General features: G+C 54.7%; 62 protein-coding genes, 2 tRNA genes, 4 pseudogenes and 1 riboswitch (2 of these 69 running past the window's edge). Of the genes and pseudogenes, 29 read left to right on the top strand and 39 right to left on the bottom strand.

Going from position 1 to position 54,722, the window contains the following annotated elements:
• Positions 1–458, bottom strand: the 5' portion of a protein-coding gene (gene ygiD / locus FHW76_RS23710; protein ID WP_008806520.1) for a 4,5-DOPA dioxygenase extradiol. The gene continues 334 nt to the left of window position 1, outside the view; the window shows 458 of its 792 coding nt (coding positions 1–458); the start codon lies at positions 456–458; its stop codon lies off the left edge, out of view.
• Between the two features lie 186 nt (positions 459–644).
• On the opposite strand from ygiD, the gene zupT reads away from it, so the two are divergent.
• Positions 645–1,415 carry a zinc transporter ZupT gene (gene zupT / locus FHW76_RS23705; protein WP_008806521.1) on the top strand — a complete coding sequence of 257 codons (771 nt, stop codon included), beginning with the start codon at positions 645–647 and terminating at the stop codon, positions 1,413–1,415.
• A gap of 61 nt (positions 1,416–1,476) precedes the next feature.
• On the opposite strand, the gene ribB is transcribed toward zupT, so the two are convergent.
• The gene (gene ribB, locus FHW76_RS23700; protein ID WP_004174356.1) at positions 1,477–2,130 is read right to left on the bottom strand and encodes a 3,4-dihydroxy-2-butanone-4-phosphate synthase; all 654 of its coding nucleotides are present in this window, start codon (positions 2,128–2,130) and stop codon (positions 1,477–1,479) included.
• Positions 2,131–2,235: 105 nt separating this feature from the next.
• Positions 2,236–2,387, bottom strand: a riboswitch (FMN riboswitch).
• Positions 2,388–2,507: 120 nt separating this feature from the next.
• Here ribB and ubiK point away from each other — a divergent pair.
• A complete protein-coding gene (ubiK, locus tag FHW76_RS23695; protein WP_008806522.1) occupies positions 2,508–2,780 on the top strand; it encodes a ubiquinone biosynthesis accessory factor UbiK in 273 nt (90 codons plus the stop codon).
• A gap of 35 nt (positions 2,781–2,815) precedes the next feature.
• On the opposite strand, the gene glgS is transcribed toward ubiK, so the two are convergent.
• Complete coding sequence (gene glgS, locus FHW76_RS23690) at positions 2,816–3,013, bottom strand: cell surface composition regulator GlgS (protein WP_004205248.1); 198 nt, start codon at positions 3,011–3,013, stop codon at positions 2,816–2,818.
• On the opposite strand from glgS, the gene FHW76_RS23685 reads away from it, so the two are divergent.
• The gene (locus FHW76_RS23685; RefSeq protein ID WP_004144536.1) at positions 3,005–3,154 is read left to right on the top strand and encodes a hypothetical protein; all 150 of its coding nucleotides are present in this window, start codon (positions 3,005–3,007) and stop codon (positions 3,152–3,154) included. The two genes, glgS and FHW76_RS23685, sit on opposite strands and share 9 nt — an antisense overlap.
• A 77-nt stretch (positions 3,155–3,231) precedes the next feature.
• Here the strand turns inward: FHW76_RS23685 and hldE are convergent, their stop codons facing one another.
• Genes hldE through FHW76_RS23670 form a run of 3 tightly spaced genes read right to left on the bottom strand, consistent with a single transcriptional unit; the run spans position 3,232 to position 8,880 of the window.
• Positions 3,232–4,665, bottom strand: a complete 1,434-nt coding sequence (gene hldE, locus FHW76_RS23680; RefSeq protein WP_012540541.1) for a bifunctional D-glycero-beta-D-manno-heptose-7-phosphate kinase/D-glycero-beta-D-manno-heptose 1-phosphate adenylyltransferase HldE — start codon at positions 4,663–4,665, stop codon at positions 3,232–3,234.
• A 58-nt stretch (positions 4,666–4,723) separates the two neighbouring features.
• Positions 4,724–7,561: a bifunctional [glutamate--ammonia ligase]-adenylyl-L-tyrosine phosphorylase/[glutamate--ammonia-ligase] adenylyltransferase gene (gene glnE / locus FHW76_RS23675; protein WP_012540540.1), complete on the bottom strand. Its 2,838-nt coding sequence runs from the start codon at positions 7,559–7,561 to the stop codon at positions 4,724–4,726.
• Between the two features lie 20 nt (positions 7,562–7,581).
• Positions 7,582–8,880 carry an inorganic triphosphatase gene (locus FHW76_RS23670; RefSeq protein ID WP_022064948.1) on the bottom strand — a complete coding sequence of 433 codons (1,299 nt, stop codon included), beginning with the start codon at positions 8,878–8,880 and terminating at the stop codon, positions 7,582–7,584.
• Between the two features lie 214 nt (positions 8,881–9,094).
• On the opposite strand from FHW76_RS23670, the gene FHW76_RS23665 reads away from it, so the two are divergent.
• Both FHW76_RS23665 and FHW76_RS23660 read left to right on the top strand, forming a co-directional pair.
• Positions 9,095–9,715 carry a TIGR04211 family SH3 domain-containing protein gene (locus tag FHW76_RS23665; RefSeq protein ID WP_008806527.1) on the top strand — a complete coding sequence of 207 codons (621 nt, stop codon included), beginning with the start codon at positions 9,095–9,097 and terminating at the stop codon, positions 9,713–9,715.
• A 61-nt stretch (positions 9,716–9,776) separates the two neighbouring features.
• Positions 9,777–11,018 (top strand): multifunctional CCA addition/repair protein, encoded by a 1,242-nt coding sequence (locus FHW76_RS23660; protein WP_008806528.1) that lies wholly within the window; start codon positions 9,777–9,779, stop codon positions 11,016–11,018.
• 11 nt (positions 11,019–11,029) lie between these two features.
• Here FHW76_RS23660 and bacA read toward each other — a convergent pair whose 3' ends face one another.
• Positions 11,030–11,851 (bottom strand): undecaprenyl-diphosphate phosphatase, encoded by an 822-nt coding sequence (bacA, locus tag FHW76_RS23655; protein WP_008806529.1) that lies wholly within the window; start codon positions 11,849–11,851, stop codon positions 11,030–11,032.
• A 197-nt stretch (positions 11,852–12,048) separates the two neighbouring features.
• Positions 12,049–12,432 (bottom strand): bifunctional dihydroneopterin aldolase/7,8-dihydroneopterin epimerase, encoded by a 384-nt coding sequence (gene folB / locus FHW76_RS23650; protein ID WP_004150923.1) that lies wholly within the window; start codon positions 12,430–12,432, stop codon positions 12,049–12,051.
• A 107-nt stretch (positions 12,433–12,539) separates the two neighbouring features.
• On the opposite strand from folB, the gene plsY reads away from it, so the two are divergent.
• Complete coding sequence (gene plsY / locus FHW76_RS23645) at positions 12,540–13,157, top strand: glycerol-3-phosphate 1-O-acyltransferase PlsY (RefSeq protein ID WP_008806530.1); 618 nt, start codon at positions 12,540–12,542, stop codon at positions 13,155–13,157.
• Positions 13,158–13,312: 155 nt separating this feature from the next.
• Positions 13,313–13,408 carry a hypothetical protein gene (locus FHW76_RS26725; RefSeq protein ID WP_394852814.1) on the top strand — a complete coding sequence of 32 codons (96 nt, stop codon included), beginning with the start codon at positions 13,313–13,315 and terminating at the stop codon, positions 13,406–13,408.
• A 10-nt stretch (positions 13,409–13,418) separates the two neighbouring features.
• On the opposite strand, the gene FHW76_RS23640 is transcribed toward FHW76_RS26725, so the two are convergent.
• Positions 13,419–13,565 (bottom strand): hypothetical protein, encoded by a 147-nt coding sequence (locus FHW76_RS23640; RefSeq protein ID WP_012540536.1) that lies wholly within the window; start codon positions 13,563–13,565, stop codon positions 13,419–13,421.
• Here FHW76_RS23640 and FHW76_RS23635 point away from each other — a divergent pair.
• The 8 genes from FHW76_RS23635 to FHW76_RS23600 all read left to right on the top strand — a co-directional run bounded on the left by FHW76_RS23635 (position 13,555) and on the right by FHW76_RS23600 (position 20,265).
• Positions 13,555–14,379: an urease accessory protein UreD gene (locus FHW76_RS23635; protein WP_022064950.1), complete on the top strand. Its 825-nt coding sequence runs from the start codon at positions 13,555–13,557 to the stop codon at positions 14,377–14,379. The genes FHW76_RS23640 and FHW76_RS23635 overlap by 11 nt on opposite strands.
• A gap of 9 nt (positions 14,380–14,388) precedes the next feature.
• A complete protein-coding gene (locus tag FHW76_RS23630; RefSeq protein ID WP_002916871.1) occupies positions 14,389–14,691 on the top strand; it encodes an urease subunit gamma in 303 nt (100 codons plus the stop codon).
• Positions 14,692–14,700: 9 nt separating this feature from the next.
• The gene (locus FHW76_RS23625) at positions 14,701–15,021 is read left to right on the top strand and encodes an urease subunit beta (protein ID WP_008806532.1); all 321 of its coding nucleotides are present in this window, start codon (positions 14,701–14,703) and stop codon (positions 15,019–15,021) included.
• Complete coding sequence (gene ureC, locus FHW76_RS23620) at positions 15,014–16,717, top strand: urease subunit alpha (protein ID WP_008806533.1); 1,704 nt, start codon at positions 15,014–15,016, stop codon at positions 16,715–16,717. The genes FHW76_RS23625 and ureC overlap by 8 nt, the downstream gene beginning before the upstream one ends.
• 9 nt (positions 16,718–16,726) lie before the next feature.
• Positions 16,727–17,203: an urease accessory protein UreE gene (gene ureE / locus FHW76_RS23615; RefSeq protein WP_008806534.1), complete on the top strand. Its 477-nt coding sequence runs from the start codon at positions 16,727–16,729 to the stop codon at positions 17,201–17,203.
• A 1-nt stretch (position 17,204) separates the two neighbouring features.
• A complete protein-coding gene (locus tag FHW76_RS23610) occupies positions 17,205–17,879 on the top strand; it encodes an urease accessory protein UreF (protein WP_008806535.1) in 675 nt (224 codons plus the stop codon).
• 8 nt (positions 17,880–17,887) lie between these two features.
• Complete coding sequence (gene ureG / locus FHW76_RS23605) at positions 17,888–18,505, top strand: urease accessory protein UreG (RefSeq protein ID WP_002916877.1); 618 nt, start codon at positions 17,888–17,890, stop codon at positions 18,503–18,505.
• A gap of 152 nt (positions 18,506–18,657) precedes the next feature.
• The gene (locus FHW76_RS23600) at positions 18,658–20,265 is read left to right on the top strand and encodes a cytosine permease (protein WP_004181356.1); all 1,608 of its coding nucleotides are present in this window, start codon (positions 18,658–18,660) and stop codon (positions 20,263–20,265) included.
• A gap of 44 nt (positions 20,266–20,309) precedes the next feature.
• Here the strand turns inward: FHW76_RS23600 and tsaD are convergent, their stop codons facing one another.
• On the bottom strand, positions 20,310–21,323 hold the full coding sequence (gene tsaD / locus FHW76_RS23595; protein WP_008806537.1) for a tRNA (adenosine(37)-N6)-threonylcarbamoyltransferase complex transferase subunit TsaD: 1,014 nt from the start codon (positions 21,321–21,323) through the stop codon (positions 20,310–20,312).
• Between the two features lie 237 nt (positions 21,324–21,560).
• Here tsaD and rpsU point away from each other — a divergent pair, with 237 nt between their 5' ends.
• The 3 genes from rpsU to rpoD all read left to right on the top strand — a co-directional run bounded on the left by rpsU (position 21,561) and on the right by rpoD (position 25,693).
• Positions 21,561–21,776, top strand: coding sequence for a 30S ribosomal protein S21 (gene rpsU, locus FHW76_RS23590; protein WP_001144069.1), 216 nt, complete (start codon positions 21,561–21,563; stop codon positions 21,774–21,776).
• A 111-nt stretch (positions 21,777–21,887) separates the two neighbouring features.
• Complete coding sequence (gene dnaG / locus FHW76_RS23585) at positions 21,888–23,633, top strand: DNA primase (protein ID WP_008806538.1); 1,746 nt, start codon at positions 21,888–21,890, stop codon at positions 23,631–23,633.
• 218 nt (positions 23,634–23,851) lie between these two features.
• Positions 23,852–25,693 carry an RNA polymerase sigma factor RpoD gene (gene rpoD, locus FHW76_RS23580; protein WP_008806539.1) on the top strand — a complete coding sequence of 614 codons (1,842 nt, stop codon included), beginning with the start codon at positions 23,852–23,854 and terminating at the stop codon, positions 25,691–25,693.
• Between the two features lie 99 nt (positions 25,694–25,792).
• Here rpoD and mug read toward each other — a convergent pair whose 3' ends face one another.
• Positions 25,793–26,299 carry a G/U mismatch-specific DNA glycosylase gene (mug, locus tag FHW76_RS23575; protein ID WP_002917636.1) on the bottom strand — a complete coding sequence of 169 codons (507 nt, stop codon included), beginning with the start codon at positions 26,297–26,299 and terminating at the stop codon, positions 25,793–25,795.
• Between the two features lie 124 nt (positions 26,300–26,423).
• On the opposite strand from mug, the gene FHW76_RS23570 reads away from it, so the two are divergent.
• Positions 26,424–26,499: transfer RNA gene (locus FHW76_RS23570), tRNA-Ile, on the top strand.
• A 170-nt stretch (positions 26,500–26,669) separates the two neighbouring features.
• Here FHW76_RS23570 and FHW76_RS23565 read toward each other — a convergent pair.
• From FHW76_RS23565 to FHW76_RS23520, 10 genes are all read right to left on the bottom strand, one after another.
• Positions 26,670–27,356 carry a hypothetical protein gene (locus FHW76_RS23565; protein ID WP_064166682.1) on the bottom strand — a complete coding sequence of 229 codons (687 nt, stop codon included), beginning with the start codon at positions 27,354–27,356 and terminating at the stop codon, positions 26,670–26,672.
• A gap of 292 nt (positions 27,357–27,648) precedes the next feature.
• On the bottom strand, positions 27,649–27,999 hold the full coding sequence (locus tag FHW76_RS23560) for a phage tail assembly chaperone (RefSeq protein WP_258315909.1): 351 nt from the start codon (positions 27,997–27,999) through the stop codon (positions 27,649–27,651).
• Positions 27,996–28,592 (bottom strand): tail assembly protein, encoded by a 597-nt coding sequence (locus FHW76_RS23555; protein WP_147716112.1) that lies wholly within the window; start codon positions 28,590–28,592, stop codon positions 27,996–27,998. The genes FHW76_RS23560 and FHW76_RS23555 overlap by 4 nt, the downstream gene beginning before the upstream one ends.
• A 389-nt stretch (positions 28,593–28,981) precedes the next feature.
• Entirely contained in the window at positions 28,982–30,895 is a 1,914-nt protein-coding gene (locus FHW76_RS23550) for a ClpP-like prohead protease/major capsid protein fusion protein (RefSeq protein WP_064166685.1), read from the bottom strand.
• Entirely contained in the window at positions 30,892–31,086 is a 195-nt protein-coding gene (locus FHW76_RS23545) for a hypothetical protein (RefSeq protein ID WP_064166686.1), read from the bottom strand. The genes FHW76_RS23550 and FHW76_RS23545 overlap by 4 nt, the downstream gene beginning before the upstream one ends.
• A gap of 146 nt (positions 31,087–31,232) precedes the next feature.
• Positions 31,233–31,589, bottom strand: coding sequence for a hypothetical protein (locus FHW76_RS23540; protein WP_183477039.1), 357 nt, complete (start codon positions 31,587–31,589; stop codon positions 31,233–31,235).
• A 293-nt stretch (positions 31,590–31,882) separates the two neighbouring features.
• Positions 31,883–33,685 carry a primase-like DNA-binding domain-containing protein gene (locus FHW76_RS23535; RefSeq protein WP_064166687.1) on the bottom strand — a complete coding sequence of 601 codons (1,803 nt, stop codon included), beginning with the start codon at positions 33,683–33,685 and terminating at the stop codon, positions 31,883–31,885.
• Positions 33,682–33,981, bottom strand: a complete 300-nt coding sequence (locus tag FHW76_RS23530; RefSeq protein WP_064166688.1) for a DUF4222 domain-containing protein — start codon at positions 33,979–33,981, stop codon at positions 33,682–33,684. The genes FHW76_RS23535 and FHW76_RS23530 overlap by 4 nt, the downstream gene beginning before the upstream one ends.
• A 4-nt stretch (positions 33,982–33,985) precedes the next feature.
• Positions 33,986–34,186 carry a hypothetical protein gene (locus FHW76_RS23525; RefSeq protein WP_074192850.1) on the bottom strand — a complete coding sequence of 67 codons (201 nt, stop codon included), beginning with the start codon at positions 34,184–34,186 and terminating at the stop codon, positions 33,986–33,988.
• The gene (locus FHW76_RS23520; protein WP_074192851.1) at positions 34,179–34,439 is read right to left on the bottom strand and encodes a host cell division inhibitor Icd-like protein; all 261 of its coding nucleotides are present in this window, start codon (positions 34,437–34,439) and stop codon (positions 34,179–34,181) included. The genes FHW76_RS23525 and FHW76_RS23520 overlap by 8 nt, the downstream gene beginning before the upstream one ends.
• 130 nt (positions 34,440–34,569) lie before the next feature.
• Here FHW76_RS23520 and FHW76_RS26545 point away from each other — a divergent pair, with 130 nt between their 5' ends.
• Together FHW76_RS26545 and FHW76_RS26540 are read left to right on the top strand one after the other, a co-directional pair.
• Entirely contained in the window at positions 34,570–34,749 is a 180-nt protein-coding gene (locus FHW76_RS26545; protein ID WP_071827566.1) for a hypothetical protein, read from the top strand.
• A 3-nt stretch (positions 34,750–34,752) separates the two neighbouring features.
• The gene (locus FHW76_RS26540; protein ID WP_238637924.1) at positions 34,753–34,896 is read left to right on the top strand and encodes a hypothetical protein; all 144 of its coding nucleotides are present in this window, start codon (positions 34,753–34,755) and stop codon (positions 34,894–34,896) included.
• Positions 34,897–35,032: 136 nt separating this feature from the next.
• On the opposite strand, the gene FHW76_RS23515 is transcribed toward FHW76_RS26540, so the two are convergent.
• The 7 genes and pseudogenes from FHW76_RS23515 to FHW76_RS23485 all read right to left on the bottom strand — a co-directional run bounded on the left by FHW76_RS23515 (position 35,033) and on the right by FHW76_RS23485 (position 39,752).
• Positions 35,033–35,239 (bottom strand): helix-turn-helix domain-containing protein, encoded by a 207-nt coding sequence (locus FHW76_RS23515; RefSeq protein WP_074192852.1) that lies wholly within the window; start codon positions 35,237–35,239, stop codon positions 35,033–35,035.
• A 111-nt stretch (positions 35,240–35,350) separates the two neighbouring features.
• Entirely contained in the window at positions 35,351–35,992 is a 642-nt protein-coding gene (locus tag FHW76_RS23510; RefSeq protein ID WP_077267714.1) for a hypothetical protein, read from the bottom strand.
• Complete coding sequence (locus tag FHW76_RS23505) at positions 35,985–37,424, bottom strand: integrase family protein (RefSeq protein ID WP_064166689.1); 1,440 nt, start codon at positions 37,422–37,424, stop codon at positions 35,985–35,987. Before FHW76_RS23505 ends, FHW76_RS23510 begins: the two co-directional genes overlap by 8 nt.
• Before the next feature lie 375 nt (positions 37,425–37,799).
• A complete protein-coding gene (locus tag FHW76_RS23500) occupies positions 37,800–38,027 on the bottom strand; it encodes an ogr/Delta-like zinc finger family protein (protein ID WP_077266454.1) in 228 nt (75 codons plus the stop codon).
• Positions 37,960–38,816 (bottom strand): annotated as a pseudogene (locus tag FHW76_RS23495) (baseplate J/gp47 family protein). Before FHW76_RS23495 ends, FHW76_RS23500 begins: the two are co-directional and overlap by 68 nt.
• Positions 38,817–38,820: 4 nt before the next feature.
• Positions 38,821–39,168, bottom strand: a complete 348-nt coding sequence (locus FHW76_RS23490; RefSeq protein ID WP_047666979.1) for a GPW/gp25 family protein — start codon at positions 39,166–39,168, stop codon at positions 38,821–38,823.
• On the bottom strand, positions 39,165–39,752 hold the full coding sequence (locus tag FHW76_RS23485; RefSeq protein WP_233426602.1) for a phage baseplate assembly protein V: 588 nt from the start codon (positions 39,750–39,752) through the stop codon (positions 39,165–39,167). Before FHW76_RS23485 ends, FHW76_RS23490 begins: the two co-directional genes overlap by 4 nt.
• Positions 39,753–39,944: 192 nt before the next feature.
• Here FHW76_RS23485 and FHW76_RS23480 point away from each other — a divergent pair, with 192 nt between their 5' ends.
• Positions 39,945–41,018 carry a GTP pyrophosphokinase family protein gene (locus FHW76_RS23480; protein ID WP_064160947.1) on the top strand — a complete coding sequence of 358 codons (1,074 nt, stop codon included), beginning with the start codon at positions 39,945–39,947 and terminating at the stop codon, positions 41,016–41,018.
• Between the two features lie 102 nt (positions 41,019–41,120).
• On the opposite strand, the gene FHW76_RS23475 is transcribed toward FHW76_RS23480, so the two are convergent.
• The 6 genes and pseudogenes from FHW76_RS23475 to FHW76_RS23450 form a co-directional block, all read right to left on the bottom strand.
• Entirely contained in the window at positions 41,121–41,570 is a 450-nt protein-coding gene (locus FHW76_RS23475; protein WP_064160948.1) for a phage virion morphogenesis protein, read from the bottom strand.
• A complete protein-coding gene (locus FHW76_RS23470; protein ID WP_064160949.1) occupies positions 41,563–42,030 on the bottom strand; it encodes a phage tail protein in 468 nt (155 codons plus the stop codon). Before FHW76_RS23470 ends, FHW76_RS23475 begins: the two co-directional genes overlap by 8 nt.
• Positions 41,993–42,166, bottom strand: a pseudogene (gene lysC, locus FHW76_RS26330) (Rz1-like lysis system protein LysC); the annotation flags it as partial. The pseudogene lysC and the gene FHW76_RS23470, both read right to left, overlap by 38 nt.
• A pseudogene (locus FHW76_RS26535) lies at positions 42,126–42,239 on the bottom strand (LysB family phage lysis regulatory protein); the annotation flags it as partial. The pseudogenes FHW76_RS26535 and lysC, both read right to left, overlap by 41 nt.
• Before the next feature lie 5 nt (positions 42,240–42,244).
• A pseudogene (locus FHW76_RS23455) lies at positions 42,245–43,355 on the bottom strand (IS3 family transposase).
• A 111-nt stretch (positions 43,356–43,466) separates the two neighbouring features.
• On the bottom strand, positions 43,467–44,591 hold the full coding sequence (locus FHW76_RS23450; RefSeq protein ID WP_064160900.1) for a PIN domain-containing protein: 1,125 nt from the start codon (positions 44,589–44,591) through the stop codon (positions 43,467–43,469).
• A 175-nt stretch (positions 44,592–44,766) separates the two neighbouring features.
• Between FHW76_RS23450 and FHW76_RS23445 the strand changes: the two genes are divergently transcribed.
• Positions 44,767–44,871, top strand: a tRNA-OTHER gene (locus FHW76_RS23445).
• A 159-nt stretch (positions 44,872–45,030) separates the two neighbouring features.
• On the opposite strand, the gene FHW76_RS23440 is transcribed toward FHW76_RS23445, so the two are convergent.
• Positions 45,031–45,603 carry a GNAT family N-acetyltransferase gene (locus FHW76_RS23440; RefSeq protein ID WP_008806541.1) on the bottom strand — a complete coding sequence of 191 codons (573 nt, stop codon included), beginning with the start codon at positions 45,601–45,603 and terminating at the stop codon, positions 45,031–45,033.
• Positions 45,604–45,695: 92 nt separating this feature from the next.
• Complete coding sequence (locus FHW76_RS23435) at positions 45,696–45,929, bottom strand: hypothetical protein (protein ID WP_008806542.1); 234 nt, start codon at positions 45,927–45,929, stop codon at positions 45,696–45,698.
• Between the two features lie 749 nt (positions 45,930–46,678).
• On the opposite strand from FHW76_RS23435, the gene FHW76_RS23430 reads away from it, so the two are divergent.
• Together FHW76_RS23430 and FHW76_RS23425 are read left to right on the top strand one after the other, a co-directional pair.
• Positions 46,679–47,524 carry an MBL fold metallo-hydrolase gene (locus tag FHW76_RS23430; RefSeq protein WP_077269385.1) on the top strand — a complete coding sequence of 282 codons (846 nt, stop codon included), beginning with the start codon at positions 46,679–46,681 and terminating at the stop codon, positions 47,522–47,524.
• Positions 47,525–47,794: 270 nt separating this feature from the next.
• Entirely contained in the window at positions 47,795–48,067 is a 273-nt protein-coding gene (locus FHW76_RS23425) for a hypothetical protein (protein WP_032691249.1), read from the top strand.
• A 68-nt stretch (positions 48,068–48,135) separates the two neighbouring features.
• Here FHW76_RS23425 and FHW76_RS23420 read toward each other — a convergent pair whose 3' ends face one another.
• Entirely contained in the window at positions 48,136–48,501 is a 366-nt protein-coding gene (locus FHW76_RS23420; protein WP_172616548.1) for an HdeA/HdeB family chaperone, read from the bottom strand.
• 300 nt (positions 48,502–48,801) lie between these two features.
• On the opposite strand from FHW76_RS23420, the gene evgA reads away from it, so the two are divergent.
• A complete protein-coding gene (gene evgA, locus FHW76_RS23415; protein WP_110220895.1) occupies positions 48,802–49,416 on the top strand; it encodes an acid-sensing system DNA-binding response regulator EvgA in 615 nt (204 codons plus the stop codon).
• Positions 49,417–49,420: 4 nt separating this feature from the next.
• A complete protein-coding gene (locus FHW76_RS23410; RefSeq protein WP_183477037.1) occupies positions 49,421–52,663 on the top strand; it encodes an ATP-binding protein in 3,243 nt (1,080 codons plus the stop codon).
• Positions 52,664–52,753: 90 nt separating this feature from the next.
• Here the strand turns inward: FHW76_RS23410 and FHW76_RS23405 are convergent, their stop codons facing one another.
• Positions 52,754–53,416, bottom strand: a complete 663-nt coding sequence (locus FHW76_RS23405; RefSeq protein WP_162493302.1) for a YfdX family protein — start codon at positions 53,414–53,416, stop codon at positions 52,754–52,756.
• A 237-nt stretch (positions 53,417–53,653) separates the two neighbouring features.
• On the opposite strand from FHW76_RS23405, the gene FHW76_RS23400 reads away from it, so the two are divergent.
• Positions 53,654–54,229: an HdeD family acid-resistance protein gene (locus FHW76_RS23400; protein WP_064166693.1), complete on the top strand. Its 576-nt coding sequence runs from the start codon at positions 53,654–53,656 to the stop codon at positions 54,227–54,229.
• 26 nt (positions 54,230–54,255) lie between these two features.
• The gene (gene hdeB, locus FHW76_RS23395; RefSeq protein WP_016161849.1) at positions 54,256–54,561 is read left to right on the top strand and encodes an acid-activated periplasmic chaperone HdeB; all 306 of its coding nucleotides are present in this window, start codon (positions 54,256–54,258) and stop codon (positions 54,559–54,561) included.
• 55 nt (positions 54,562–54,616) lie between these two features.
• Here the strand turns inward: hdeB and FHW76_RS23390 are convergent, their stop codons facing one another.
• Positions 54,617–54,722 carry the 3' end of an MIP/aquaporin family protein gene (locus FHW76_RS23390; protein WP_012540523.1) on the bottom strand. 698 nt of this gene lie beyond the right edge of the window, so 106 of the gene's 804 nt are visible here — the last part of the coding sequence; its start codon lies off the right edge, out of view; it ends in the stop codon at positions 54,617–54,619.

Raw genomic sequence — 54,722 nt, 5'->3', positions numbered from 1 at the left:
AGCGAGGCCAGTTTCCGCCCCATTTCGAGATGCCAGGCCGGCGGTTTGGTGCTGTCGATGCTCAACTGAACCATCGGGATATCCGCCTGCGGATACATTTTAATCAGCACGCCCCACGAGCCATGGTCAAATCCCCAGGCTTCTTTGTCGAGAGTGACCGGCACAGGCGAGAGCAGCTCCACCAGTCGTTGCGCCAGCGCCGGAGAGCCCGGCGCCGGATAATGGGTGTCATACAGCGCCTGTGGGAAACCGCCGAAGTCGTGAATGGTCTTCGGGGCCTCCATCGCCGTCACGCCCGTACCGCGCGTGAACCAGTGCGCAGAGACCACCACAATCGCCTTCGGACGCGGCAGGGTTTCGCCCAGGTGAGCCCAGGCGCGAGTATAAATGTTGTCTTCCAGCACGTTCATTGGGCTGCCATGGCCGAGAAACAACGCGGGCATTCGGGTAGGGGACATGATGATATCCTTAGGGTGTCAATGTGATGTGCTCACATTACGCGCTTTTGCGCCAGGATAAACTCAGATAACCATGATGATGATCGTCAGAAAATTTGAATGTAAGTCGCGGTAAAGGGACGTGTCCCGTACGCGCATCCTCAGGCAATATACTCATATGCACTTATTTTCACAGGGAGAGTAGCGATGTCATCACCCTTAATATTGACGCTGCTAGCCGGTAGCGCAACCTTTATTGGCGCCATATTCGGCGTGATTGGTCAGAAACCCTCTAACCGTCTGCTTGGCTTCTCCCTCGGCTTTGCCGCCGGGATCATGCTGTTGATTTCATTGATGGAAATGCTGCCTGCCGCGCTGACCGCCGAAGGCATGTCGCCGCTGCTCGGTTACGGGATGTTTGTCATCGGCCTGCTGGGCTATTTCGGCCTTGACCGCCTGCTGCCGCACGCTCACCCGCAGGATCTGATGACCCCCGCCACGCCGCGTCCACGTAATTTACGTCGCACCGCTATTCTGCTGACGTTGGGTATCAGCCTGCATAACTTCCCGGAAGGGATCGCCACCTATGTCACGGCCAGCAACAACCTGGAACTCGGCATGGGCGTGGCCCTCGCCGTTGCCCTGCACAATATTCCTGAAGGACTGGCCGTTGCCGGGCCAGTGTATGCCGCCACCGGGTCGCGCAGCAAGGCGGTACTCTGGGCCGGGCTTTCCGGCATGGCGGAAATTTTGGGCGGCGTGCTGGCGTGGCTGATTCTGGGGAGTCTGGTCTCACCGCTGGTGATGGGAGCGATCATGGCCGCTGTGGCCGGGATTATGGTGGCACTGTCCGTCGATGAACTGATGCCGCTGGCGAAAGAGATCGATCCGCAAAGCAACCCAAGCTATGGCGTTTTGTGCGGGATGTCGGTCATGGGGCTGAGTCTGGTGGTACTCCAGACGATGGGCATCGGTTAAAGCGCAGAAACAACACAGCCCACTAAGAAGTGGGCTGTGGTCGGGCGTAGCGAACCGCTATTTAGCTGGCTTTACGCTCATGTTCGCGACGATAGGCCACCAGATCTTCAATCGTGACTACCGCCATATTGTGTTGCTGAGCGAACTTGATGCACTCCGGCGCGCGCGCCATGGTGCCATCGTCGTTGGTCAGCTCGCACAGCACGCCTGCGGGTTTAAAGCCAGCCAGGGTCACGAGGTCGATAGTGGCTTCAGTGTGGCCGCCGCGGGTCAGTACGCCACCCGGCTGCGCACGCAGCGGGAAAACGTGGCCAGGACGGTTGAGATCGGAAGGTTTCGCGCCGTCGGCAATGGCCGCGCGGACGGTGGTCACGCGGTCGGCAGCGGAGACGCCGGTGGTCACACCTTCGGCCGCTTCGATGGTCACGGTAAAGCCGGTGCCGTAGGCGCTGGTGTTGTTCTCAACCATCATCGGCAGATCCAGCTGTTTGCGGCGATCTTCGGTCAGGCACAGGCACACAATGCCGCTGCCGTGACGAATGGTCAGCGCCATCTGCTCAACGGTCATGGTTTCGGCGGCGAAGATCATATCGCCTTCGTTTTCACGGTCTTCATCATCAAGCACCATCACGCCGCGGCCTTCGCGCAGGGCGTCCAAAGCGTGTTCCACACGTTCAAAAGCGGTACCAAAAGAAGAAAGGAGCGTCTGATTCATGGTAAAAAAACCTCATTAAAATTATGGTTACCAGAATCAGGGCAGTCTTAGGAGCGCCGGTTTAGCGGCAAAAGTCAACGCGAGCGGGCCTGGACCCGACTGTGCCGTTACTCTCTCCCATCCGGACTTTAACCGTCGGCCCCGGAATTACACCGGATCTGCTGACCTTCCCGTAGTCACGGGAAGCGCTCGCGGGCTTTCAACGCAATGGTTGATTTACCGCCGGTGGGGAATTTCGCCCCGCCCTGAGAATAAGCGAGATAACTATAACGCTATTGACTATCCTCGGCAATGCATAAGCTTCAAACATTTCTGGTTTATAGGCGGCCTGGTTCGCACTACAATGATCAATCATCCGACCCGAGCAGGAAACCACCATGATTGACCCGAAAAAAATTGAACAAATCGCCCGCCAGGTCCATGAGTCGATGCCAAAAGGACTTCGCGATCTGGGTGAGGATGTTGAGAAGAAAATCCGCCAGGCGCTGCAGTCGCAGCTGACCCGCCTGGATCTGGTCAGCCGCGAAGAGTTTGACGTACAGACTCAGGTTTTGCTGCGGACCCGCGAAAAACTGGCGCTGCTGGAGCAGCGTCTGAATGACCTCGAAAACCGCCAGGCAGCGACGCCTGGCAGCGAAGAGCAGCCGTAAGAAACGGGCCCTCAGGGGCCCGTTTTGCGTTTGGCTTAGTGGGCGGCTTCCGCCGGGCTGTTTACCTGACGACAGTAAAGTTCATAACGCTGGCAAAACCATTCACGATGCTCTTCATCCATATTGCCGACAATAGCCTGAAGATCAACTGGCTGGCCTTGCGCGTGCATTCTGGCGAAACTCCGCGCCAAAAAATCAAAATTCTTCATTGAATACATATCGTTATGGTTCATGCGCATACTCCTTCAGCGGTGGATGTTCTGATCAGTCATATGCCTTTTACTCACTTCAGTATTTACGCTTACCTTAACGCGATTTGTACGAAAAATGCGCTTAACATGATTATTTATTGCGCTAAATCATTTTCCACATGATTAAATAAAAACGGCCCGCGATATCTCCATCGCGGGCCGTGATGCTTCACCGTACAAGCCGGTGAATAGCGAAAAGCTTATTTATCGCTATCTTTTTGTATTTTCTTAATAATATTGGTGGTCGAGCAGCCATCTTCAAAGTTGAGCACCAGCACTTCGCCGCCGTTAGCCCAGACCTCTTCGCTGCCGGCGATCTGTTCCGGCTTATAATCGCCGCCTTTGACCAGCAGGTCCGGCAGGATACCGGCAATCAGCCGCTGCGGGGTGTCTTCCTCGAAGGAGACCACCCAGTCGACGGCCTCCAGCGCCCCCAGCACGATCATCCGCTGCTCCAGCGGGTTCACCGGGCGGGTTTCGCCTTTCAGACGTTTGGTTGAGGCATCGCTGTTGACCGCCACGATCAGACGGTCGCCCAGCTTGCGCGCATTCGCCAGATAGGAGACATGGCCGGCATGCAGAATGTCGAAGACCCCGTTGGTCATCACCACTTTCTCACCGCGCTTGCGCGCTGCCGCAACCGCCTGTTTGAGTTCCTCTTCGCTCATCACGCCAAAGCCGGTCTCAGCCCGGCCGCGGACCGCGTTTTCCAGCTCGACAGGGGAAACGGTGGAGGTCCCCAGCTTACCGACCACCACGCCCGCCGCGGCGTTGGCGAAATAGCAGGCCTCTTCCAGGGTGTTGCCGGAGGCCAGGGTCGCCGCCAGCACGCCAATCACCGTGTCGCCGGCGCCGGTGACATCGTACACTTCCTGGGCCTGGGTCGGCATATGCAGCGGCGGACGCCCCGGCTGCAGCAGCGTCATCCCCTGCTCAGAACGCGTCACCAGCAGCGCTGACAGTTCAAATTCGGCGATGAGCTTCATGCCGCGTTCAACGATCTCCGCTTCATCCTGACACTTGCCCACCACCGCTTCAAACTCAGAGAGGTTCGGGGTGAGCAGCGTCGCGCCGCGGTAGCGTTCGAAATCGGTGCCTTTCGGATCGATCAGCACCGGCACGCCCGCTTCACGGGCGAGCTTGATCATCGTCTGGACGCTGGTCAGCGCCCCTTTGGCGTAGTCCGAGAGGACCAGTGCGCCAATGGATCCCAGCGCCTGCTGAATGCGCTCATGCATCGGCTGCGGATCCACGCCGGAGAAGCCCTCTTCAAAGTCGAGGCGGATCAGTTGCTGATTGCGCGACAGCACCCGCAGCTTGGTGATGGTCGGGTGAGTCGGGACGGAGACGAAGTCGCACTTCACATTCACATTGGCCAGCGCCTGGCTCAGCGCGCGGGCAGCGTCATCAATCCCGGTCAATCCCACCAGGCGCGACGTTGCCCCCAGGGAGGCGATGTTCATCGCTACGTTTGCCGCGCCGCCAGGACGTTCTTCGATATTTTCCACCTTCACCACCGGCACCGGGGCTTCCGGGGAAATACGACTGGTGGGGCCGTACCAGTAGCGGTCCAGCATCACATCACCCACCACCAACACTCCTGCACGTTCAAACTCCGGCAGCGTTACTTTCATGACTCTCTCCTGCGAGACGCAAACTTTGCGCGCGATAATAGCACACCCGATTTTATAGTTAAGCCATCAGCCACTTCTGCCAGCTGGCGCTGACCTGCTGACGCTCCCGGCTGAAGGCCTCTGGCGCCACGTGTCCCGGCTGCTCCTGCAGGGCCAGGTGATGGAGCGCATCACGCAAGGTGGTGTACGCATGCGTTAAGGCGCGCGCCTCCTCCTCGTCCATGATGTCGTTCTGCGCCAGCAGCTCAAGAATACGCACGTTGTCAGACCAGCGGGTCAACTTCGGCTTGTCACTGGCATAGCGTAGGACCAGATACTGAGTAATAAATTCAATATCGGTGATCCCGCCGGCATCGGCTTTGATATCAAAACGATCGGGATGTTTGTTGCCAAGGTGGGCGCGCATCTTCTCGCGCATCTCGCGAACCTCGGTCTGCAGGGTCGTCCCCTCCCGCGGGGTGGTCAGGATATCGCGACGAATGGCGTCAAAGCGCGCCTGCAGCGCCGGGTCGCCATAGACCACGCGGGCGCGCACCAGCGCCTGATGTTCCCACGTCCAGGCTTCGTTCTGCTGATAGTCAGCAAACGCGTCGGCGGTGGTGACCAGCATCCCCGCCGCGCCAGAAGGACGCAGCCGGGCGTCCACTTCGTAGAGAATACCGGACGAGGTGCGGGTGCTGAACAGGTGCATGATCCGCTGGGCCAGCCGCAGGTAGAACTGACGGCCGTCAATCTCCCGCTCGCCGTCGGTCATCACCTCCGCCGGGCAGTCATGGAGGAACACCAGATCGAGATCGGAGCTGTAGCCCAGCTCCCAGCCGCCGAGCTTACCGTAGCCGACAACGGCGAAGCCGCGACCCTGGCGATCGTGCAGGTGGGTCGGCTGGCCGTAGCGAGCGACCATCTGCCCCCATGCCTGCTGCACCACCGCGTCGAGGATCGCTTCGGCAAGCCAGGTTAAGTGATCGCTGACCTTCATCACCGGCAGGGTGCCAGCGATATCCGCCGCCGCGATATGCAGCTGCTGCGCCTGCTTAAACTGGCGCAACGCCTCCAGCTGCTGCTCTTCATCCTCTTCCGGCACGCGCAGCAGGTACTGGCGCAGCTCGTCGCGATAGGCATCGGTCGCCGTCGGCTGATAGAGGGTGTTGGGATCCAGCAGCTCATCCAGCAGCAGCGGGTGGCGCGCCAGCTGGCTGGCGACCATCGGCGACGCCGCGCAGAGCGTGATCAGGTGCTTCAGCGCGCCGGGGAATTCGCTCAGCAGCTCAAGATAGGTGGTACGGGTGACGATCCCGGTCAACAGCGGCGTGATCCGCGCCAGAGGCAGCGGCGCATCGGCGCGCGAGCAGATTTCGCTCAGCAGATGCGGCATCAGCTGATCCAGCACCTGGCGGCCGCGCGGGCCGATGGTGCGCCGATCCAGCTCTTTACGAAAATCGGCAATCAGCGCCAGCACGCTACGGCGGTCGGTATCGTTTAAATGCGCCAGCGCCGGGCTGGCGTCATCTTCTTCCAGCGCATCCTGCCACAGCTCGCGCCAGTACTCGGCCAGTTGCTCATCCGGGGACTGATCCTCATCATCGCCGATCAGTTCATTAAACACTCGCCGCACGTTGGCCATCTGGCTCGCCAGCTGCGCGCTCAGCGTCTCCCAGTCTTCGGTATGCATCCCCCACGCCAGCCTGGCGCGGTTAAGTTCATCCTGCGGCAGGGTCTGGGTCTGTTCATCGTTGATGCTTTGCAGCAGGTTTTCCAGCCGGCGCAGGAACAGATAGGCCTCGCGCAGCAGCGCCGCGTCGCCTTCCGGCAGCAGATGTAGCTCATCAATCGCCGCCAGCGTCGGCAGCAGGGCGCGCTGCTGCAGTGCAGGTTCGCGACCACCGCGGATCAGCTGAAAGACCTGAACGATAAACTCAATTTCACGGATCCCGCCGGCGCCGAGCTTGATGTTGTCTTTCAGCCCGCGACGCCGCACTTCGCGGGCGATCATGCCTTTCATGTTACGCAGCGACTGGATCACGCTGAAGTCGATATAACGGCGGAAGACGAAAGGACGGAGCATCGCGCGCAACTCGCTGGCGTACACGCCGTCGTTATCGCCCATGATCCGCGCTTTCACCATCGCATAGCGTTCCCAGTCCCGACCCTGCTCCTGGTAATAATCTTCCAGTGCCGCAAAGCTGAGTACCAGCGGCCCACTGTCGCCAAACGGCCGCAGGCGCATGTCAACCCGATAGACAAAGCCGTCCTGCGTCGGCTGGTCAAGGGCCTTGATCAGCCGCTGCCCCAGACGGGTAAAGAACTGGGCGTTATCCAGCTCGCGGCGGCCGCCGCGGGTGGCGCCATGCTCAGGCCAGGCAAAGATCAGATCGATATCGGAAGAGAAGTTCAGCTCGCCGCCGCCCAGCTTTCCCATCCCGAGGATCAGCAGCGGCTGCGGCTGGCCCTCGGCATTGCATGGCGTTCCCCACTCCTTACAGCAGGCGGCGTAGAGCCAGTCGCGGGCGGCGACAATCAGGGTCTCCGCCAGGGCGCTCAGCTGCTGCAGGGTCTCTTCTTCGCTCACCAGCGACAGCGCCTGCGCCCAGGCGATGCGGACCATCATCTGGCGGCGGAAGAGACGCAGCTCTCGCATCAACCCCGCTTCGTCAGTGACGGCCTGCAGGCGATCCTGCAGCCAGGCCTCGTAATGCCGCCACTCTTCCGCCTCCGGCGAGGAGTCCGCAAGCTCATTCAGCCAGCCCGGCTGGGCGATCACACTCTGTTCGACAAAATCGCTGAACGCCATGACCGACCTGGCCTGTGGGCTCAGTTCTGCAATGGGAAAATCCGCTGGCAGACGGTCAGCGACCGTCTGCCAGTGCTGCTGTAATTGCGGAGAAAGCGGCATCATAAGGGCTCCCTGGCCTGAAATTATCGTTTTCCACTATGCAGCCAGAACGGCTCGGCAGCCAGCGCCTGGCGACGGAAATATTCAAAGACGCTGCGATCGTCATGTGCTATTGCACGGTGAAGCTCCTGCCAGTTCTCCAGCCACGGCGCGACGGCGTCGCCATAGGCGCCCGCCAGCAGCTGGACGCTGTCGATGTCACGGGACAGCTTCGGCAACTGGTCGGCGGCATCTTCGACCGCCAGATGCTGCACGGCGCCGCGCAGCTCGGCTGCCACCCGCGAGAGGTTAATATCGGCAAACCGTTTGAACGATCCGGCTATTTTTTTCTCTCCCGCCTCGTTGAGGAACGGACGCCAGCCGCGCTGGACCAGCCATTCAGTCAGGGCCAGTTTGGCGCCGACGACCTCGGTGCGGAATAACGCCTCGTCGGCGGTGTCCGCGGCCAGCAGAACGGCTTCGGCGTCGTTCAGCAACGCGCGGAGCTGGGTGGTCGCCTTACGCGGCACGATGCCGCCGAACAGCACGAGGGTATGGCGCACGCGGGCTAACGCCAGCAGGATTTCCGCTTTGGCTTTCGCATTGCCGCGCAGCCATACTTCGTCGTGATACAGCCAGTGCGCCAGGGCGCTCTCCAGCGCCGCCTCCAGCCCTTGCTCCACGCTGGCCTTCGCCGCCACCGCCAGCACCGTCAGCGAGGTGACGGGACGCTCGCCATTGCCTTGCGCCAGATGATACCCGCGCGCGGCTTTGCTCAGGCTCCCCTGACGCAGGACGCCGCTCTCCAGCAGACGGTGCGCAAGGCGCAGCAGATCGGCAGTCTCCCCGGCAAGCAGCTCCAGCTCCAGTTCGCAGATCGGCTCCTGATGTTCGCCAGCCTTCACTTCGCCGCGATCGAGGGCGATCTCAATCTCACTATTCCCTTCCTGTATCACCCAACGTTCACGAGCAAAATCAGTGCTGAACAGCGGCTGGACATGCTCCGCCAGCGCGGCCGGGAGCTCGCCTTGCGGCCAGACCTCCGCCGGCAGGCGCTCAAGCGCCAGCTCCGGTTTATCCAGTGGGATATTGTATTCCGGACGCTGGTGCAGCCCCCCTACCACCCGGCCGGCAATTTTCAGCGTCATTTCATAACGCCCCTGGTCGCCGCGGATGCGCAGCCCCATATCGTGACGACGCAGCCAGTTATCGGCGGTTTCGTAATAAATGTTCAGTAACTGGCCCGCAGGCGTATGTTTCGCCTCGAGCGCATTGAGCTGCTCGCGCAGCGTCTCTACCCCATTCTGAGCGACGATAAACTTGAGTTCGATTTCTTGAGCCATGACTGAATTCTTCCGCTTCTGTGCTGCGCCGACAAATTGCGGCGAACTTACGACGATATTTTTTGTCAGTAGATAGTATTTTGCGGCGAATCGCCATGCAACGCGCTTTTTGCCGGGCCACCTCCTGGATGATTCCGATTGTGGTGGAAAACTTTGCGTCGCTCTGGCGATGCCTCTACTATCGTTCCACTTTTTATGACCAAACGATGACCTGATGCCAAAATTACGCCTGATTACTTTTACTTTGCTCGCGCTTAGCGCCGCTACGGCGGTTCACGCAGAAGAAAAGCGCTACGTTTCCGATGAGCTGAACACCTGGGTTCGCAGCGGCCCGGGCGATAATTATCGTCTGGTCGGCACCATCAACGCCGGGGAAGAAGTGTCGGTGCTGCAAACGAACGACAGCACCAGTTACGCGCAGGTCCGCGACAGCAATGGCCGTACCGCCTGGATCCCGTTGAAAGAGCTGAGCAATGAGCCCAGCCTGCGCACCCGCGTCCCGGATCTGGAAAACCAGGTCAAAACGCTGACCGATAAGCTGAACAACATCGACGCCACCTGGAACCAGCGCACGGCGGATATGCAGAAGAAAGTCGCCGGCAGCGACAGCGCGATTAACGCGCTGAAGGACGAGAACCAGAAGTTGAAAAACGAGCTGGTGGTCGCGCAGAAGAAGGTGAATGCGGCGAATCTGCAGCTTGATGACAAACAGCGCACCATTATCATGCAGTGGTTCATGTACGGCGGCGGCGTGCTCGGCGTCGGTCTGCTGCTGGGTCTGGTGCTGCCGCATCTGGTGCCAAGCCGCAAACGTAAAGACCGGTGGATGAACTAATTCGTCTTCTCTGCCAGACTTACGTATCATCTTGCGAAAAACAGATACGGGAGAATCGGGCGTGAAGAGCTATCTGGTCGGCGGTGCGGTGCGCGATGCGCTATTAGGGCTGCCGGTCAAAGACCGAGACTGGGTGGTGGTGGGCGCCACCCCGCAACAGATGCTTGACGCGGGCTACCAACAGGTAGGCCGCGACTTTCCCGTGTTCCTCCATCCGCAAAGCCGGGAGGAGTATGCCCTGGCCCGTACCGAGCGCAAATCCGGCGCGGGCTATACCGGTTTTACCTGCTATGCCGCCCCGGACGTGACCCTCGAAGCCGATCTGCTGCGCCGCGACTTGACGGTCAACGCCCTCGCCCAGGATGCCGATGGCACGATCATCGACCCCTACGGCGGGCAAAACGATCTTCGCCTGCGCCTGCTGCGCCATGTCTCTCCCGCCTTTAGCGAAGATCCGCTGCGCGTGCTGCGTGTGGCGCGCTTTGCTGCCCGCTATGCGCATCTGGGCTTTCGCATTGCCGAAGAAACCCAGGCCCTGATGCATGCGATGGTTGAGGCCGGTGAGCTGGCGCATTTAACGCCGGAGCGGGTGTGGAAAGAGACGGAAAGCGCGTTAACCACCCGCAATCCGCAGGTCTTTTTCCAGACGCTGCGCGACTGCCAGGCTCTTAAGGTGCTGTTTCCGGAAATTGACGCGCTGTACGGCGTGCCGGCCCCGGCGAAGTGGCACCCGGAAATCGATACCGGCCTGCACACCCTGATGACCGTCACGATGGCCGCGATGCTGTCGCCGGATGTCGACGTGCGTTTCGCCACCCTGTGTCATGACCTCGGTAAAGGACTGACGCCGAAAGCGCTCTGGCCGCGTCACCACGGCCATGGCCCGGCGGGCGTCAAGCTGGTAGAACAGATCTGCGCGCGTCTGCGGGTGCCAAACGATATCCGCGATCTCGCGAAACTGGTGGCGGAGTACCATGACTTGATCCACACCCTGCCGATCCTGCAGCCGAAAACCCTCGTCAAACTCTTCGACAGCATTGACGCCTGGCGCAAACCGCAGCGCGTGCAGCAGATCGCCCTCACCAGCGAAGCCGACGTCCGCGGACGCACCGGTTTCGAGGCCAGCGATTACCCGCAAGGGCGCCTGCTTCTGGAGGCCTGGGAAGTGGCGCAGTCTGTCTCCACCAAAGAGGTCGTGGCGGCGGGCTTTAAAGGGGCGGAAATTCGCGAAGAGCTGACGCGGCGGAGAATTGCTGCGGTGGCGCAGTGGAAGGAACAGCGTTGCCCCCAGCCGCAAGGCTGAGGGCACTGGTCTTAGAAGAAGACCACGTAAACGGCTGCCGCCACGATAAAGCGGTAGATAGCGAACGGGATAAACGAGATCCGCTTGATCAGCTGCAGGAAGGTTTTAATCGCAATCAGCGCCACGATAAACGCCATCACGAAGCCGACGGCAAACATCGGCACATCGCCCATGTTCAGGAAGCCGATGCTCTTGTAGACGTCCAGCACGGTGGCGCCCATCATCATCGGTACCGCCAGCAGGAAAGAGAACTCCGACGCCGCGTAGCGGCTGACGCCCATCAGCATGCCGCCGGAGATAGTCGCCCCCGAGCGCGAGAACCCCGGCCACAGCGCCAGACACTGAAAGCAGCCGATGACAAACGCCTGACGATAGGTCATATCGTCAATCCCGACCGCGCGCGGCTGTTTCGGCTTGAGTACTTCTGCCGCAATCAGCAATACGCCGCCGACAATCAGGGCGTACATCACGTTTACCGGGTTAAATAAGGATTTAATGGTGTCGTGGAAAATCAGCCCCAGCACCACCGCGGGGATCATGCCGAGGAGGATATGGATAAGCGACAAGCGACCGCTGCCTTTGCCTTCATGCTCCGGCGGCCTGCCGAAATGGATGCCGATCAGACCGAACAAACGACGCCAGAACATCACCACTACGGCGAGTATCGAGCCTAGCTGAATAACCACTTCAAAGGTATTTGCCGTATCACCTTCAAACCCCAGCAGGTGACCAACAATAATCATATGACCGGTACTGGAAACAGGTAAAAACTCTGTCAACCCCTCAACCACACCCAATATTGCCGCCACCAGCAGCGAGTGTATATCGCTCATTCAATTAAACCCTTTAAAAAGTAAAATGAAAAAAACCAGGAACACATTATCGATCAACAGGCGCAACCCGACAGCCAGAGCGCGCGTAATCCGCAGCGTACAGGAAGTACACGCGGATTCGTCCACCGTTCTGGAAGGACATCGCCAGTAAAATTGCCTGATGACCGGATGCTATGACCGGTATAAACGCAATTTGTTTAACAAGTATGACCTGAAAAGTTTTGTTTCAGATTAAGGCCACGTTCAATAATCACACCGACATTTGCCGCGCGGGCCACGGCGCCAGGTTTGCTGACTTTAATACGCACCCATGGCGACTGGAATGTTTCCAGCAGCAGGTCGGCCACTTCTTCCGCCACCCGCTCCACTAACGCGAATTTTCCCCCCTCCACATGCGCGATCACTCGCTCGCTGATATCAGCATAGCTGAGGCAGTCGCTGACATCATCGCTGGCGGCCGCCTTGCGGTTATCCCATGCAATTTCGATATCGAACACCAGCTTCTGCTCAATGGTTTGTTCCCAGTCATAAACACCAATGGTGGTGATTACCGAAAGTTGCTCTATAAATACAATATCCATCACGCCCTGCCTGCTTTTTAGCTAAACCGGATACCACTTCCGGCGAATTATGCGTATTATCCACAGATGCAGAGAATACAACGACATTTTCAAAACGGAACAGCGTTATGAGTGCAATCGCGCCTGGACTGGTACTCCTCGCCTACCTCTGCGGCTCCATTTCCAGCGCCATTCTGGTATGTCGCCTTGCTGGCCTGCCCGACCCACGCGACAGCGGCTCAGGCAACCCCGGGGCCACTAACGTACTACGAATTGGCGGAAAAGGGGCGGCCGTAGCGGTACTTATTTTTGATGTGCTGAAGGGCATGCTCCCGGTGTGGGGCGCCTGGGCGCTGGGCCTTACGCCGTTCTGGCTGGGGTTAGTGGCGATTGCCGCCTGCGTGGGCCATATCTGGCCAGTCTTCTTTCATTTCCGCGGCGGTAAAGGCGTCGCCACGGCCTTCGGCGCTATCGCCCCCATCGGTCTCGATCTGACCGGGGTGATGGCCGGTACCTGGCTGCTGACCATCCTGCTCAGCGGCTACTCATCCCTTGGCGCTATCGTCAGCGCGCTTATCGCGCCTTTCTACGTCTGGTGGTTTAAACCGCAGTACACTTTTCCGGTGTCGATGCTCTCCTGCCTGATCCTCCTGCGCCATCACGACAACATTCAGCGTCTGTGGCGCCGCCAGGAGAGCAAAATCTGGACCCGGATGAAGAAGAAAAAAGCGCCAGAGCAGAAATAATCTCCCCTCCCGGCCCCGTCTGCCGGGAGGATCCCCGGGCCTGTTTGCCCATCTCACCCGCACTTTTGCTCCACGTCGTCATGATACGCGGTAATCGCCGCATCCCCCTTTTATAACAACGCGTTATCGGCAACTAAAAGCAAAAGTTCCGCCGCCTGCTGGCATCGAGGACGGGCCCGCCCTCCCGCTTTATCCGCCGCGGCCAGTCAGCGGATAAGGATATTGACGGCAAAGATTATCCGGGTGAATAATCCGGAGCGGTTATACCGCTTTCCCCTCGCGCCCGTCGCGACGCGCCGGGTAACGAATGACATAAGCGTTTCGTATGACCGGGATAAACTCCCGCCGATCAATACTCATTGCTGCTGTTTTATCTTGATTTTGCAGGGGCGCAACATTGCACGGCACCGTGTTACCACCACTCAAAAAAGGCTGGCAGGCTACGCTGGATCTCCGCTTTCAGCAGGCCGGAGGCAAGACCGTTCTCGCCAGCGCCCAACACGTCGGCCCGCTGACCGTCCAGCGCCCGTTTTACCCGGAAGAAGAGACCTGTCACCTCTATCTGCTTCACCCGCCCGGTGGCATCGTCGGCGGTGATGAGCTGACAATTAGCGCCCATCTTGACCCCGGCTGCCATACGCTGATAACCATGCCTGGCGCCAGCAAGTTTTACCGCAGCAGCGGTGCGCAAGCGCTATTGCGCCAGCAGTTGACCCTCGCCCCGCAGACGACCCTGGAGTGGCTCCCGCAGGATGCCATCTTCTTTCCCGGGGCCAATGCCCGGCTGTCCACCACCTTTCATCTTTGCGCCTCCAGCACGCTGCTGGCATGGGATCTACTCTGCCTTGGCCGCCCGGTGATTGGTGAAACCTTCAGCCACGGCACCCTCAGCAACCGGCTGGAAGTGTGGGTGGATGAGATACCGCTGCTGGTTGAGCGCCTGCACCTGCAGGAGGGAGAGCTGTCCAGCGTCGCCGAACGTCCCTGGGTCGGCACTTTGCTGTGCTATCCGGCTACCGATGCCCTGCTCGACGGGGTGCGCGACGCGCTGGCGCCGCTCGGTCTCTACGCTGGCGCCAGCCTGACCGACCGCCTGCTGACGGTGCGTTTCCTCAGTGACGATAATCTGATTTGCCAACAGGTGATGCGCGACGTCTGGCAGTTTCTGCGCCCTCATCTCACCGGCAAATCCCCCGTACTTCCCCGAATCTGGCTGACTTAAGAGAACGTTATGGAACTGACCCCCCGAGAAAAAGACAAGCTGTTGCTGTTTACCGCCGCGCTGGTGGCGGAACGCCGCCTGGCCCGCGGCCTGAAGCTCAACTATCCGGAGTCCGTGGCCCTCATCAGCGCCTTTATTATGGAAGGCGCCCGCGACGGCAAAAGCGTGGCCTCACTGATGGAGGAAGGCCGTCACGTCCTGACCCGCGAGCAGGTGATGGAGGGCGTCCCGGAAATGATCCCGGATATCCAGGTCGAAGCCACCTTTCCGGACGGTTCGAAGCTGGTCACCGTTCACAACCCGATAATCTGAGGTAGCGCCATGATCCCCGGTGAATATCACGTTAAGCCCGGTCAGATAGCCCTGAATACCGGCCGGGCGACCTGCCGCGTGGTCGTTGAGAACCACGGCGATCGACCGATTCAGGTCGGTTCGCACTACCATTTCGCCGAGGTCAACCCGGCGCTGAAGTTCGACCGTCAGCAGGTCACTGGCTATCGTCTGAATATCCCGGCCGGCACGGCGGTACGTTTTGAACCCGGCCAGAAACGCGAGGTCGAGCTGGTGGCCTTCGCCGGTCACCGCGCTGTCTTCGGCTTCCGCGGCGAGGTCATGGGCCCTCTGGAGGCAAACGATGAGTAATATTTCACGCCAGGCCTATGCCGATATGTTCGGCCCCACCGTCGGCGACAAGGTGCGCCTGGCCGATACCGAGCTGTGGATCGAGGTGGAAGATGATTTGACCACCTACGGAGAAGAGGTCAAATTCGGCGGCGGCAAAGTGATCCGCGACGGGATGGGTCAGGGACAGATGCTGGCCGCCGACTGTGTCGACCTGGTGCTCACCAACGCGCTGATCGTTGATCACTGGGGGATCGTCAAGGCCGATATCGGCGTGAAGGACGGGCGGATCTTCGCCATCGGCAAAGCCGGTAATCCCGATATCCAGCCCAACGTCACCATCCCCATCGGCGCCGCGACGGAAGTGATTGCCGCCGAAGGCAAGATCGTCACCGCCGGCGGGATCGATACCCATATTCACTGGATCTGTCCGCAACAGGCGGAAGAGGCGCTGGTCTCCGGCGTGACCACCATGGTCGGCGGCGGCACCGGCCCGGCCGCGGGCACCCACGCCACCACCTGTACTCCGGGCCCGTGGTATATCTCACGCATGCTGCAGGCGGCCGACAGCCTGCCGGTCAATATCGGCCTGCTGGGCAAGGGCAACGTTTCTCAGCCGGATGCCCTGCGCGAGCAGGTGGCGGCGGGCGTCATTGGCCTGAAAATCCACGAGGACTGGGGCGCCACGCCGGCGGCGATCGACTGTGCGTTAACCGTCGCCGATGAAATGGACATTCAGGTCGCCCTGCACAGCGACACCCTCAATGAGTCCGGTTTTGTGGAAGACACCCTCGCCGCCATCGGCGGGCGCACTATTCACACCTTCCATACCGAAGGGGCCGGCGGCGGCCATGCGCCGGACATCATCACCGCCTGCGCCCACCCGAACATTTTACCGTCGTCCACCAACCCAACGCTGCCCTACACCCTCAACACCATCGATGAACATCTCGATATGCTGATGGTCTGCCACCATCTGGACCCGGACATTGCTGAGGACGTGGCCTTTGCCGAATCGCGCATTCGCCGGGAAACCATCGCCGCGGAAGACGTGCTGCACGACCTCGGCGCCTTCTCGCTCACCTCCTCCGATTCGCAGGCCATGGGTCGCGTCGGGGAAGTGGTCCTCCGCACCTGGCAGGTGGCGCACCGCATGAAGGTGCAGCGCGGAGCGCTGGCGGAAGAGACCGGGGATAACGACAACTTCCGTGTGAAGCGCTACATCGCCAAATACACTATCAACCCGGCGCTGACCCACGGCATCGCGCACGAAGTCGGATCCATTGAGGTGGGTAAGCTGGCGGACCTCGTAGTTTGGTCACCAGCCTTCTTTGGTGTGAAACCGGCCACCGTGATCAAAGGCGGCATGATCGCCATCGCGCCGATGGGCGATATCAATGCCTCGATTCCGACCCCGCAGCCGGTGCACTACCGTCCGATGTTTGGCGCCCTGGGCAGCGCCCGCCATCACTGCCGCCTCACCTTCCTGTCGCAGGCGGCGGCGGACAACGGCGTTGCCGAACGGCTGAACCTGCGCAGCGCGATCGCCGTGGTAAAAGGCTGCCGTACGGTGCAGAAAGCCGACATGGTGCACAACAGCCTGCAGCCTAACATCACCGTCGACGCGCAGACTTATGAGGTGCGGGTGGATGGCGAACTCATCACCAGCGAGCCGGCAGACGTTCTGCCGATGGCGCAACGATATTTTCTGTTTTAAGGAGAGCGGATGCTTTATTTAACTCAACGTCTGGAGACCCCCGCCGCCGCGACCGCCAGCGTTACGCTGCCGATTGACGTTCGCGTCAAAAGCCGGGTTAAGGTCACCCTCAACGATGGCCGGGAAGCCGGTCTGCTGCTGCCCCGCGGCCTGCTGCTGCGCGGCGGCGATGTGCTCAGCAACGAAGAAGGCACCGAGTTTGTGCAGGTGATTGCCGCTGATGAAGGGGTGTCGGTAGTGCGCTGCGACGATCCGTTTATGCTGGCGAAGGCCTGCTACCACCTCGGCAACCGTCACGTGCCGCTGCAGATCATGCCGGGCGAGCTGCGCTACCATCACGATCACGTGCTGGACGATATGCTGCGCCAGTTCGGCCTGACGGTGACCTTTGGCCAGCTGCCGTTCGAGCCGGAAGCCGGCGCTTACGCCAGCGAAAGCCACGGTCATCATCATGCTCATCATGCCCACCACGCTCACAGCCACTAGCATGTCGACAGCGGAACAACGCCTGCGGCTGATGCAGCTGGCCAGCAGCAACCTGCCGATAGGCGGTTACAGCTGGTCCCAGGGGCTGGAGTGGGCTGTGGAAGCCGGCTGGGTGCCGGACGTCGCGGCCTTCGAGCGCTGGCAGCGACGCCAGATGACGGAAGGCTTTTTTACCGTTGACCTGCCGCTGTTCGCCCGCCTGTACCGCGCCTGCGAACAAGGCGATATCGCTGCGGCCCAGCGCTGGACCGCCTATCTGCTGGCCTGCCGGGAAACTCGTGAACTGCGGGAGGAAGAGCGCAACCGCGGCGCGGCGTTTGCCCGTCTGCTGAGCGACTGGCAGCCGGACTGTCCGCCGGCGTGGCGCACGCTGTGCCAGCAAAGCCAGCTCGCCGGGATGGCCTGGCTCGGCGTGCGCTGGCGCATCGCGCTGCCCGAGATGGCCCTCAGCCTGGGCTACAGCTGGATTGAGAGCGCCGTGATGGCCGGCGTCAAGCTGGTGCCCTTCGGTCAGCAGGCCGCCCAGCAGCTGATTTTACGTCTTTGCGACCACTACGCGGCCGAGATGCCCCGCGCGCTGGCCGCGCCGGACGGCGATATCGGATCGGCCACCCCGCTCGCCGCTATCGCCTCGGCCCGGCATGAAACCCAATACTCCCGATTATTCCGTTCCTAGGAGAAGCCATGAACTCTTATAAACACCCGCTGCGCGTCGGCGTCGGCGGCCCGGTCGGCTCCGGTAAAACCGCTCTGCTGGAAGCGCTGTGCAAAGCGATGCGTGATACCTGGCAGCTGGCGGTGGTCACTAACGACATCTATACCAAAGAAGATCAGCGCATCCTCACCGAAGCGGGCGCGCTGGCGCCTGAACGCATCGTCGGTGTGGAAACCGGCGGCTGCCCGCATACGGCGATCCGCGAAGATGCCTCAATGAACCTCGCCGCCGTGGAAGCGCTGAGTGAAAAGTTCGGTAACCTCGACCTTATCTTCGTGGAAAGCGGCGGCGACAACCTGAGCGCCACCTTCAGCCCGGAGCTGGCGGATCTGACCATCTACGTCATCGACGTGGCCGAAGGGGAGAAGATCCCGCGCAAAGGCGGACCGGGGATCACCAAATCCGATTTCCTGGTGATCAATAAAACCGACCTTGCCCCCTATGTGGGCGCGTCGCTGGAGGTGATGGCAAGCGATACCCAGCGTATGCGCGGCGATCGCCCATGGACCTTCACCAACCTGAAGCAGGGCGACGGCCTGAGCACCATTATCGCCTTCCTTGAAGACAAAGGCATGCTCGGCAAATAGGCCTGTTGCACCAGCCGGGCGCAGGCGCGTCCGGATGGTGCAGCCCCTGCTCTCTCTTCTATCACCCTGCACCATCCTCCCCGCCACGCCTGCCCTGCAATATGGCATAAGGTTTGCTAATTCAAGTCATGCCTAACCATTAAGGAATGACTATGTCATCACTGGATCTCAACCCTGAATTACCTGCGACAACGCGGACTTCCGGCTCCCGGGAAACCTTAGAAGATTACACCTTACGTTATGCCCCGCTGAGCTTCCGCCGCTGGGGACCGGGCGTCGTCGCGGTCACGGCGCTGGGCGGCATCGCCTACCTGGCCGACTTTTCCATCGGCGCCAGCATCGGTATGGCCTGGGGCACCAGCAACGCCATCTATTCGATCCTGGTGGCGGCGCTGGTGATCTTCCTCACCGGCATTCCGCTGGCGATCACCGCCGCGCGCTACAACATTGACCTTGACCTGATCACCCGCAGCGCCGGCTTCGGCTATTTCGGCTCGGTGATCACCAGCATTATTTTTGCCGGCTTCACCTTTATCTTCTTCGCCCTCGAAGGCTCGATCATGGCCCAGGGGCTGCTGGTGGGCCTCGGGATCCCGCTGTGGATGGGGTATCTGATCGCCACCCTGATGGTGCTCCCGCTGGTGGTCTATGGCATGAAAGCCCTGACCCGCCTGCAGGTATGGACCACCCCGCTGTGGCTGGTGCTGATGGTGGTGCCGGTGGTGTGGCTGATTGTCAAAGATCCGCAGCTGGTGGACGGCTTCCTGCATTTCGCCGGTAAAAACAGCGCGTCGACGGTGGATATCACCGCCATCATGCTCGGCGCCGGGGTATGCCTGTCGCTGATCATGCAGATTGGCGAGCAAATTGATTACCTGCGCTTTATGCCGCCTAAGACCGCGGAGAACCGTAAAAGCTGGTGGCTGGCGGTCTTTTCCGCCGGCCCGGGCTGGGTGGTGTTAGGCGCGATCAAACAGATCATCGGCGCCTTCCTCGGCTTCTATCTGTTGACCCGTTTCCCGGCGGTGCACAATACCGAACCGGTGCAGCAGTTCGTCAGCGTCTTCGATAACCTGGTGCCCGGCTGGCTGGCCCTGACGCTGGCGGTGGTGCTGGTGGTGATCTCGCAGATAAAAATTAATGTCACCAATGCCTATTCAGGCTCGCTGGCGTGGACCAGCGCCTGGACCCGCACCACCAAACGCTATCCGGGACGGATTATTTTTGTGGTGGTCAACCTGGCGATTGCCCTGGCGCTGATGGAAGGCGATATGTTCAGCGCCTTGTCGTGGATCCTCGGCTTTTACTCCAACTTCGCCATCGCCTGGGTCGTGGTGGTGGCGACCGACATCACCTTTAATAAAGGCTTGCTCAAGCTGGCCCCGGCGCAGCCGGAGTATCGTCGCGGCATGATCTACAACGTTAACCCGGTGGGCGTGGTCTCCTTTGGTCTGGCCGCCGGGCTGTCGATCTGCGCCTTCTTCGGCCTGCTGGGCGCGACGCTGGCGCCGTTCTCGCCGCTGATTGCGCTGGTCGTCGCCTTTGTCATGACCCCGCTGATGGGACTCCTTACCCGCGGGCGCTACTATATTAAGCAGGTGGATGACGGCATCGCCGAGCCGCGCTATGACGCGGCGGGGAACGCCTCCACCACCGTGTATCAATGCGTTAGCTGTGAGGAAGAGTACGAGCGCCCGGATGTGATGCACTCACACAAGCATCAGGGAGCCATCTGCTCGCTGTGTAAAAGTATGGAGTAGTCAGGAAGGCAGGCCGACGTGACGTCGGCCTGTTTCAGGATGCGTTAGGCGGCAGGCAGCTCGGCCAGCGGCCAGCGCGGGCGAACCGTCACGCCGAGCTCGGCTTTGGCGCCGGTTTGCAGACGCACCATGCCGGCGTAGGCGATCATCGCGCCGTTGTCAGTACAGAACTCAGGGCGGGCGTAGAACACCTCGCCGCCGCGTTTTTGCATCATCTCCGCCAGCTTCGCCCGCAGGGTACGGTTGGCGCTCACGCCTCCCGCCATCACCAGACGCTTAAAGCCGGTTTGCTCCAGCGCGCGGCGACATTTAATCATCAGCGTATCGACGACCGCATCCTCAAATGCCCGGGCGATGTCGGCGCGAGTTTGCTCATCGTCGCCATTATTACGAATGGTGTTGGCGGCGAAAGTTTTCAGGCCTGAGAAGCTGAAATCGAGCCCCGGGCGGTCGGTCATCGGCCGCGGGAAGACAAAGCGGCCTTCGGTGCCCTGAGCGGCCATTTTCGACAGCATCGGCCCGCCGGGATAATCCAGTCCCAGCAGTTTCGCCGTCTTATCAAAGGCTTCGCCCGCCGCATCGTCAATCGACTCGCCCAGCAGTTCATACTGACCAATACCAGTGACGCTAATCAACTGGGTGTGGCCGCCGGAAACCAGCAGCGCGACGAACGGGAACGCCGGTGGGTTATCTTCCAGCATCGGCGCCAGCAGGTGCCCTTCCATATGGTGTACCGGGATCGCCGGCACGTTCCAGGCGAAGGCCAGCGACCGGCCAACGGTCGCCCCGACCAGCAGCGCGCCGACCAGGCCAGGACCCGCCGTATAGGCGACGGCGTCGATATCTTTCGCCGTCAGACCGGCTTCTTTCAGCGCCGCCTGGATCAGCGGCACCGTTTTGCGCACGTGGTCGCGCGATGCCAGCTCCGGCACCACGCCGCCGTAGTCCGCATGCAGTTTCACCTGACTATACAGTTGGTTGGCTAACAGACCTTGCTGGTCGTCATAAATCGCGATGCCGGTTTCATCGCAGGATGTTTCAATGCCCAGTACACGCATGAGTTGTTTTACCTCGCTTCAATACCGCGCAGTGTAGGTCCAATGACCGGCGATGTAAAACTTTGCTCACCCCTGGTGCTCTCTTCGTGTATACTCCTCACCCTTATAAAAGTCCCTTTCAAAAAAGGCGCCGGTGCTTTACAAAGCAGCAGTAGTTGCAGTAAAATTCCGCACCATTTTGAAATAAGCTGGCATTGCGGCCAGCGGCAAACCGAATTAATCAAAGGTGAGAGGCACATGCCGGTAATTAAAGTACGTGAAAACGAGCCGTTCGACGTAGCTCTGCGTCGCTTCAAGCGTTCCTGCGAAAAAGCAGGTGTTCTGGCGGAAGTTCGTCGTCGTGAGTTCTATGAAAAACCGACTACCGAACGTAAGCGCGCTAAAGCTTCTGCAGTGAAACGTCACGCGAAGAAACTGGCTCGCGAAAACGCACGCCGTACTCGTCTGTACTAATCTGTTGAGAGCGACGCTCTCAATTCAGACCGAGTTGTAGTTGTAAGGCCGTGCTTCCGAAAGGAATGCGCGGCTTATTTTCGTTTATAGTCATCAGAAATAACGGGGCTTATGGCTGGACGAATTCCACGTGTATTTATTAGCGATCTGCTTGCCAGAACCGACATCGTCGATCTGATCGATGCGCGGGTAAAGCTGAAAAAGCAGGGCAAAAATTTTCACGCGTGCTGTCCGTTCCATAACGAAAAAACCCCCTCTTTCACCGTCAACGGTGAAAAACAGTTTTACCACTGCTTCGGCTGCGGGGCGCACGGCAATGCTATCGACTTCCTGATGAACTACGACAAGCTCGAGTTCGTGGAAACGGTCGAAGAGCTGGCCGCCATGCATAACCTTGAAGTGCCTTATGAAGCAGGCAACGGACCCAGCCAGATAGAGCGCCATCAACGGCAGAACCTCTACCAGTTACTGGATGGGCTGAATGCGTTTTACCAACAGTCTCTGATGCAGCCCGCCGCCGACCCTGCGCGCCAGTACCTGGCAAAACGGGGGTTAAGCAGCGAGGTGATTACGCGCTTTGCCATCGGCTATGCTCCCCCGGGTTGGGATAACGTTTTAAAACGTTTTGGCGGCAATCAGGAAAACCGCCAGTCGCTTATTGATGCCGGCATGCTGGTCACCAACGATCAGGGACGCAGTTACGACCGCTTCCGCGAACGGGTGATGTTCCCCATCCGCGATAAGCGAGGCCGGGTAATTGGGTTTGGCGGACGAGTGCTGGGCGATGCCCTGCCGAAGTATCTGAACTCCCCGGAAACCGACATATTCCATAAAGGCCGTCAGCTGTATGGCCTGTATGAAGCGCAGCAGGACAATCCCGAACCACCGCGTTTGCTGGTTGTCGAAGGGTATATGGACGTCGTGGCGCTGGCGCAATACGACATCAACTATGCCGTGGCCTCGCTGGGCACCTCGACCACGGCCGACCATATCCAGCTGCTGTTTCGGGTGACCAATAACGTCATCTGCTGCTACGACGGCGACCGGGCCGGCCGCGATGCCGCCTGGCGCGCGCTGGAGACAGCGCTGCCGTACATGACCGATGGCCGCCAGCTGCGTTTTATGTTTCTGCCTGACGGCGAAGACCCGGATACGCTGGTGCGTAAAGAGGGCAAAGCGGCGTTTGAGGCGCGGATGGAGCAGGCTCAGCCGCTCTCCACGTTCTTGTTTAACAGCCTGCTGCCGCAGGTCGATCTGAGTACCCCGGACGGGCGCGCGCAGCTGAGCACGTTGGCGCTGCCGCTGATAACCCAGGTCCCGGGCGAAACGCTGCGCATCTACTTGCGTCAGGAGCTGGGCAACAAGCTGGGCATTTTAGATGACGCACAGCTTGAACGTTTAATGCCAAAACAGTCTGAAAATGGCGCGCCGCGTCCCGCGCCACAGCTAAAACGCACGACCATGCGTATACTGATAGGACTGCTGGTGCAAAACCCGGATCTGGCGCCGTTAGTCCCGCCGCTGGAGGGACTGGACTCGCGCAAAATGCCAGGCCTTAGCCTGTTCAGCGAGTTGGTGAAAAGCTGTCTGGCGCAGCCTGGTCTGACGACCGGGCAACTTTTAGAGCAATATCGCGGCACAAAAGAGGCTGCAACCCTTGAAAAACTGTCGATGTGGGACGATATAGCAGATAAAGATATCGCTGAAAAAACCTTCACCGACTCGCTTAACCATATGTTTGATTCACTGCTGGAACTGCGACAGGAAGAGTTGATAGCTCGCGATCGCACACACGGTTTAAGCAGTGAAGAACGCCGGGAGCTCTGGACCATCAGCCAGGAGCTGGCGAAAAAATAAATGACAGACAATATCCTTCACGTTGTATCAAAGCAGTAAGAAAACGCAGAACAACGTGAAGGAAAAGTATTTAACGGCTTAAGTGCCGAGTATCGATCGGGAAGCCCCCGACAGCCGCGCAGAGGCGCAGCGGCAATAATATAAGTACGCCCTCGCTTTAAATGTCGACAGCCCGCCTGCCGACACCAATCAAACGAATTAAGTGTGGATACCGTCTTATGGAGCAAAACCCGCAGTCACAGCTGAAGCTTCTTGTCCAACGTGGTAAGGAGCAAGGCTATCTGACCTATGCCGAGGTCAATGACCATCTGCCGGAAGATATCGTCGATTCCGATCAGATCGAAGACATCATCCAAATGATCAACGACATGGGTATTCAGGTGATGGAAGAAGCACCGGATGCCGATGATCTGATGCTTGCCGAAAACACCGCGGATGAAGATGCTGCCGAAGCTGCCGCGCAGGTGCTCTCCAGCGTGGAATCCGAAATCGGACGCACGACCGACCCGGTGCGCATGTACATGCGTGAAATGGGTACCGTAGAGCTGCTGACCCGTGAAGGCGAAATCGACATCGCCAAACGCATCGAAGATGGGATCAACCAGGTCCAGTGCTCCGTTGCCGAATACCCGGAAGCGATCACCTACCTGCTTGAGCAGTACGACCGCGTCGAAGCGGAAGAAGCCCGTCTGTCCGATCTGATCACCGGTTTCGTCGATCCGAACGCCGAAGAAGACATGGCGCCGACCGCCACGCACGTTGGCTCCGAGCTGTCTCAGGAAGAGATGGATGACGACGAAGACGAAGATGAAGATGACGACGCCGACGACAACAGCGATGACGACAACAGCATCGACCCAGAGCTGGCCCGTGAGAAGTTCGCCGAGCTGCGTACCCAGTACGAGCTGACGCGCGACACCATCAAAGCCAAAGGTCGTAGCCATGCCGCCGCGCAGGAAGAGATCCTGAAGCTGTCTGAAGTCTTCAAGCAGTTCCGCCTAGTGCCGAAGCAGTTCGATTACCTGGTCAACAGCATGCGCAGCATGATGGATCGCGTTCGTACTCAGGAACGTATCATCATGAAGCTGTGCGTTGAGCAGTGCAAAATGCCGAAGAAAAACTTCATCACGCTGTTCACCGGCAACGAAACCAGCGAAACCTGGTTCAACGCTGCGGTGGCAATGAACAAGCCGTGGTCCGAGAAGCTGCTGGAAGTGAAAGAAGACGTGCAGCGCGGCCTGCAGAAGCTGCAGCAGATCGAAGAAGAGACCGGCCTGACCATCGAACAGGTGAAAGACATCAACCGTCGCATGTCCATCGGTGAAGCGAAAGCCCGCCGTGCGAAGAAAGAGATGGTGGAAGCGAACTTGCGTCTGGTTATCTCTATCGCCAAGAAATACACCAACCGTGGTCTGCAGTTCCTCGATCTGATTCAGGAAGGCAACATCGGTCTGATGAAAGCGGTTGATAAGTTCGAATACCGTCGCGGCTACAAGTTCTCGACCTACGCGACCTGGTGGATCCGTCAGGCGATCACCCGCTCCATCGCGGATCAGGCGCGCACCATCCGTATTCCGGTGCATATGATTGAGACCATTAACAAGCTCAACCGTATCTCCCGTCAGATGCTGCAGGAGATGGGCCGTGAACCGACCCCGGAAGAGCTGGCTGAGCGTATGCTGATGCCGGAAGACAAAATCCGTAAGGTGCTGAAGATCGCCAAAGAGCCTATCTCCATGGAAACGCCGATCGGCGACGATGAAGATTCGCATCTGGGGGATTTCATCGAGGATACCACCCTCGAGCTGCCGCTGGATTCCGCGACCACCGAGAGCCTGCGTGCGGCAACGCACGACGTGCTGGCCGGCCTTACCGCTCGTGAAGCGAAAGTCCTGCGTATGCGTTTCGGTATCGACATGAACACCGACCACACGCTGGAAGAAGTGGGTAAACAGTTCGACGTTACCCGCGAACGTATCCGTCAGATCGAAGCGAAGGCGCTGCGTAAACTGCGCCACCCGAGCCGTTCTGAAGTGCTGCGTAGCTTCCTCGACGATTAATCGTCGCGGGACATCGTCCACAGCCGGTTAAAAAGCTCCCTGCGGGGAGCTTTTTTTATGGCGTTCAGGTGGCCATCCGGGGAAAGTCGCCTCTCTCCGCTACTGGCCGCGGGTCGCCAGGGCATCATCCAGTTCACGATAGGCCGCCACCAGCTTATCGAGCGTCGCCCGGTTTAAGCCGCTGGGATTGGGCAGCACCCAGACCTGGGTCGTCCCGATGGTCATAGCCTGTTTCCCCCACTTCGCGCCGCGCTGGTTAAAGGCCAGCTCGAAGGCCTGCTTGCCGAGCACCGCCAGCGCCTGCGGCTGATACTCCTCAATCTTCCTCACCAGCTCACGGCCGCCGCTGCGCAACTCCTGCAGGGCGACCTCGCTGGCCTGCACCGTCGGACGCTCTACCAGCATGGTGATGCCGCAGCGCGTATCCAGCAGCTGCAGCTCCTCTTCCGGCCTGAGCTGTCGATCGGTGAATCCGGCCTGATGGATGACCTTCCAGAAGCGATTGCCAGGATGGGCAAAATGAAAGCCGGTATGGGCGGAGGACTTCCCCGGGTTGATACCGCAAAAGACAACGCGCAGGCCCGGCGCAAGGATATCGCTAATCATGTTTTCTCCGGCTGTATGGCTAAAACATGATTATAAAGGATTGAAAATGCATTGTTTATAAAAACAGCAGCTGCGCGCTTTACGCTGGATTGCAACCGTCAGTTACTTTATAATCCCTCGCCACGGCCCCTTAGCTCAGTGGTTAGAGCAGGCGACTCATAATCGCTTGGTCGTTGGTTCAAACCCAACAGGGGCCACCAGACACAGCAAGGGCTGGCGAGAAATCGCCGGCCCTTTTGCTTTTTTCGGGGTCCCATGGGGGTGCCATCTATAAGTAAGGTTAGGTATAAGTCGCTTGGTAACTTTGGCGATACCATCGAGCCTAAACGAGAAAAAAGCCGCAAACGCGGCTTAAATAAAACTGACTGCTTTAAAGACCAAGACTTCTTTTCACTAACTCACCAACGATCGGCCACATAACCGGTTGTATGGATTCCCAGGCCGGGCCGCAAACCTTAGCCAGTAAAGATTTGGCTTCTTTACCATCACCTTCATTAGCTGCTGCGACAGCTGCTTCAATATCAGAGCGATGAGCGCTGTTAACTACCTGCCCCTGTTCTTCAAGGATGGAAATCAACTTTGAAACTATTTCAGAATCGGAACTGCTTGTAATGTTTTGAGCCTGAGAGACGACCTCCCCCTGCCCTAATTGCGTATTGCTGAAATGACCGCCGGTGATAGTCAGATTATTGACTATGCGTTGAACACGTTGCGGGCGGTTTGGTACTTTTCTGGACTCCTTGTATCCAGCCTCCGTCAAATAAACGAACTCACGTAGACTATAAGAACCAATGATGACCACAGAACTATTGTGATCATTATCAAACATTTTCATTGGCCCGGTTCCGATTAGCTTACCTTTTTCGAGATCGCCAAAGGCAACTTCAAAATCTACAGATGTAAAATCAGCGACGTTGCATACTGCAGTCGCTAGCGCATTGATATTCGGGCCTTCATAACCATTTTTTAAATCCTGTGCAGTTAACCCACGATCTGTAAAATCTGCCAGTAAGGTACCCAAAATCTGTTTTGCTGCTTCGTCTAATTGTCCGGCCATCAAAGTTACCTTTTTTGAGTGAAGTCCCTCTTATAAATATGGTTAAAATTCAATAATTCAACAGCTGATTTATGGATTTTAACCGTCTGCCCTATCTTGGCGGAATGGGCTTCTGCCAGTGGAAAGTACTGGCCGCCATCCGCCTAGGGTATCGTGCTTTAGCTGCCAGTGCAGTATCAACACGGGTGCGGATAACCAGCCGCTCCTGCCCATTAAGACTGAATCCACGCAGATCCGCAGCGGTCTCAATTGCAGCTATTAGAGTTTCATGTTTTAACATCGTCCCTCCGACTCAGTTAATGGTCTGGCTCTGCATAGCAAAAAGATGCTCATTTTCCGTAAGTGCGCTTTGCATATGTTCCTGCCAGCCATGCATAATTTTATTTGCAGTTCCCGGGTAAGCTCTCAAAAAGGCTTTAAGTACGTTATCAGTGAGTTTTTTTTCCAGACTCCAGCCCTGAATAAACTGCCGGAACAGTGGGTAAGTTTTTTCATGCTCCTTGTTCTGCCATAGAGCAACGACGACTTCGAACGGTGGGACAACATAAACCACCTCAACGGGTAGTGGATCGTAATTTGTCGGTATCATCACCTTACGGGTAAATACCTCTCCTTCCGGCCAGAGTCTCACCTGATTTGTCAAAGCTGATCCTCCACATAGATACCAGCGGAGATAATTGCGCCACCAATTCGGCGTTTGCCGTATAGAAGGCCTACCGGGTAGCCCTGCGAGGCTGTATTAGTGACACCGCCAAAGGCATAGCTGGCTTTATTATCGGAGGACTCTTTACGGGCTAAACCTCCGGGTTGAGGGGAAAGCATCTGGATAACACCGCCAGCCATCATAGAGCCACCAGCGACCATCAGGTTAACACCCCATGGCTGATCGAAAACAAAGGTTGCAATAGCTCCCGCGGCGACGAGCACGGCACCCATTATTGTCTGAAGCAAACCGGATTTTTTGCTGCCGGCAATAACCGGGACAATGCGAATAGCCTCACCCGTTACCGGATAACCCAAATCATCGGCGCCAATATTTCTCTTGCCCCTGAAAACAGCAAAGGTCAGCCCCTTATCTTTGCTATCAATCATGAATCTCTCAAAACCCGGAATTGTCGCCGCTAATGCCACGCCTGCTTCCTGAGTCGTTCTGATTACTCGGTGGTGAACACGGCCGAACGTCTTAGCTAATACACCACTAAGTTCAATACGGGTCATCACTTCTTTACTTTGCATTCTGTATTTCTCCTTTAAAGTAAATTGCCGCCAATGCTATTTTTAGGTCGTAATACTTTCTCTTACAGCTGCTGCCCGACTCAGGCGGAATATCCTGCAGGCGCTTTGAGACCGTCTGTCGGTGAATCCCGGTGACGTCGGCCAGTTCAGTAATTGTCAGCCGTATTGTTTTCACCATCCCCCCGATGATGATGAACAAAAAACATACAAACCATCATCATTGCCACTTTTTAAGATTCTCATGTATTTAAAATCAATCGGTTAGCGAATGATGATGATGACCTTAGAATTCAAAAACCAGCCGTTTCCCGCGAGCGCGCCGCCCCGTGGAAGGTCGCCCCGCCCGGAGGACCCACGAGAAATGGGCAGCCGTGGCCGCCCCTCTGCTCTTATGCCCCACTCGATTTGACCAGCCCGCGGTAGTCCAGCGCAGCCACACCTGCATCGATGCGCACCTTCCAGGCGATACCATCAACGGTGAAGCCCTCCTGCTGCTCAAGATATGGCGTATCCATCCCGTCGAGATAAGCCACCTCGATAGTGTCTGTGCCCTGTGCCGCCGCAACATACCACTGCTTGTTGTCTGACTTATCCAGTCGCGGCTCAACCACAACCTGAGCCATATCTTTAACCACGTTAATGATGCCGGAGTTCTGGTTCAGTGTGCCGTCCTGATCCACCGGGAACAGCGAGGAAGATGAGAGCACCGCGCGATTGGCTGCCCCTTCCAGCGCCGCAGGAACGAGAATATAGGCAGGAATGACATTGATCGGATCGCCGTTCGCGTCTTCCTGCAGGCGCATAGCCTTACGGGCTTCATTAAGTCCGTCAGTATCCATCCCTTTAGCGATGAGGTTTTTATGGTCGGCATGGAATAGCGGCTTACCGTCTGTAAACTTGCTGTTCGCAGTCAGGTTCAGATAGACCAGATTACCTACAGTACGCGCTGCAGCACGGCCCATAGCCTGAGGAACGGTCGTCAGTTGGCTCAAATCGTCATTGATGATGGCCTGGCGGGTAATGGAGAAGATATTGCCATACGTCGCAAGCGCGATAGGTACGCCGCTGTCACTGGTAGTGACATATTTGTATTCAGCCCCCTCTGGCACCTTTTCCAGCTCAGAAAAGCCATTCAGCCCAACGCGCTTGGCTTCATGGAAGTTGGATAGCGAGCCGGTTTTCGTCCACTGCTGGAAAGTTTCACCGCTGTTCTGCCAGCCTGTAAGAACAGATTTCTCAGCGCCACCAGCAAGGATATGGGAAAAGTCGCTGGTACTGTGCGTAAAGGCCAGATTCACAATTTGCGAGCGGTTGCCAAAGCCGCTGATACTAATGCCACGATCCACCAGCGATGCCTGAGCCATATCAAACAGGCTCATCATGGCATAAGGGTTCCCGCGTTCGGCGCGTTCGTGACCCAGACGGGAATAAAGCCCCTGGCGGATAGCGTCGCCGGTGATGTTGCCGTTACCAGCGTAAATGTGTGAATAAGTGCTTTTGTTCGATGGGGTCGCACTCTTGCCCAGGGCAGTCAGCAGCATGTCTTTCGCTTTTTCCGGCGTGCAGTCCACATCTTCCAGGCACTGAATTTTCAGTGAATCATGCTTACCGCCGAACATAGCAAACAGGTCTTTAATCCCGTTGATACGGTTCTGTTCCGGCACCGCACTACTGGTGGAACCTTTCGGACCGGTGATCATCCCTTTAATCTCTTTTGGCATATGCTCAAAATCCTCAATTCGTTTCGATTCAATACAGGCCATTGCGCTGACCGCCGGTAACAACTCATCGGCGAATCCCTGCGCTACACATTCACGACCATCCATCCAGGTCTCATCCTCCAGCATGGCCGCCAGCACTTCAGCAGACTTGCCAGTTTTGCGGGCGTAAGCCGGGATCAGGACGTTTTCAACTTTATCCAGCAGCTCGGCATAGTCGCGCATATCGTTGGCATTACCACCGGAGATTCCCCACGGCTTGTGGATCATCATGAGTGCGTTTTCCGGCATAACGATGCGGTCACCGGCCATCGCAATGACTGAGGCCATAGAGGCAGCCAGGCCATCGATATGCACTGTGACTTTTGCAGGGTGTTTATTCAGAAGGTTGTAGATAGCGATGCCGTCGAACACGTCACCGCCGGGTGAGTGGATGTGAAGGCTGATATGGGAAATATCGCCCAGGGCTTTCAGGTCTTCAGAGAACTGTTGAGCAGTGATACCCCAGCCGCCGATCTCCTCATAAATACTGATATTGGCGCTGGTGGCATCGCTGGCTGCTTTGATGGTGTACCAGGATTTCATACCCAGGCCCCCAGCGTCTGGTGATGCCAGTAGTTAACGCTGCTGCGCACAATCTGGCCTTTCGTTGGTACGGGCATATCCGGGTGATTCTTACGGATGAATGCCTGATACGCCTCTATTTTTTTCATGGTTTCAGCATCGATATGAACCGTACCGCCTTTATCGTGCTGCTTATTGCTTCGTTCTGCCATCCTCTTACCCTTATCGTGTCTAGTGGTATACGCGCCATCATTGATCGATTAAAGTGGTAAGTAAAATTATTTTTATCAGAAAAACAGGTTAATTAGATTTAGAGTCAAAAAAACCGGGTTTCCCCGGCAATTTGGTTTATGCCCTGCTACTGATCTTTCTTGCCCTTGTAATCCCTGATCTGGAAGAGCCAGTAACCCAGTGTGGATGAGGTATCGCAAATGTAGTCATTAACCCTGCTGCTTGGTTTTGAACCTCGTCTGATTTTATCGAGAGATGACAGATACACATCGTTAATGGCTGGTTCAATGAAGGCTGATTCAAACTCTGACAACTCCCCCCGCGCTTTCTGTTTCTGAATCCTTTTGCGTTCCTCCTGCACGTAGTCCTTCAGGTCAGTTATCTGCCCGGTAATTTCGGGATCTGCTTTAAAACGCGGATATTGTTCACCAAGCGCTTTCTCAATCACCTCAAGGCGATTTTTGATTTCATTTAACCGTTGCATTGTTCCCTCCAGGTATTGCTGGTGTAAAAAAATAAAAATATACGCTTAAGTGTTCACCCGTTCACCTTATCAATTTTAATTATTAAATTCATATGGTTAAGCAGTGAACACTATGTTTTTATGTGTTCACAAGTATTCACCTGCCCCTTCACCTTCCAGAACAAAAAACAATCAAAAGGTGAACAGGTGAATACTTTGGTGAAGACTTAATAAATAAGTGTTCACCCCTTAACACCATGTAATTAATATATATTTTAACATGATGAATACTGGTGAACACTTTATCTATAACTTTACTCTTCTCCTCCACTCTCTGAGGTAGTTGCACATGACGGCATCCACTCTCCGGAATCATCATGCAGGGTGACGTTGGAGCGTATCCCGTGTTTAGTCTTTCGCTTCTGGTACTCCTTGCCGTACTCAGCCATTGCACCTGGCATATCGGTTCCAAACCGCATCAAAGAAACCGGCTTACTCAGACCGTTGGCCCGCATGTATGCCAGATAGGCGTGATACAGATATTTGCGCGGACTGAATGGCACAATCTCCGCATTGCCGATAAACATCCCATCACACACTACCGACGCCATCAGATAACCGCAGAAATCCACCAGCGAATCACCTTCACGCTTGATAGCCAGTGCCTCTTCTGACTTCTGCTGTTCATGCAGCAGCTGTTTGGCTTCGTCCTGGCTGGAAAAGCGGGTCAATAGGTGGCGAATGATGACGGCCAACTCACCTTCTATCTTTTCAGCCAGCATCGTATCGCGCTCGTTTTCCGGAACAACTTCCGTGAAGTTGAATATGACCCGCCGACGCGATATTCCCCCACTACGGTCGCTGAAGGTCATAGCGTTGTTGTTTACGGCAAGTACCACCGCTGGAATACGGGTTGAGTATGGTGCTTTATGTTTCGGGTCGATAGAAACCTTATCACCGCCCGTAATGGCCTTAATCCCGGCGCCGTCGCCAGCATAGCGGGTCATATCCGGCATGATGATCAATGAGTACCCCACCACCAGCGCTCTGTCTCTGGCATCCTCCAGCGCTTTCATGCTGGCTGATACTGTATTGGCCTTACCCGCCAGCATGGTGCAGATTTCCGCCATCACACTTTTCCCGCTACCGCCTGGCCCCGTAATCTCAAGGAATAACTGCCAGTCGTACCGATTCGCCAGTACCATAAATAGCGCCGCCAGCACACGGTCTGTTTTGCGGTCGTTGTTGGCCACGGAACGTCGTAACCACTTCCAGAAGTTCGGCGCATGGCTGGCCAGTGTCTCCCCCTCAGCTGGTGGACTGAATGGCAGCTCACTGGCAATCAACAGCCAGTCGGTTTTGCAATGCTCCCTGAATACCCCTGTTCGGGTATCAAATACGCCATTACTGAAGCCAATAAGGTTACGGGCCGTGACTCCCATCACCGGCAGGCTAAGTTTCATGGTTTCCACCGCCGATTTGATGGCATTTTGCGAATAGGCTACCTCAGCATCGATGTAAATCTGTGCCATCGCCCGTTGCAGCTCTTTATCCGGGAGTGGATTCCAGATCACACCGTTATAGTGGTGAACCATGTCCGAATCTGCATGAATAGCCAGGTCGCCATCGTAATGCGCCAGCAGCACTTGCCCGCGTTGACTGGCCCCCATCTGGTTCAGAGCCGGGCTAACTTCATCATGCGCTGGTTCTCTTTTCGTCACTGGCAGATTTACTACTGTGCTTTTTCCTTCCCTAATCCGATTAAGATGATCGCGCCAGTCCTCCGGATGAGTATCGGGAATACCCTTATAAAGTTTTGCGTCCTGTACCCCGGCCTGTGCCAGCTTGGCACCAATGGCACTAATCATCGACGTCTCGATATCGCCAGCCAGGTACACCCGCGCAGCTCGGCGGCCATCATCGATAATGCGCAGGTTGTCCAGTTCCTCCAGTTGCCGCGGCCCCAGATAAACAGGAGGCGTGGTGTCTTCCGCAATCTGTTTACCTAATCCCTCTTCCCATTGTTTGGCATGACTCCATGCGTCAGCACCAGCAAAAATAATCGCCTCCGTAAATTTGTCCTTCGGCAGTTGCTTCACGTTCGGTGCGTTTTTCATTTCCCTGCCCTCTTAGCGGCAATCATCGCGCGAATTTTCTTTATCTTTTCTGCTGTATTGTTGGTGTCGCACCATTCGGCGATTGTCTGGCGCTTCACTGGCGTGAACTCCCTCAGAAAACGAACCGCAGGAAATGCACATTCCCCCGTATACCCGTCGCGAATAAAACAAATGCGGCTTGGTGTTGCAGATAAAACCGTTACACGCTCGCCCCGTTTATCCTGGTAAATATCGCCCGGCAGGATCTCAGGATGAGTGAAGCCCCCGGAGGTAAACCCGGTATTTTTCTTTTTCATCGTGTTATCCCTTATTAATCGGCGTTATACGGTAGCCAGCACGTTCAAGCATTTCGGTGATAGTTCGAGGAGAAGCAATAATTTCTTCATCACCAATCGGATTATCTGAAATAACAACCCCGTTTTTCACATACACCAGAATTCGACCAGTAAAAGCTGGGGATACATGCAGACTCACATTGAGCATAGGTATCTGGCTATGCATGGCGCACCTCCCTGTTATCGAATGCCAGCGACATTCCTGAGGCGTAATCGAGGAAAGCAAATCGGCAAGGTGATTCTGTACGAATCTTTGCGGCAAAGGTCAGGCTCCAGCCAGGGAACGCCTGGCGCGCCACGTCCTCTGTATCTGCACTAAAACGGACGATTACCGGCTGGCAATCGGGATGGCTTTTAGGCTTAGCTAGGAACAACCATGTAAATTTAGGGCGAGTTTGGGTATGCTGGTGATCAGCCATAATCGTTACCTCTTTTAACGGTTTGGTTAGACGCCTCGGTAGTGTTCCCGCACTTCGGGGCGTTGCTATTTGCAACACATGTATGTAATGTGTCATTACACATAAACACATTACATCGGGTGTAATTGACGTGTCAACACACAAAAATGAAAGACGTGGTAATCCACCATTCCAGTTCAGACTAGACCCTGAGTTACGTGAGCTAATGGAACAGGCCCAGCAGCAAGATGGTGATGAGTCGCTGGCTGCCTGGATAAAGCGAATAATCCGCAAAGAGCTACAATCACGCGGCATCGAGCCAAAAGGATGAGCAATGAAAAAAATTATTATCTTGGCGGCTGTTTTAATTGTTGCCGCCTTTCTCTTAAAATCCTGCTTCACGACAAAGATCCTCTGCGGAAGCAAGGAGCGAGATGTATTGCGTCCTGGATGCGAAAAGGCTTTGCAAAAAAGCTGAATAAAATCAGCGGGCGCAGAATTGCGCTGGCTCATTCTTTGACCACCAGCGTTAACCCTGGTATCCTGAATATGTTTAGTGTTATTGCATTGGCGGCCCGGCATGGCCGCCTTTGTTTTATCTGCCATAGCCCACCTCACGCCGTCTGAGTTCTACGCGTGGAATCCAGATAAGCATCAAGATCGGATTTGAAATAAATGACCTTGCGCCCGACTTTATGAAATGGGATTTTTACCCGCCCTGTATGAGCCCAGTTCGCCAATGTCTGAGCATTAACGCCAAGGTGAGCAGCGGCCTCATTGCGGGTGAGTCTCTTAGGAGTATTCGATTCAACTAAATGCATAAGTAGCTCCGTGTATGACAAGTTAGCACCGGAGTTACTCTATTGTTGATGAAAACAATTAGGCAGGCAGGGATAAGAGCTATGCAGGGTGCATAGCTACTATGCCCCTACCTACAAAATCAATGAAAATGACGTTGCTTTTGATGTTACAGGAGGTTTTATTTTGGCTGCCTTAATCCAACGATCAAGAGTGTCGATGCTAACCTGTCCATTGAAATACCCATGGAGTTTTTGACACATCCCATTCTTACTAGCCGTAGGGTAACGGCTCCATGTGTCCTTAGCGATCCTAATTGCCTCGCTGTAATGTTTATTACGTGGCTTCTTCGCATTTTCTTTTAGTCTTTCTTTGTATGCTCGATCTTGGAGGTCTCGTAATACATTAGGATATATGCGCATTCTCAACCTATCGGCATAGATTCTATCGGCCACAGTCTGAGCTATCTCAAACTGAGACTGAGAATACAGGAGAATAGCCGCACTCATTGCCTGAGAATCGTCCTGGGAGCATTTGATACCATATTTCTCTGTAAATAGTACCAACTCTGATAACTCGCCACTTAATGTCAGTCTATTAAAGGCATCGGAATACTTATCTGGAATTTCATATAAAACAGGTTCTTCATAATCTTTTTTATTTATGGTTAAGGCATTCAATACGGCGTTAAAATCACCGCGTAAAGACGAAAGTTTAATAGCTCCAACTGAAACCTGATGAATAGCCTCTTCAATTTTTTGAGTTAAGTTAATCATTAGCAGCTCCTGCAGAAGTCTGATTCATCAGATTGAAAATTAGCGTCCTTTTTTCTTCATCACTCATCGATGCCATGACTGCCAGCAGCTGTGCATCAATAGCCTTTTTACTCTCCATCAGCCCAGCCTTTTCCAACAAATAGCGCTCCACTTTCTCAGCATGTTCCTGCAACTCATCAGCGCCAAAATGCAAGTACCCTTCCGTTACGTCAGCGCTACGTAGTGTTCTATGGTTCAACAGCCGTTTAATCAAGTCATGCCCTAGACCAGCAAGAGCAGCAGCAGATCCAAACGTACGGCGGGCATCGTGGTATTTGAAACTAACTGGCGGCAAAGCATCAGGATTAGGTACAGGAACAGTTGCAGCGACAATCCTGTTTATTACCTTTCTCGACTCACTGATAACACCACCATCTTTTCCGGGGAATACATATGGCTCATCACCTTTTCGAAGTGATAACCGGCGGCGGAACATTTTCAATAACGAGGGGATAATTGGAAGTTCCAGCGGATCGCCGTTCTTCGTCTTATCAATCCAGAAATAAAGGGCAGGAATATTAACCCGACTCCACTCAAGTTGAAGAATTTCAGACTTACGGAGTCCCGTAAACATCGCCATATATATTGCGTCACACGCTGCTTGTGCGAAGTCATCGCGATTTTCAGCGGCCTGCAGGCGTACCTGCTCAATAGCTGCGAACCAGCGTCCCAGATCGGTATTCCTGACACGCTCAGTTTTACGCACCAACCCGTGCCAGTGCCCTTTAGTGCTCAGTACCATAGTCGGCGGTTCAGGTAACAGACTACGGCCCTCATCGTCCCGATAATGATCCCATGCAAAACGGAATACAGCCCGGATAGCTCGTCCCCAGGCATCGGCCTGTGATTTGCTTCCCGTTCCGACACCTGCGCGAAACTTTGAACGATCCTCACCAAACCACACAGTACCTTCCGAAATGGCTTTGTGTCGCTTCTCTACTCGTTCACGGGTGATATGCAGCATTGGCTGATTCATCCAGTCACCGGAATAATTGGTGAGTAGCCCTCGGTATTGATCAGCTGTGGTCTGGCTAATCCGGTGCCCTCTCACCTTCAGGCGCTCTTCAAAAGCATCCAGCAACGTTATCAGCCGTTTTTCATCCTGCTTCCGCAGGTCGTTTGGGTTCTTCCGGGTCATGCTCATTTCACCCAGAGACCTTATGGCCATCACTCTGGCATTTTCGACGCTTAGATCCGGGAATCGCCCCAGCGTCACCCGAAAGTGCTCACCGTGCTTTTTACGCGAGACACTGAACGTCTTCACTCCACCAGCGGTAACGCGCAGGATAAGCCCGGGTACCTCAGTATCACGGTATTCCACCCGGGAACCTTTTAACGCCGGAGGTAAACCCTCAATTCTCGATTTGGTAAATCTGAACGTTTTTTCAGTCATACTCGTTGCGCAGAAAAGATCGTTTGGTCACGGGGGTTCCATTCTGGGGGTCCCGTGGGGGTGTCATAAACAGGTAAAACAGAGTATTTCTGGTTATTTATACAGTGTCAATGAGTTTGTTAACTCATTGATTTATTATGACAAAGTATCTTAAGGTAGGATGGCAACGCCATTCTCATAATCGCTTGGTCGTTGGTTCAAACCCAACAGGGGCCACCAAATTTTATCTTTAAAATTATATAATTAAGCCACTCTAAAGAGTGGCTTTTTTGTTGCCTGCTTTTAAAGTGGCGATGAATTGGCGGTGGATTTTTTCCCGCCATTTTTCAGAGCACATAAAAAAACCGCTCGCGGCGAACATTTATCGGAAATTTATCAGAGCCACAATGACCGCTGACCACCAACAGTCGGGTGAGGTGGGGCCAGTACTATCGTACCGGGTGTAACAATAAAATGCTCCTCCGATTCCATCGTTACAAACGTACAATTGCACTTTATGTTTGTGCATTGATGGTAACGCTCTTTGGTACGCGGCCTAGTTTTTATCGAGCACGACGTCAGCCAGAGGCCCGCACAGTTCGACGCGCTGCCCCTCCTGCACATGCAACGCGGCGTAAATCGCCGATATTCGGATGTCACGACCGAGGCGGCTCTGTTCCGTGATATGCGCGGTTAACTGTGCTTTGGCAGCAGCAGAATCGGCTCGGTCGCCGGGCCGGGGTAGACATACAACACCGCGTCAATTGCATAATTTACTATTTCAGCCGACACAACCGTCAGGCGGTCAGCAACCGGGCGTACACTCTCATCATTCAGTGCGGTACTGACCGCCTGCAATAAATCATCTGATGCTGTGCCGTCACCTTCACGAGACAGGACGGCGATAGTGACTTCTGCCAGTGCCGGGCTGTTAGCCGAGGCATCCGGTACGCGACCATCGGCACTCAGGGCATGAAACTCATAGGTACCGGTCGGCCCTGCAACAGTCATGCCCTCAGATGCCGCCGGGATGCGCTGGCGTAAATCACTGTCAGATTCCAATACCGCATCCACTGGCGGTATTTGCGTATCGTCACCCGGAGTGATGACCAGGCATTCAACGTTATTATTTGCCGCGAGCTGGTCGAGGTCGTTTTTGATGGCATAGGCCACCATCCCGGCTTTCGCCGCCTCATTAATGCGCTGGCGTAAAATCACCTCGCGATAGGCATTCTCTTCGAGATATTTCACCAGTGGCTCAGACTCCAGCGTTAATATCCTGGCGACCGCTTCCTGCTCATCTTCTGGGTACAGTGAAATCAGCGTCGCTTTGCGTTCGGTGAGGATGGTTTCAAAATCCAGCGTTTCCACTACATCAGCCGCGGGGAGCTGGCTCAGGTCGATAACTGCCATAGATTCAACTCACAGGCATGGTTAAGGAAAGGCTCTCGCCGGTATCGGTGATTTGGCCGGTCACGTCGACGACCATTTGCCCGTTAAACTGCCGCTCTGTAGTGATACTGGTCAGCCTGACGCGCGGTTCCCACTTCAGGATCGCTATGTAGCACGCCGACATAATTGGCAGCTCAAGCGCCGGGGTCTGAGGCTGATCTATCATCTGCGACAACAGCGAGCCGTATTCACGACACATGACGCGGGAGCCGATGGGCGCGCGCAGGATATCCCCGATGCTCTGGCTGATATGATCAACGTCTAAAATGCTTTCACCGGTCACGCGATTCATGCCGAGATAACGCGCTATCATAGTGGTTCCCCCGTTTCTCCACCGCTGTCGCCAGGGTGTTTATGGGTGTTGAGCACCTTGCCGTTAGAAGAAAATGAGCCGCCGCCGTGCTCGATATAGCCAGACATCTTGCCGCCGTTCTTTACCTCCAGCGTACCGGTCATCAACTTATTGGTGCAGACCACCTCCGGTGAATCGAGGTTGACGCGAGTCGAAGCTTTGACCAGCACAACCGGCACGCTGACGGCAACCAAGTCGGATGCGGTCACATCGGCGGTTTTAATGCCGGTGACAGTCAGCGCGCCGGTCTCCGGCTCATAACTCATAACGGCACCGTCGGGAAACTCAACGTGCCAAGCATCCTCCGAGACCGACGGCGCGGGGTTGTCGTCGGAATAAATACCCGGCAGCACAAAAGCGGTATCGAGCTCACCGCCCACGGCCAGAATCATCACCTGCTCACCAATGGAGGGAGCCCACCAGGTGCGCGAGCGCCCGGCCCGATGCGTCAGCCACTGGAGCCAGTCGGTATAAATGCCGCCGCTCTGCACGCGACAGCGCCCGGCGTCGAGGTCAGTTTCGACGACGATGCCGGTGCGGAGCATGTTGCGTATCGCGCGGGCAAGTTCCTGAATAGATGCGAGAGTATTCATAGGGGAAAGGATGCCGCATGGAATCGTTCCTAACAATCCAAGGGGGTTTTGCTGTAGTTGACACAACGCATCGTTCGAAGCGAATATGGAGATAATCTCATTGATGAAAAAAAACCTAACTAATTAACATACTCCGGTGCATACATGTCAGAAATTCTAATCAGTTACGATGAGCAAAAAGATAAATTTGAATCCTATGCCCTAGTCCTCAAATCGCTGCTGAACACATTGATTCGGAATGCAGAAATCTCTATTCACTCACTTGACTCTAGGGTTAAAACAAGAAAAAGCCTTGAAAAGAAAATAAACAAAAAGAATAAATATAATTCAATAATGGATATCACCGACATTGTGGGCATCAGAATTATAACCCATTACGCTGATGATGTTGACAAAATAGCAGCATTAGTTGAAAGGGAATTCCTAATTGACACCGAAAACTCCATCGATAAAAGAATATCCATCGAGCCTGAGAAATTTGGCTATCTTTCACTACACTACATAGCATCCCTAAATAATACTCGTTTAAATTTAAAAGAGTACGAGACATATAGAAACATTAAAGCCGAAATTCAAATACGCTCGATACTTCAACACGCTTGGGCTGAGATCGAACATGACATTGGGTATAAGTCAGCTACAGGACTTCCCAACGAGATAAGGCGATATTTTTCTCGACTAGCGGGACTATTAGAGTTAGCTGATGACGAATTCATTAAAATCAAGGATAAAATCACAGCCAGACAACAAGAAGTTGCTAATGAACTTGAAAGTGGCTCTGGTTATTCCACTTTAGACATTGTTGTGATAGATGAATTTTTAAATAAAAGCAAGCTTATAGATGAAATTTCAAATCAAATCCGAAAAACACATGGAGTTAAGGTTCGCGGTAGAAATGAAGATAAAAACCTTGAGTACCTCTTAAATGGTTTGAATTTGGTTGGAATAACTACAATAGCGCAACTTAATGAAGCATTAATAGAAATGAAAAACCACATTTCAAATCGACCCTCTTGGTTTGGTGAAACCTTTATTAATTATTACAGTAAAAACACCATGCCACGAGAAGCTATCATCTCTTATCTCTGCCAGATAATGATCGCACTAAAAAACTCCCCTGCAATAGAATCTGAATACAATAATATCTCGGGATTAAATTTAAAAGAAGAACATATCTCTGACTTTTTCTCGGACATAAGGAAAAAAATTAAAGGTTAGAACTAATTACCGCATTTCGAACTCTTGCTGCTTATTAGTAGTACAATACCGTCAGAAATATCCGGCAGTAATCTGTAGTGGTTTGCGCGAGCTGGTATAGAGTTAATCGGCGAGGTAGTCAATGATGACGCTTTCCACAAGCTGCCGGTCATCTTCGGTAAAGCCCAGGAGCTGACGCTGTGGGTACTCGACGGCGGCGCTTTTGGGGGATGGTTTATCCTTGAGCCCGAGCTGATGCACGCGGGCGATGCGCTGCACTTTCCCGGTAAATTCCACCACCGCCGCGCTGTCGCCGCCGCTCGCTTTCATATAGCGGCTGGTACGCAGTTTCGCGAACATTTCGCGCTTAATCCGGCCTTGCTTTGCTCTGACGGGCTGGCGCTTACGCGGGGCAAATGGCGTACCATCCGGGGCTTTCTGCGATTTAATGCGCTGCTGTTGCCGCTGGCGTAGTTTCTTCGCAATGTCGGCGGTCATCCGGCGACGTCCGGCAGGAGAAAGGGCCGCTATCAACCCGGCAAGCTTGTCCTCAAAGGGTTTGAAGTCATTCATCCCATTTACTCACCCGTTCGCCATTACTCCACATCTCAACGGGGCGCGCTACCGGCTCCGGCGGTGTCGGCTCCGGGATGTTCTCAACGTGCAGCGCGCCGTCGATCTCTTTGACCAGCGTTCGCTCGGTCAGCAACAGGCTGATGCTGACATCTAGGCTACTGTCGTTATTAATGTCGGCATACCAGATAAAGCCCTTTTTTCTTCCTTCATCGGTTGTCATGATGTCCGGCTGATTGACGCGCAGCCAGGCCATAATCGGCACAAACAACAGGTCAATATCGTCGGTGAAATCCGTCACCACGATGTTAAGCGTGTACCGCTTTTCAAACGACAGGGAGCGCGCCAGCGTCGCCGTATTGCAGCCATCGTCCAGGCGAAGACAAAGCATGTCGGGGTTGGTACGCAGTACCGGCACCGCATCAGTTAAGGCTTTTCGCAGACTGTTGGGCTTTTGCATCGATTTCATCCTGGCATTGTTTCACCGTATCAACCTGAATTGCGCAACTCTGTAGGGCACTTTCAAGCTGGCGTATATCCGTGCTCAGGTCGCCATTAGTCAGCGGGTCGCTGCCCGGCATCGGACAGGGGCTGACCTTCGGGCAGGCGTTGTAAACAATCACCGGCGGCGGCGTTGGTGCAGGCGGCGCGCTGGTGCTGTAAGCGCACCCGTTTTAGTTCCACGCACTTTTTGAGATTTCCGGGGTTTCAGCCATCAGCCGGTATTCTTCCGGCGTCAGGTTATTCAGGGATTCGTGGGGGCGCTCGCCGTTATATTCAGCCAGCCAGCGCTCTGTAATTTCCCGTGCTTCATTCAGTGTTCTGAACAGATAAAAATCCAGTATTTCTGTTCTGTATGTCCGGTTGAACCGTTCGATAAAGGCATTCTGCGTTGGCTTGCCGGGCCTGATAAACTCCAGCATCACACCATGCTCTTCTGCCCATTGTGCCAGCGTCAGCGAGACCAGTTCCGGACCGTTATCCATCCGCATCTTTAGCGGATATCCGCGGTTTGCCACGATCCTGTCCAGCACTCTTACGACCCGCTGCGCCGGGATATTCAGGTCAATTTCGATCGCCAGTGCTTCGCGGTTAAAATCATCCACCACGTTGAAGGTCCGGAAGCGTCTGCCGCACACCAGCGCATCGTGCATAAAATCGATGGACCAGCTCTGGTTCATCGCCTCTGGCGTCACCAGCGGAACCGGATTGCGCGCTGGCAGGCGCTGTTTTCCCTTACGGCGAAAATTCAGTTTCAGCAGGCAGTAAATCCGGTGAACGCGCTTATGGTTCCAGCTTTTGCCCTGCCTGCGCAGCACCTGAAAAAGCTTTTTAAATCCGTATCGCGGATAGCGTTCAGCCGCCACGGTCAGCGCCATAATGACTGGCTCATCACGTTGCGTATCCGGCTGATAACGAAATACCGTCCTGCTCAGCGACAATATCCTGCATGCCTGACGTAAGCTCATGGCAAACTGCGCGGTAGATAGCTGACCAGCTCACGCTTTATCGCTGGTTTTAAAGCTTTTTTTCAATAACGTCTTTCAATGCGCGGCACTCGAGGCTCAGGTCCGCAAACATCTGTTTCAACCGGCGGTTTTCATCTTCGAGGTCCTTCATCTTTTTGATATCAGAGGCTTCCATACCGCCGAACTTCGCTTTCCAGTTGTAGTACGAGGCCTCAGAAATCCCGGCTTCGCGGCACACATCTTTGACGGTGCGTCCGGCTTCGACGGACTTCAGAACGGCGATGATCTGGTGTTCGGTGAATCGGGCTTTGCGCATGGCGATCTCCTCCAGGAACATAATCAGTATGCAGGAAGATCTCTAAATGTGAATGGTCCGCTTTACCGGGATGCTTACATACCGGCTTACCGGCTTACCGGTTTGATTGAATTACTCATAGTCAGGTTCGTAATCCATTTCCAACTCACCAAAATATACTGACCCAAGACCATCAATCATTTCAACTCTATCGATTTCCAAGGCATCAACATTATCTTTGGCCTCATCAAAATCACCGCTTAATGTAATCAGCATATTAATATCAAAATCTTTACTGACACTTCTTTCCACAGAGCCCATATTGACATAATCACGATCTATTGAATCAAAATTGGATAATGAGAACATACCATTTATTTCCAATGAGATATTCAATGTGGCTTCAATAACAATAGTATCTTTAGTATCTCTGATAACCCTCAAGTTATCATCAATAGAGTTCAGATTTATAAATTGTACCTCACATCCTTCAGGCTCCCAATAAAATGAAGAGTCAGCTTCTTGTGTAACATCCACACCATCAAAGACGTAGCCTAAATGACCGGACAACTGGGTCATGAACGATAGACAGTTGCCAGAAGCGATACGAGATTCTAATTTACTAACGACCGCATAGGGTTTGTGCGCACGGTTGAAGTGATTTAAGGCCTCAGAAAGATCTTCATAACAATCAATAAGTTCTTTCGATTTACAGTAAGAAGCCCAATCCTTATCACCAGATATCGCGTAAACCACCTGACCAGTTTTTCCGGCCCAATTGTTCAATGCGATTAACGAAATTGCATCAGGGAATTCTTTTTGCTTCTCACCTACAGCTGCAAATGGCGGTTCTTGAGAAAAATAACTAGTCGTAAGGTCTTTTACTGTTACATATTCGTTTGTATCAAGAATTATAGCACCAGTGGACTCAATAAATTGCGAAACCTTTTCTTTAGCTAATTCTATACAATCTTTCGCCGACCCCAGCTTATTCTTTAGAGATTCTACATCTGCACTTTCAACAATATTGTGCTCTCTAATACTATCCAATGATCTCTCAAGGGAAAGTTTGCTCTTTTTTATTCTTTCTTCAATATGACTGGTAATTTCGTTGACAACTACATCAGTCAAAACAAAAGTAGTCGGGGCAGTTTTGAATTGAACCATGCTAGCAAGTAAGCCTTTGTCCAGCCTCAATCCGTTCCCATCAAAAACAGTGGTGTCTAAAGTTATTGCAGTATACTTCTTCACGGTCATTTTTTATCCGATGAGTTGAACATAGAAATGGTTCAAGAAGTATAATCTACCAGTGATTATCATGACTCTGATAAGTATCACAAGTTTCCCTCATCCTTGTAACCGCATCCCTCTTGCCAGTGGCGATAAAGTGGCGGTAGAAATGGCTCAAACTGGCCCTTAGTTGGTATACAATGGCCCTTTATGCGCATGATTTATAAGCAAACCTATTGATTTTCGGTTGTTCCTGTAGGAACTCATAATCGCTTGGTCGTTGGTTCAAACCCAACAGGGGCCACCAGATATCAAGGGCTTACGTGCAAACGCAGGCCCTTTTCCTTTTCAGCCTTCCCTGAAGAGAACAGCGATCGGCAAACCACCGGCTTAACCTGGACCTGCGCTTATGCCGACAGGCGCCGAAGACGCCCGCCGGGTATACCGCACTGTTTCAGCCCAACGCTCAGGAGGTCGGTAATGCCATCATGTGGTACTTATTGCCATTGAAGTTAAAGAAACCGACGTCTTCAAACTGGTTGCGGGTATGAAACGCATACGAGCGCGGGTTCAGTACATTGACGAAAGTAACGATGACGGGATAACGCGGGGCGAACACCTTGCGCTGATACTCAAGCAGCAACTCGCCCACGCCCTGACCACGATACTCTTCTGCGACGCAGATGGGGCCATACTGATATGAGCTAGCCGCATCCAGTTTTTTCCCCTGGTAGCGATATTCGTTGAGAATACTTGCCATATATTTAAACATGGGCCAGGGGCTGAGAAATTCCCACGATCCGCCGAGCAACAGGCCAATAACCTTGTTACATGAACGATCAACAGCGATCACTACACCACTTTCGGCTGAACTCAGTTCGCTTAATTGCTGCTGCGTCATATCGGTGGTGACAAATCCATTCGCCCGCTGCTCGCCTGCAAGATTTTTAGCGTGATAGCGCTCCAGCAATTGTTTCACCTCAGGGATGTCTACGTCTTGCGCCAGACGAATGACGATATTTTCATTGACCATTGCCATTTCATACTCCTGTAAAATATTTTACTGAAAGCGTCACCATCATCGCACCGACGGTGACAAACAGAACTTTGCGAATGATTTCACCATTGGTTTTAATGGCGGGCAGAACCATAAGCGCCATGTACCTCTGCATTTTTTGCTTCAATATAATCAGTACAGGCGGGAATGATGGAGGACTGGGTGATTTGCCGGATATAAAATTGCGGTAGTTTCCATATTACATAACAGTCCTCTTCAAGCCTTTTCCTGAATTCGTCTGTTGGTATGGGAAGCGCGTCTTTGATACGATCGGCGATTGATAGAATAATTCCATTCTTCATAAACATACCCTGTCCTGAAGCTACCAGTATAATAAGATTTGTTTCACTATTTATCTGAATAACGCATTCAGATATTTCCATTTCATTCTAAATAGTGCGGTCAATTTATAACGCAGATTTATTAACCCCTTCAAGATAGCGGATAAAATCCAGACGATCTTTTTACCTTGCGAGCTGATTACAATCCTTTAAATTTTAACTACATAATTTTTATAAAACTTTATCCTGCCGGGATAAAGCTGAATCAGTTCAGCTAAATATTGTCAACAATTCATTAATAACAAATAGAAATAAGATATATCAACATTAGCAATGCTACTGGATACGACGTTTCTCAAGTCAGTTCAGCGATGCGGGCAATTGCGCATTTCCATCCCTGCAGCCCTCAGGATCGTGGATGTCGAACGGCCCGACCTGACGGTCGCGTTCATTCGGTCTACCACGAGGGCGTGGCGTAATACCGGCATACTCATAGACAGGTTAAGTTGTCAGGAATGAAAGACAGTGATTGCCCTGCCACCGCTGCCATTGACACGATAGTTGCCGCGTCTGCATTAATAGCTAACTCAAGCAAGAAGCGGGCTTTGCGAATTTTTTAGCTGTGCCCATTCTTTTTCCTGCAGGTGGCTAGCCAGCATTAACGTGCAAGCCAAATGTTGGTGAATTGCTTATCCGCAATGAATGTGGCATAACACCGGTCCATAATAGAAAGAGTTTCCTTTTCATATTGTTGGCGCAACATCGAGGATTTGCTGATGCAATTAACGGTTCTGGTTGATAATAATACATTAATTGACAGGTATCTTGTCGGTGAGCCTGGTGTATCCTATCTGATTGAGCATGATGGACAAAAAATCCTTTTCGATACCGGATATTCGGATGTTTTTTTGCAGAATGCGCAAACGTTGCAAATTGATTTAACCACCATCGATAGTATCGTTTTATCGCATGGGCATAACGATCATACCTGGGGCCTCAATCATTTAACCCAACATTATGATCGCCTAAATTTCACGCCTGAGAGAAAGATAAACTTAGTTTGCCATCCAGATGCATTAAACCCAAAGTATTTTGATGCAAAATCTATAGGGATCAACTACAGATTCGATCAAAATGATCTCTTCTTCGATAAAATTTGCAGCAAAAAACCTTATCCACTCACTGAAAACATCATCTTTCTTGGTCAAATACCAAGGGACAATAAATTCGAGATGCTGACACCGGTAGGCCAAACGGTGGATGATAACGGCGAAATCACTAATGATTACGTTATGGATGATTCTGCGTTGGCAATAAAGACAGAAGAGGGACTGGTGGTAGTCACAGGCTGTTCTCACGCGGGAATAGCTAACATTATCGAATATGCCAAACAGGTTACCGGAGAGAATCACATTGTGTCGGTCATTGGCGGATTCCATCTGCAAAATGCCGATGAAGATCGCCTCACGCAGACAGGGGATTATCTTAAAGCATTATCCCCAGATTCCCTCTATCCATGCCATTGTACCGATCTTGCGGCTAAGATTAGCCTGGCGCGTTTTATCAAAATCAACGAGGTCGGCGTTGGGCTAAAACTAGATTTTTCTGCCGCCGGGAAATGAATGCAAAAGAAGGTAGCCGGCACGCAGGAGAGCAAACGGCAGCAGCGGCAGCAACCAGGCTCGTTAAAATTCAGGTCAATATCTGAAAAATAACCATAGCCTGCACCAGCTGATCGAAATCAATACTCCCCTCTCGCCCCTCTTATATATAACCCGTTGACTCACAAAAAGGATGAAATGATGAAAATACGGGATATATCAATCAGTACCTGTCTGGCACTGTTATTAATGGGTTGCGTAGCTAAACCGCCAATGGCGACGGAAAGTGAAATGAAAGAGGCCGCCGCCTTTGCTTTTAATGTCGATGCTTCACAGGTGACAATTTCCGATGCGAAGCAGCAGGATGTGAAAACCAATTTTGTGGCCACCATCGGCAAAACCAGCCATCGATGCTATGTGACAAAAGCCGCCGAGCCGAAACTTTACGGGCTGATCCCACTGGGCGGCGGCAGTACCGTCTCGGATGCCATCTGTGCCGGCAGCAACCCGACGCCAGCGAGCAAAACCTGCGACGCCCTGTCGAAAAAAGCGGGCCGCTGCTGAGCCTTTGCGCAGGAGAAGGCCGCTGACTGCACACTTAGTCACTTTTCCTGCCGCTTTACCGCGGTCGCTTAATTCAGCGACCGCACCTGCTGATAAGAATTGAGCCGTTCACGCAGCGAAGTCAGCCAGGCATCTGGCTCCTGGCGGCAGATTTCGGTGAGGATCGGCGTCAGCACCAGTTCAGCTTCATGAAAGTCGGTCCACTCCGGCGGCTGCAGAGAAAAAGGATCGTTCATCAACCAGATCACCATCGGCGTCCAGGTGCGCGGGTCCAGTTGCAGATAATCCTGACAGCGCATCATATCGCGAGTCCGTACCTCATCGGGTGCGATATTCTTTCCCGTCGCGACGCTACTTATTGCCAGAATGATTATTCCTGCCATCAGACGTTTCCAACCCCATTTTCGCCAGAGGGCGCGCTTTTCTTTTGCCATTGTTATTATTTACCTGCCAGCTGTTGCCGGAGGGAATTCCGGGCTACTCACCTTAAAAAGAGCAGATTAATCGTTTGCATTTTTTTTAACAGCAGACAGCGCTGAAGTCAGTGAACGCCTGTTCCTACAGCTGTCATCCAGATATGCAAATATATTCAACAAGCACTCATCCACAATATTTTCCCGGCCGAAAACGATTTGTGTTACAATTGCGCCTTATTACGGCACCGATAAAAATAACCTCCGCCGCACCTGCACCAGGCATCGCCCTTCTTTTTTCATATCAGGATTTACGCCCCCATGAATGCGATAATCATTGACGATCATCCATTGGCACGTATCGCCATTCGCAATCTTCTCGACACCAACGGCATTACCGTCGCGGCAGAACTCGACAGCGGCGCCCATGCGGTGCAGACCGCAGAAAGCATGCAGCCTGACCTGCTGATTGTCGATGTCGATATTCCGGAGCTCAGCGGCATCGACGTTCTGGAGCAGCTGCGCAAACGCCGTTACCGGGGAAAAATTATCGTCATTTCCGCGAAGAATGAACTGTTCTACGGCAAACGCAGCGCCGACTGCGGGGCCAACGGTTTTGTGAGTAAAAAAGAGGGAATGAATAATATCCTCGCCGCGATCGACGCGGCCAATAATGGCTACAGCTATTTCCCTTTTTCACTGGAGCGCTTCTGCACCCACGGCATCACCGATCAGGACCGACTGGATACGCTGTCAACGCAGGAGATGAAGGTCTTCCGCTATATCCTCTGTGGCGTCGACTACACCACCATCGGCAGCAAAATGAATATCAGCAATAAGACGGTAAGCACCTATAAGGTCCGTCTGATGGATAAATTAGGCTGCAGCTCCCTGCTTGAGCTTTATGACTTTGCGCAACGCAATAAAATAGGGTGATGGCATGGTGGTTCGTCTTATTTTATCCGTCGTTGTCGGGTTGGCGCTGAGTCTCTCTCCTGCCACGTATGCCATGAAACAGCTGGAGCTGAAGAGCCATTCTCATATCGCGGCGATCGATATTCCGCTTAGCGGTAAGGAGAAAGCCTGGCTGGCCGGGCAACCGACGCTGACCATCGGCACCTGGCTTCCCGAGAGGACGCCCATCGTCTATGACGGCGACGAGAAAAGTTATCAGGGCATTAACGCCGACTATCTGGCGCTGATGGCGCACAGCCTCGGACTGAAGGTGATTATCCGCCAGTATGACACCGAGCAGCAGGCGCTCACCGCCCTGGCCGACCGGCAGGTGGATACCCTGCTCACTCAGGTGGCGCACCGGGATGCGCTCGCCCCGGGCCTGGATCAATCCGCGCCGCTGCTTAAAACCTGGCCGGCGCTGGTGACCTCGCTGAAATCCCCCCTGCCGCCGCTGACCACTGACCGCCGCGTTACGCTGGCCTGCACCCGCGAATGCGCCTTTTTCGATATTATTCAGCAGGCGTTTCCCAACGCCAAAATCACCCTTTACGATAGCGACTATCAGGCGCTTGCCTCGGTGGTCAGCGGTGAAAATCAGTATTTCATTGGCAACAACATCACCACTGGCCACTGTATCTCGAAGTATTTCTCGCAATCGTTGGTCATTGCGCACTATTTTCGTCAGCAGGAGCAACACAACCGCTTCGTCACCCGCGACGATCGGCCGGAGTTACACCAGATCCTCGATCGTTTCATTCATGCCATCGACAGCGATACCGCGATGCGGATCATGCAAAACTGGCTCAACCGCGGTGATCTGTCGTTTCTCAATACCCCCCTCCCCTTTAGCGCCGAGGAGCAGCGCTGGCTGCAGAAGCATCGTCGCGTCCGCCTGCTGGTCAACCCCTACTTTCCGCCGTTTACCCTGGTGGATGACGAAGATGAGCTGCGCGGCATCATGGCCGATATGCTGAATATTTTCTCACTGCAGACCGGACTACAGTTTGAACCCATCCTGGTGCGCAATCGCCACGATCTGGCAAAGCGCATGGAAAAAGAGGACTGGGCGATCATGCCCGCCGCCACCCTCAATTCGCAGCCGCAGGCCTACGTCACCCTCAGCGATCCGCTCATTAACGTGGCCTTTGTGCTGGTTGCTCGCGGCAGCGCGCCCGACCCGCATCTGCTGACGCGATCGGCGCGGATCGCCCTGCCGGTGGGGCCGATTGCCGCCCACGACCTGAAAACGCGCTTTCCACAGGTCAACTGGGTGGAGACAGATAACGTTGGTATCGCCATGAAGATGGTGGAAGAAGGCGAAGTGGATGCCGCCGTGGCCTCGGAACTCTCCGCCCGCTATATGATCGATCACTACTATCCGCAGGGCCTGCACTACACCCGCATCGACGGACTCCCGGTCGCCGCCATTCGGCTGGCCATCCCGCGCGATGAACCGGTGCTGGCCGCCATTCTTGGCAAAGCGCTGCAGGCGATTCCACCACGGGATATTCTGCAGATGACCGAGAAGTGGTCGAAAATATCCAGCCAGCAAATCGAGAACTGGAGCCAGTACAGCCGCCAGTTTTACCAGCTGATCGCCTTTGCGCTGGTGCTGATCGCCATCAGCCTCGGCTGGGGACTCTCCCTGTGCCGGGAAGTACGCAAACGCAAAGACTCCCAACAGCGGCTGGAAGACGAGCTGGCGCAGAAGGAGGCGCTCTCCTGTGCGCTGGAGCACGAGAAAGATAAAGCCGTTCAGGCGACAAAAGCGAAGAGTCGCTTTCTGGCCAGCATGAGCCACGAGCTGCGCACGCCGGTGAGCGCCATCGTCGGCTTTCTGGAGCTGCTGGCGAAACCGGAGCTGAACGGCGGCCAGCGTAAAGAGGCGATCGAGCTGGCGGGGTCGACGGCGCAAACCCTGCTGGGACTTATCGGCAATATTCTTGATATCGACAAGATTGAGTCGGGAAAATACCAGATCACCCCGCAGTGGAGCGATGTCGCACAGTTAGTGTCGCAGCAATGCCACACCTTCGACGCGCTGGCGCAGCAAAAGGGCATCGTTCTGCACCACCATAACGCGCTGCAGGAAGGGATCATGCTGTGGCTCGACCCGCAGGCGCTACGGCAAATCCTCAATAATCTCATCGGCAATGCGCTGAAGTTTACCGCCGAGGGTGCGATTCAGGTCAGTTGCCGGCTGGTGCAAGCGGATGAGACGCAGGGGGAGCTGACGCTCATCGTCAGCGACAGCGGCTGCGGGATCAGTGAAGCAGAGCAGGCTACTCTCTTCCACCGCTATGCTCAGGCGCGCCAGGGGCGCCAGCAGACCGGCTCCGGACTGGGGCTGGTCATTTGCAAAGAGCTGGTTGCGCTGATGCAGGGTCGACTGGAGATGGTCAGTCACCCGGGGGTGGGGACAACTTTCACCATCACCCTGCCGGTCAAGGCGAGTCACTGCGCGCTTCATGCGCCGCAGGCATTGCCCACCAGGCCGCAGGCCCTGCCCGGGCTGGCGATATTGATAGCGGACGACCACCCCACCAACCGGCTGCTGCTTAAACGCCAGCTCAGCACCATTGGCTATAGCGTCGATGAAGCCTGCGACGGTGAAGAGGCGGAGAATAAGCTCGCCAGCAAACATTACGATCTGCTGATCACGGACCTCAATATGCCCAGGAAAGATGGTCTGGCGTTGGCGGCCTCGTTACGCCGTCGCTATCCGGGCCTGGTCATTTGGGGCGTGACCGCCAGCGCGCTGCCGCAGTCACGGGAGGCGTGTCTGGCCAGCGGCATGAATATGTGTCTGTTTAAGCCGGTGTCGGTTCAGACGCTGAGCCATGAGCTTAGCCGTTTAGCGGAGGGCCGCGCATCACCTAACGTCACCCGGCACCTGAAGCTCAGCGTGCTGACCGAAAATACGGGGGGAGACCAGGCGCTGATGACTGAAATACTGGAGACGTTCCGCGATGCGTCGGCCACAGATTTGCAGGCCGCCGGACAGGCTATCGCCCGGCATGAACCGCAGACCTTTCTGCGAGCGCTGCACCGTCTGCACGGTTCAGCACAAATTCTGGGGATTACTGCGCTACAGCAACTGTGCGCCCCTTTTGAGGCTAAGCGACCTGATTCGCTGACGCCGGCAAGCTGTCTGGAGGTGGTACAGCACATCACCGGCGTCATGCGCGAGATCGACGGCGAAATCAACGCCCTGATCGGCCGCTAGCCGTTCCGCTCGGGCAGTCCGCCTGCCCGAGCGTTAAGGGGACATCCATGTCAGTTTCTTCCTCTGCGCTCTCTCAGGGTGGAACGAGGATCAGTTGCCTGCCACCAGCATCTCGCTATCCACCACAATGCCCTCTTCAGCGCCCTTCAGCACCAGATTCGCTTCGTAATACTTCCCGGCTTTCAGCAGTTTTTGCGCCTGCGCCACCGCTTTACGGGTCTGGTTGAGCGGCATCAGATACTGGTTCTCGATCACGCCGATGCCGGCCAGACGCAGGGTATCGATAGCCCCTTTCTGGTCACCTTTCGCCAGCTTTTCGTTGGCAGATTTAATGGCACTCTCTTTTTCCGGCGTGGCCACGTAGTCTTCAGACAGGGCGACGGTCGCGTTGATCACCACATAGCGATCGGCGATCATTTTTGCTGTGGCGTCAGTTTTCACGAACTTCGCCCAGCTGGCGTCATCGGCGGCCAGCAGCGCGGCGGCGTCGTCAGTCAGTTTTTTGGCGCTCTCCGGCTGGCCGTGGAACAGCGCCAGACGGGCGAACTGGACGTCGCGCATCGCGTTCGCGCCCTGCACCGCCACCTGCAGCACATCGGCAGCTTCTTTCTGTACCTGCGCCGTGGCTGCCGCGGTTGGCGCTGCCGTCGCGCTGTCTGCCGCCCACACCGGAGAGGTACCCATCATGGTTGCCAGCAGGCTAGCCAGAATGACTTTTTTCATTGTTAACTCCTGATTAAAATCGGTAAGCATCACCAAACGCAGCCAGCTTAAAAAATATCGTGGTTATTGAGAATCAGAGCCCGGAAGCGATATTGCGGGCCTGGTCTGACAGCTGTCAGACCAGACGTATAAAGTGACCTCGGCGCTCTTATTTACGCCTGGCGATACCGCGGCCTACTATTTTCCTCAGACATTTTTTTTGGCCCGCGGAATAAACCATACGTTTATTTCAGCGCCAGGCCGCCTACCGGGATCTGCGGAGCAATTATGTTTATGTTTAGCCATTACACTTTAAATGCGTTTAGTCCACGCATCTTCTTACGATATAAACGGCATGCCGGCATGATGGCCGCCCTGCTGTTTATCTGCGGGGCCTGTTGCCTGGCCTGGCCGTTGGCCGCCGGTTGGTATCTCGCCGTGGTAACCGGCATGTTGTTGATGATCTGTGGCTTCTATTCACTGTACAGCTTGATTGTCTTCCGCCAGCAGCACTGGAAATCACGCCTGGTGGCGCTGATCTTCGCCATCGCCTGGATCGTGCTCGGCCTGAGCTTTGTTGTCAATCCCCTCAACGGTATGAGCAGTCTGGCCATTTTATTTGGCTTTTTATTTGTTCTCGGCGGTATTTCCCGCATCGTCAGCGGATGTAAAACCCGAAAACAAAGCGGCGCTGGCTGGAATATTTTTATTGGCCTGCTGGATTTACTTATCGCCTGTCTGTGGCTGGCCATGAATCCGCAGCAAAGCTGGTTATTTATCACCGCATTTATCGGCGTTGAAATGATATTTAGCGCCATCGGCTTTCTGGTCCTGCGCAATAAGATGAAGCACGCCCAGGCTTAAGCCGTATTTTATCACTGGAGAAGAAAATGAATTTACCTAAAGCACTCGTGTTGACCGCGGCGGCCACCACATTCTGTCTGATGACCAGCCCGGCGTTCGCGGTTCAGGAAACCACACCGCAGAATATGACCTGTCAGGAGTTTATGGATATGAACCCGAAAAGCATGACCCCCGTGGCCTTCTGGGTCGTGAATCGCAACACCGACTTCAGCGGCGGCGACTATGTCGACTGGCATGAAGTCGAAACCGTCTCGGTACCGAAAATGCTGCAGGAGTGCCACAAGAACCCCGCCGCTAAACTCGGCGATCTCAGCGCGGTCATCAAAAAATAACCCTGCTCCCCGGCATCAGGCCGGGGAAACCCGCCGCGCTGCGGCGGGTCCCGCTTTACTCATCGATACCGCATTCGCACGGCAGATGGCGGCCGATAAGCTTGCGATACAAAAACGCCCCGATAATCGCCCCCACCACCGGCGCCAGCAGCGGCACCCAA

Source organism: Klebsiella sp. RC2 (assembly GCF_014192815.1).
Lineage (GTDB): Bacteria > Pseudomonadota > Gammaproteobacteria > Enterobacterales > Enterobacteriaceae > Klebsiella > Klebsiella variicola.
Note: the sequence above shows the minus strand (reverse complement) of the source record. Positions and strands in the feature narration are given on the sequence as shown.

Coding starts and splice junctions, on each gene's coding strand:
- zupT (WP_008806521.1), top strand. CDS start 645: ATGTCATCACCCTTAATATTGACGCTGCTAGCCGGTAGCGCAACCTTT.
- ribB (WP_004174356.1), bottom strand. CDS start 2,130: ATGAATCAGACGCTCCTTTCTTCTTTTGGTACCGCTTTTGAACGTGTG.
- ubiK (WP_008806522.1), top strand. CDS start 2,508: ATGATTGACCCGAAAAAAATTGAACAAATCGCCCGCCAGGTCCATGAG.
- FHW76_RS23685 (WP_004144536.1), top strand. CDS start 3,005: ATGGTTCATGCGCATACTCCTTCAGCGGTGGATGTTCTGATCAGTCAT.
- glgS (WP_004205248.1), bottom strand. CDS start 3,013: ATGAACCATAACGATATGTATTCAATGAAGAATTTTGATTTTTTGGCG.
- hldE (WP_012540541.1), bottom strand. CDS start 4,665: ATGAAAGTAACGCTGCCGGAGTTTGAACGTGCAGGAGTGTTGGTGGTG.
- glnE (WP_012540540.1), bottom strand. CDS start 7,561: ATGATGCCGCTTTCTCCGCAATTACAGCAGCACTGGCAGACGGTCGCT.
- FHW76_RS23670 (WP_022064948.1), bottom strand. CDS start 8,880: ATGGCTCAAGAAATCGAACTCAAGTTTATCGTCGCTCAGAATGGGGTA.
- FHW76_RS23665 (WP_008806527.1), top strand. CDS start 9,095: ATGCCAAAATTACGCCTGATTACTTTTACTTTGCTCGCGCTTAGCGCC.
- bacA (WP_008806529.1), bottom strand. CDS start 11,851: ATGAGCGATATACACTCGCTGCTGGTGGCGGCAATATTGGGTGTGGTT.
- folB (WP_004150923.1), bottom strand. CDS start 12,432: ATGGATATTGTATTTATAGAGCAACTTTCGGTAATCACCACCATTGGT.
- plsY (WP_008806530.1), top strand. CDS start 12,540: ATGAGTGCAATCGCGCCTGGACTGGTACTCCTCGCCTACCTCTGCGGC.
- FHW76_RS23630 (WP_002916871.1), top strand. CDS start 14,389: ATGGAACTGACCCCCCGAGAAAAAGACAAGCTGTTGCTGTTTACCGCC.
- FHW76_RS23625 (WP_008806532.1), top strand. CDS start 14,701: ATGATCCCCGGTGAATATCACGTTAAGCCCGGTCAGATAGCCCTGAAT.
- ureC (WP_008806533.1), top strand. CDS start 15,014: ATGAGTAATATTTCACGCCAGGCCTATGCCGATATGTTCGGCCCCACC.
- ureE (WP_008806534.1), top strand. CDS start 16,727: ATGCTTTATTTAACTCAACGTCTGGAGACCCCCGCCGCCGCGACCGCC.
- FHW76_RS23610 (WP_008806535.1), top strand. CDS start 17,205: ATGTCGACAGCGGAACAACGCCTGCGGCTGATGCAGCTGGCCAGCAGC.
- ureG (WP_002916877.1), top strand. CDS start 17,888: ATGAACTCTTATAAACACCCGCTGCGCGTCGGCGTCGGCGGCCCGGTC.
- FHW76_RS23600 (WP_004181356.1), top strand. CDS start 18,658: ATGTCATCACTGGATCTCAACCCTGAATTACCTGCGACAACGCGGACT.
- tsaD (WP_008806537.1), bottom strand. CDS start 21,323: ATGCGTGTACTGGGCATTGAAACATCCTGCGATGAAACCGGCATCGCG.
- rpsU (WP_001144069.1), top strand. CDS start 21,561: ATGCCGGTAATTAAAGTACGTGAAAACGAGCCGTTCGACGTAGCTCTG.
- dnaG (WP_008806538.1), top strand. CDS start 21,888: ATGGCTGGACGAATTCCACGTGTATTTATTAGCGATCTGCTTGCCAGA.
- rpoD (WP_008806539.1), top strand. CDS start 23,852: ATGGAGCAAAACCCGCAGTCACAGCTGAAGCTTCTTGTCCAACGTGGT.
- mug (WP_002917636.1), bottom strand. CDS start 26,299: ATGATTAGCGATATCCTTGCGCCGGGCCTGCGCGTTGTCTTTTGCGGT.
- FHW76_RS23565 (WP_064166682.1), bottom strand. CDS start 27,356: ATGGCCGGACAATTAGACGAAGCAGCAAAACAGATTTTGGGTACCTTA.
- FHW76_RS23555 (WP_147716112.1), bottom strand. CDS start 28,592: ATGCAAAGTAAAGAAGTGATGACCCGTATTGAACTTAGTGGTGTATTA.
- FHW76_RS23550 (WP_064166685.1), bottom strand. CDS start 30,895: ATGAAATCCTGGTACACCATCAAAGCAGCCAGCGATGCCACCAGCGCC.
- FHW76_RS23545 (WP_064166686.1), bottom strand. CDS start 31,086: ATGGCAGAACGAAGCAATAAGCAGCACGATAAAGGCGGTACGGTTCAT.
- FHW76_RS23540 (WP_183477039.1), bottom strand. CDS start 31,589: ATGCAACGGTTAAATGAAATCAAAAATCGCCTTGAGGTGATTGAGAAA.
- FHW76_RS23535 (WP_064166687.1), bottom strand. CDS start 33,685: ATGAAAAACGCACCGAACGTGAAGCAACTGCCGAAGGACAAATTTACG.
- FHW76_RS23530 (WP_064166688.1), bottom strand. CDS start 33,981: ATGAAAAAGAAAAATACCGGGTTTACCTCCGGGGGCTTCACTCATCCT.
- FHW76_RS23525 (WP_074192850.1), bottom strand. CDS start 34,186: ATGCATAGCCAGATACCTATGCTCAATGTGAGTCTGCATGTATCCCCA.
- FHW76_RS23520 (WP_074192851.1), bottom strand. CDS start 34,439: ATGGCTGATCACCAGCATACCCAAACTCGCCCTAAATTTACATGGTTG.
- FHW76_RS26540 (WP_238637924.1), top strand. CDS start 34,753: ATGAAAAAAATTATTATCTTGGCGGCTGTTTTAATTGTTGCCGCCTTT.
- FHW76_RS23515 (WP_074192852.1), bottom strand. CDS start 35,239: ATGCATTTAGTTGAATCGAATACTCCTAAGAGACTCACCCGCAATGAG.
- FHW76_RS23510 (WP_077267714.1), bottom strand. CDS start 35,992: ATGATTAACTTAACTCAAAAAATTGAAGAGGCTATTCATCAGGTTTCA.
- FHW76_RS23505 (WP_064166689.1), bottom strand. CDS start 37,424: ATGACTGAAAAAACGTTCAGATTTACCAAATCGAGAATTGAGGGTTTA.
- FHW76_RS23500 (WP_077266454.1), bottom strand. CDS start 38,027: ATGTGCAGGAGGGGCAGCGCGTCGAACTGTGCGGGCCTCTGGCTGACG.
- FHW76_RS23490 (WP_047666979.1), bottom strand. CDS start 39,168: ATGATAGCGCGTTATCTCGGCATGAATCGCGTGACCGGTGAAAGCATT.
- FHW76_RS23485 (WP_233426602.1), bottom strand. CDS start 39,752: ATGCTCCGCACCGGCATCGTCGTCGAAACTGACCTCGACGCCGGGCGC.
- FHW76_RS23480 (WP_064160947.1), top strand. CDS start 39,945: ATGTCAGAAATTCTAATCAGTTACGATGAGCAAAAAGATAAATTTGAA.
- FHW76_RS23475 (WP_064160948.1), bottom strand. CDS start 41,570: ATGAATGACTTCAAACCCTTTGAGGACAAGCTTGCCGGGTTGATAGCG.
- FHW76_RS23470 (WP_064160949.1), bottom strand. CDS start 42,030: ATGCAAAAGCCCAACAGTCTGCGAAAAGCCTTAACTGATGCGGTGCCG.
- FHW76_RS23450 (WP_064160900.1), bottom strand. CDS start 44,591: ATGACCGTGAAGAAGTATACTGCAATAACTTTAGACACCACTGTTTTT.
- FHW76_RS23440 (WP_008806541.1), bottom strand. CDS start 45,603: ATGGCAATGGTCAATGAAAATATCGTCATTCGTCTGGCGCAAGACGTA.
- FHW76_RS23435 (WP_008806542.1), bottom strand. CDS start 45,929: ATGTTTATGAAGAATGGAATTATTCTATCAATCGCCGATCGTATCAAA.
- FHW76_RS23430 (WP_077269385.1), top strand. CDS start 46,679: ATGCAATTAACGGTTCTGGTTGATAATAATACATTAATTGACAGGTAT.
- FHW76_RS23425 (WP_032691249.1), top strand. CDS start 47,795: ATGAAAGAGGCCGCCGCCTTTGCTTTTAATGTCGATGCTTCACAGGTG.
- FHW76_RS23420 (WP_172616548.1), bottom strand. CDS start 48,501: ATGGCAAAAGAAAAGCGCGCCCTCTGGCGAAAATGGGGTTGGAAACGT.
- evgA (WP_110220895.1), top strand. CDS start 48,802: ATGAATGCGATAATCATTGACGATCATCCATTGGCACGTATCGCCATT.
- FHW76_RS23410 (WP_183477037.1), top strand. CDS start 49,421: ATGGTGGTTCGTCTTATTTTATCCGTCGTTGTCGGGTTGGCGCTGAGT.
- FHW76_RS23405 (WP_162493302.1), bottom strand. CDS start 53,416: ATGCTTACCGATTTTAATCAGGAGTTAACAATGAAAAAAGTCATTCTG.
- FHW76_RS23400 (WP_064166693.1), top strand. CDS start 53,654: ATGTTTATGTTTAGCCATTACACTTTAAATGCGTTTAGTCCACGCATC.
- hdeB (WP_016161849.1), top strand. CDS start 54,256: ATGAATTTACCTAAAGCACTCGTGTTGACCGCGGCGGCCACCACATTC.